This is a genomic window from Paenarthrobacter sp. YAF11_1 (genome assembly GCF_052113445.1).
Lineage (GTDB): Bacteria > Actinomycetota > Actinomycetes > Actinomycetales > Micrococcaceae > Arthrobacter.
Window position 1 is genome coordinate 798668 of the sequence record NZ_JBFRDF010000001.1, and the last position, 45632, is coordinate 844299.

Consider the following 45632-nt stretch of genomic DNA (forward strand, 5'->3'; position numbering starts at 1 on the left):
GACAGTGCCGACGGCAGTTGCTTGGACTCCACGAGGTCGGCCAGGCGGCGTTCCAGTTCAGCGATGGCCGTAGCAGCCGTGACCTTGGTTTCCACGATGGCCAGCTTGCAATACTCGATGCCCGTGCAGGCAATGGTGCCGCGGCGGAACACGGACGGACGGGCGGAGAGGCCCAAGGTGTCCAGTTCGGCTATGAGGGGCTCCACCTGCTCCTTGGCCACATCCAGGATGACCAGCTTCTGGTGAGGAGTAGTGCGCAGACGGTAGCTGCCGTGCTTCTCCAGGGTGTCCGCCAGCGTGACAAGTGCCTCGCCGGAGGTGCGGCCCACAGTGGGGGTCACGCCAATGAAGAACTTGCCGTCCTTCTGCTCGTGTACGCCGATGTGGTCGCCGGGAGCCGTGGGCTTGGGAGCAGCGGGGCCGTCGGGAAGCTTGAAGCCGAGGTACTCGTCCTCCAGGATCTGGCGGAACTTGGCCGGACCCCAGTCGTTCATGAGGAACTTCAGGCGGGCCTTGGTGCGCATGCGGCGGTAGCCGTAGTCGCGGAAGATGCTGGTGACGCCCAGCCATACTTCAGCGGCGACATCGGCGGAGACGAACACACCGAGGCGTTCGGCCAGGCGCGGGTTGGTGGAGAGGCCGCCACCAACCCAGAGGTCGTAGCCGACGCCAAGCTCAGGGTGGACGACGCCCACCAAGGCGAAGTCGTTGATCTCGTGAACGACGTCCTGGGACGGGTGTCCCGTGATGGCGGTCTTGTATTTGCGCGGCAGGTTGGCCAGTTCGGGGTCGCCGATGAACCGTTCGGCGAGCTCATGGATCAGCGGCGTGGGGTCGATGATCTCGTCTTTGGCGATGCCCGCAACGGGGGAACCGAGGATGACGCGGGGAACGTCGCCGCAGGCCTCGGTGGTGGACAACCCGATGCCCTCGAGGCGGCGCCAGATTTCGGGCACGTCTTCGACGCGGATCCAGTGCAGCTGGATGTTCTGGCGGTCCGTGAGGTCGGCTGAGCCGCGGGCGAAGTCCACGGAAATCTGTCCGATGACGCGCAGCTGTTCGGTGGTCAGCGCACCGCCGTCGATGCGCACGCGCAGCATGAAGTACTTGTCTTCGAGCTCGTGCGGTTCAAGCGTTGCGGTCTTGCCGCCGTCGATCCCGGGCTTGCGCTGGGTGTAGAGGCCCCACCAACGGAAGCGGCCGTGAAGGTCCGTTCCGTCGATCGAATCGAAGCCCTCTTTGGAATAGACAGACTCAATGCGCTCACGGACGTTCAGGCCGTTGTCTTCCTGTTTCCAGGTTTCGTTGGCATTCAGTGGCGCGGTGCCGTCAACCTTCCACTGGCCGTGGGGCTTTGCGGCAGGGCGGGTGCGCGCCGGACGCGAGGGAACTGCGGTGTCCGAGGACGCACCGGCTACAGCTGTATCTGTCATACATCGACTGTAGGTCTGGCCAGATTTCGCCAGCAAAGGTCCGGAAATGCTAAGTCACCTAGGGAAACATTTCGTCACGAACACGCCAGCGGCCTTGTCCGGAGGGCCTGCTTTGTGCAGGTCAATTTGGCCGCTTTTCCGCGTGGATAAAGGTTAGGAGAGCCTTTCCAACACTGCGTCGTACCGTTCCAGCGCGATCTCCGCGAGCACCTTGGACGGCAGCAACGGAGCCGCAACAACGTCCGCGCCGGCCTTCGCCAACTGATCGTGGAAATAACCTGTTGCCAAGAGGTACGAGGCTATGAAGACCCTGCCTGTCCCGCCATCCGCGGCGAGTTCGGCACGCAAGGAGGCGACGCCGTCGGGCACTGTTGGCTGGGCGCTGGCACCATAGGCCACCCGCACCTTGTTCGGCAGCAGCTCGGCGAGCAGTCGCGCTTGCTCTTCCGAATCAACCGAGCCGTCCGGAAGGGACGATCCCGCGGCAGCCAGCAGGACGCCGTCGTGCTCCTGCAGCCCCGCCGCGCGCAAGTGCGTGGCCAACAATTCAGCGAGCCGCGGGTCCGGACCCAACGGCCTGGCAGCCACAACCTCGGGGCGCGTCTTGATGGCCTTGGGCACGTCCACCTTGATGTGGAAGCCGGTGGAAAGCAAAAGCGGTACGACGACGGCGGCAGTCCCCTCGGGCAGGCCCTCCACCACGCCGCCCAGTTCGGGTTCCTGGACGTCGACGTACGCCTCAACCACGCGCAACCCGGGACGGAGGGCTTCAATTTCCGCCATCACGCGACGGATGGCGGCCTGCCCTTCGGCGTTCCGGGTTCCGTGGGCGCAAGCGATCAAAACGGGGCTGTTCATGGGAGCTAGCGTAACGTTGAGCCAGCATCTATTGAGAGTCGTATCCAGAAAGAACCCGTCCACTTGATTTCCATCGACATCGTCCTCCTTTGGCTTGACCTGGTTGGCGTGTTCTTCTTCGCGGTCTCGGGATCCCTGCTGGCCGCCCGCAAACAGTTCGACATCGTTGGCTCCGTGCTCCTGGGCTCCATTGTTGCCCTTGGCGGCGGAGTGATCCGCGACATCGTCATCAACGCCGGTCCCCCGATTGCCTTCACGAATCCGGCCTACCTTGCTCCCCCGCTGCTCGCTGCGATGCTGGTCTACTTCCTGTTCTCCTCGGTCCAGCGCTTCACGTCCCTGTTAACACTGTTCGACGCCGGTGGGCTGGCTCTGTTCTGCATCACCGGAACGCTCAAGGCCCTCACTGCCGGCATGAACCCCGTGGCCGCCATCCTGCTCGGTGTCACCACCGCGGTGGGCGGTGGCCTGCTGCGGGACATTACGGCGAACGAAGTTCCTACGCTGTTTAATGCCCGCGATCTCTATGCGCTCCCGGCGTTTGTGGGGGCAGGCCTCACCACGCTCCTCTGGCATCTGGGCACCTTCACGGGGCTCACTGCGTGCGTGGTGGCAGCAGTTGTTTTCGCCTTCCGCGTGACGGCCTGGCGACGCAGCTGGCACGTACCGCTGGCCGTTCGTGGCTGGCACCGCCCCGGCGCCGGCCCGGGCGCAATTTCGGGTGCCCGGGATTAGCTAGGATAAGAGCATGACTGACATGTTCCTCGAGAAGTTCCGCGCGCTGGTCCCAAAGTATCTCGAGGATGAATGGCAGGAAGAAGATGGCCTCACGCCCGACGAACTGGACGATGCCCTCTCCGATCACTCCTTCACCATCCCGCTGGTCCTGCGCGAGTTCTACCTGGCAATCGGCGGCTGCGAGGACCTCATGGAGGCCTACCACTACTTCTGGGATCCCGAGGAACTCGAGGTGGACGACGAAGGCTTCCTCATGTTCCTCGAGGACGAGGAAGAGCAGTTCACCTGGGGCTTCCGCACCGCTGATCTCGGCATCCCGGACCCGATCGTCTGGCGCCGCAACAACGCCCGCGGCCAGTGGAAGAGCGAGGAAGGCACGTTCTCCGAGTTCGCGTTCGACATGTTTGAGTGGGCCTTCAACGACGACGAAGACTAATTTTCAGTTTGCAGCAGCCCCTTTCCTGACTCCCTGGTCAGGAAAGGGGCTGTTTTCGTAGTGCCCCGTGTACCTCCAGCACCCACTTTGATTTTGCAACTGCCCTGACACGCCGTTCGGGTGGTGTGTCGCTGGAAAGTTGCGGTCAAAGTGGGTGGTGGCGGTACAGGGGAAACGCTAATTCACGACGACGGAACCCACCCAGGCGCGTACCTCGCCGGCGCATAGAGGCCAACTTCCCTGTTGCGCAAGACTGCCTTGACCTCGGCAACCATCCTCTCCGGGTGATGAACGACGTCCGCGTAGTAGTAGCGAAGGCTCAATAGCCCTCTCCGCATGGCTGCGTTGTTCCTGTATTGGTCCTTCTTGACCTGTTTCCCCTCAAGGTGTGTGCCGCCGTCGAGTTCAACGATCAGGCATTCGTTAACCAAGCAGTCCACTTCACCTACTTCCGGGACATCCGCGTGCATCTGAACCTTTAGACCCGCCTTGGTGAAGTGGGTGTGCGCCAGCACCTCGAGGAGGGAATCGGCACGCGCAAGAACCAAGTTCAAGGTTTCCCGGATTCGGCCATTCCTGTTGCCCGGAAGCTTTAACTTCAAGAAGTCCGTCGAGAGGAGCGCCAGGCTGACCGCACTCTGCACCATGACGAGCGCATCCAATTCAGGCAAACATCGGAGCGCGTGGATCAGGACATCGGCCACCCCGGCAACCGGGAGGTACGGATGGTCGGGGTGCTGGCGGGCCCCGTGGTGCGCAACACGTCGCCTCGCCAGGCCGGTGCTGCAGCTCAAGTGGAGTTCCTGTGCACTCTCAAGAGTCCACAGATCATAGAACCGGGCGGCCGAGATACAGGTAAGGACGCCATCGGCCCGGAAGGCGGCAACGACGTCGGGGTCGGCATCGCCCGAGTTATAGACGCCACGGTGTAAACGACCAACTGTCCCGTCACTGACAGCCTTCGCCAGTGCCCGCTGTGTAAAGCCGGCCTTCCTGAGGGTTTCCGTTCTGGCTGCTCCATGCCGGCTGCGGAGGAATTCGTTGATATCCATGCACCCATGGTGGGTTCGGCGAGGACCCTGCGGTTGCCGGGAAGTTCCCTATGTGGACATCTATGGGTACCTCCACCACCCTGTTTGCTGGCCCGGAACGTTGCGACACACCCCATGGACGGCGAACCCCCCGCTCCGTGATTCAAAGTGGGTGATGGAGGTTCGGCGCTCCGCTGTAAATCGCACGGCAGATTAGAAAAAACCGTTGACCCAAAAAGTTGCATATGTGACAGGATTGTCATAAACTTTTCACGGATCCACTAAATGCCTCCGGTGGGTCTGATGCGAACGGAGATTGTGGTCCCGGTTCGGTGCAGCGTATGACTCGTAACGTTGCAACGAACCGGGGCCATTCCGTTTTTCCGGGGAGTTCAGGATTGGGGGCGCACGGCCACCACCCACTTTGATTCCCCCAGCAGCCCAACACGCCGCAACCACAGGCGAGTCGTCACGCTCGAACACTCAAAGTAGGTGGTGACGGTACGCGGCAACGCGACGACGAAGGGCCCGCATCCGGAATCCGGACAACAAAAAACAGGCGCCCGGCCTACAAAAGACCGGACGCCTGCGAAAGCAAAGAAAAACTTAGCTGCTGCGGTCCACCACTGCATGTGCGAAGTTGGTCAGCGAGGACTTCACCACACCCTCGGGCAGCGGGGCCAAGGCAGCAACGGCCTCGGCGGACCACTGGCGGGCGATCTTCCAGGACTCGTTGGTAACGGGGTGCTCGCGCAGGCCGGCCACGGCCTCAGCCAGGGCGGCGTCGGAGGACAGGTCGCCGTCGATCAATTCCAGGAGAGCTGTGGCGGAGGCATCCCCCGCAGCGGCGTCGCGGCGGAGCAGCAGCACAGGCAGAGTGGGAACGCCTTCACGGAGGTCGGTGCCCGGGGACTTGCCGGACTTGACCTTCACACCGGTGACATCAATGACGTCGTCGGCGAGCTGGAAGGCAACGCCCACCTTCTCGCCGTACTCCACCAGCAGGTCCTCGTAGGCTTCGTCAGCGCCGGCAAAGATCGCACCCAGTTGCCCGGATGCGGCCACCAAGGAGCCGGTCTTGTCCGCGATGACGGACAGGTAGTGCTCCACGGGATCTTCGTCTTCGCGCGGTCCCACGGTTTCGTGGAGCTGGCCGAGGCACAGGCGTTCGAAGGTTCGTGCCTGGATGCCCAAAGCGCGGGAGCCGAGCTCGGAGACCAGGATGGAAGCGCGGGCGAAAATGAGGTCACCGGTGAGGATGGCCACCGAGTTGCCCCACACTTCATGGGCCGTGGGAGCGCCGCGGCGGAAGGGAGCGGAGTCCATCACGTCATCGTGGTAGAGCGTTGCCAAGTGGGTCAGCTCAACCACCACCGCTGCCTGGACAACCTCGGGACGTGAAGCATCGCCAAGGTGGGCACACAGCAAAGTGAGCAGCGGACGGATGCGCTTGCCTCCGGCTTCCACCAAGTGACGGGACGTCGCATCAGCCAAGGGGTCCGAGTTGGAGATGGCTTCGCGAAGCTTCTTCTCCACCCGGGCGAGGTTGGTGGTGATGGCAGGACCGAGTTCGGCGTCACCGGCAATGGCGGCGAAACCGGCGGGCAGCTGGAGTCCCGTTGCGATCGCGGTGGTGTTGGGAGCAGGCTCAACAGAGTCCGGCAGGCCGTGACCGGCATGCGTCCAGCTGTGTTCGGCAGAGTTCGTCACGGGTTAACCCTAACTAGTTGGTGCGGAAACCGCGGTGTCGGTGCCTGCCGGCGTCATCGCACGGGCAGAGGAAGTGTTGGAGGTGGCCGGAACCAGCATTTCGAGGACCCGGATCACGCGGTCTTCGAAGCCCTTCGCGGCGGGGTCCGTGAGGTTGGCGAGCATGCGGACCACGAAGCGCATCAGCACAGGAATGGGCATCCCCGTGCGAAGCGCCAGCTTCATCACGGCAGGCTTGCCGATCAGGAAAGCGAAGGCACGCCCCAGCGTGAAGTGCGATCCCCACTGGTCCCGCACATAGTCCGCGTACCGCGAGAGGTGTGCGTCGGCGTCGTGCGTTGACCAACCGGCTGAAGCCGAACGCGCGGCACCGTCGATCAGGAACTCTGCCGCGAACCGTGCGGACTCCATGGCGTAGGAGATACCTTCGCCGTTGAACGGGGACACCATGCCGCCGGCGTCGCCCAGCAGGAGCAGCCCGGGTGAGTAGTGCGGGGTGCGGTTGAAACCCATGGGCAGCGCGGCGCCACGGATCTCCCCCACCTGGTTTTCAGGGGTGAAGCCCCATTCAGTGGGCATGCCGGAGGTCCATTCGCGCAGGACCTGCTTGTAGTCGAGCTTGCCGAATTCCTTGGAGGAGTTCAGGATGCCGAGGCCCACGTTGGAAGTGCCGTCGCCAACACCGAAGACCCAGCCGTAACCGGGCAGCGGCTTGCCGGATTTACCCGGCAGTTCCAGCCAGCCTTCCATCCAGTCGTCGTCATGGCGGGGGGACGTGAAGTAGGTTCGCACGGCGACGCCCAGCGGACGGTCGTCGCGCTTGTGCATCCCCAGCGACACGGCGGTTCGCGTCGAGTTGCCATCCGCAGCGAGGACGACGTCGGCGTGGAAGTCGCGCGTTTCGCCCGTCTTGCGTCCGGACTCGTCAAGGATGGACGCCCGTGCGCCGATGACGCGACCGTCGTCGGCGGTCAAAGCGGAGGTGACGCTGTGGCGTTCAAGCACGACGGCGCCCGCAGCCTCGGCGTGGCGGGCCAACGATTCGTCGAAGCCAAGCCGCGTACGGATCAGGCCATACGTGGGAAAGTCGGAAACCTCTGGCCAAGGCAGTTCAATGGTGCGACCGCCGGCGATGAGGCGGAGGCCCTTGTTCCGGCGCCACCCGTCCTCCACAGCGTGGGACAGCCCAAGCTTCTGGATCTCGCGGACGGCGCGGGGGGTGAGGCCGTCGCCGCACACTTTCTCACGCGGGAAAGAGGTCTTCTCCAGCACCGTGACGTCGATGCCCGCCTGGGCGAGGTAATACGCGGCGGTGGACCCGGCCGGGCCCGCGCCAACAATCAGTACTTTCACGTCGTCCTAAATCAGCAGGCGGTACGGGGTCAGCCGGCCTGTTGGCGCGGCTTGATCTGGCGGCGAAGCTTGGCCACTGGAACACTTTCGCGGTGCTCGGCGGGCTTCTGTGCACGGTGCACGGCGACAATGCCGCCGCTGAGGTTGCGGTAAGTGATGTCGGTCCAGCCGGCGTCGCTGAGCCACTGGGCCAGGTGGTCCTGGTCCGGCCAGGCACGGATGGACTCGGCCAGGTACACGTAGGCGTCCGGGTTGGAGGACACCTTGGTGGCGATGGCCGGGAGCGCACGCATGAGGTACTCGGTGTAGAGGTTGCGCCACAGCGGCACTACGGGGTGTGAGAACTCGGCAATGACCAGGCGGCCGCCGGGCTTGGTGACGCGCAGCATTTCCTCGAGGGCTTTGCGCGGTTCAACGACGTTGCGCAGGCCGAAGGAAATGGTGGAAGCGTCGAAGCTGTTGTCCGCGAACGGCAGGTTGGTGGCGTCGCCGGCGATGAAGTCGATATCCGGGCGGCGGCGCTTGCCGACCTTGAGCATGCCCAAGGAGAAGTCGCAGGCCACCACGTCCACGCCGGCGTCTGCATAGGGTTCGCTGGAGGTTCCGGTGCCGGCAGCGAGGTCCAAGACCTTCTGGCCAACCTTCACGTCCACGGCATCAACCACGATCCGGCGCCAACGCCGTGTCTGCCCCATGGACAGGACATCATTGACGACATCGTATTTTGGGGCGACATCATCAAACATCGTCGCAACTTCGTCCGGACGCTTTTCCAAGGATGCTCGGTTCACCCTGTAATTGTCTCAGACATTCAGCCGACTTTGCTGCGCTGTAGAAGTCGGCTCAGATTCTGGTTGTCCTCGGGAGTACTGTTGTTCCATCATGACGAGCACGCTCCGCACCTTGACAGTCCCCCTCGATGTTGAATCATCCTCCGGGGGGCTGCCGTCGTTTCTGGTGCGGGACGACGTTCTTTGCTGGTCCCGCCGCGAGGCCGGACTGGTGGGTTACGGCGAGCTGACCCGCTTCAACGCCACCGGGCCAGAACGCTTCCTAGAGGCCGATATCTGGTGGCGGCACCTCATTCTTGAGGCCGAAATCACTGATCACGTGGAAGTTCCGGGCACCGGGCCTGTGGCTTTCGGCTCGTTCGCCTTCTCCAAAACCTCCCCGCATGTGTCCCGTTTGATCCTCCCGGAGCTGGTGGTGGGGATCCGCGATGGCCGCGCCTGGGCGACCCAGTTAACGTTCGACGACGACCCCCTCACCGAAGCGGGCGTCCTCGCCTCCGTGCACCGCTGGCTGACTGAACCGGAACCGAACGGTGAGGATTCAGCGGCAGGAAGCTCCGACGTCGTGCCCTCAGCTGAGGCCGTTGCCGCTGACGGTTCCGCCGGCCACCTCAGCCATGGTTCCCTCAGCGAGGCCGCCTGGATGCAGGCAGTGTCCAACGGCGTGGAGGAGATCCGCGCCGGGAAACTGGAGAAGTTGGTGTTGGCGCGCGACGTCGTCGCGAACCTTCCGGAGGGCGTCAACGCTGCGGAGGTACTTCGCCAACTCGCCGCAAGGTACCGCGAATGCTGGACGTACGGCGTGGACGGCCTGGTGGGCGCAACGCCTGAAATGCTGATTCAGGTGGAGGGCCGCACCGCGCAAGCCCGCGTGCTGGCAGGAACCCTGGATCGACGTGATGCTGACGGCATGGACGGTTCCCCCATGGAATATGCGGAGCGCGTCCTGGCTGGATCCGAGAAGCAGCGGCATGAGCACGAGATCGCGATCGATTCCCTGACCCGTCAGCTGGCACCGTTCTCGGAAGCGATGAATTCGCACAGCGAACCTTTCATTCTTGAGCTGCCCAACGTGTGGCACCTGGCCTCGGACGTGAAGGCGGAGTTGGCGGACATCGAGGGGCACGTGCCCACGTGTCTGGCCCTGATCAATGCGCTGCATCCCACGGCCGCGGTGTGCGGAACCCCGACGCTGGTTGCCGGTGCGTTGATCCGAAAATTGGAGCATTTGGACCGCGGCCCGTATGCCGGACCGGTCGGTTGGCTCGATGCCGCCGGCAATGGCGAGTGGGGTATCGCGCTTCGCGGTGCGGTGATCGAGGACGCCAATACGGTGCGCTTGTATGCCGGGTGCGGCATCGTCGAGGGCTCGCAGCCGGAGGCCGAACTGGCGGAAACATGGGCGAAGTTCCGGCCGATGCTCGAAGCCTTGGGAATCCGCCGCTGAATCTGGGATTCCAGACAGGGCTTCTGCTTTGGTGGTTGATAAGTGCGTAAACTAGTTATCCAATAGTGAAACTTAGTTTCCTGTGATGCACATCTCACGTTCGGCGCTACACTAAAACCGACTCAGTTCAGCATCCCCCGCAACAAAAGGTAAACAACATGCAGATCTCCCGTTCGGTTCTGTCCGGCACCAAGATTGCCGCCGTGCTCGCAGCCGGCGCACTGGCCCTCACCGCCTGCGGTGGCTCGTCCACCCCGGCTGCCACGGATGCCTCCGGCCTGAAGCTCATCAACGCCGGCAAGCTCACGGTGTGCTCGGACGTTCCCTACGAGCCCTTCGAATTCCAGAAGGACGGCAAGATCGTAGGCTTCGACATGGACATCGCCGCCGAGATCGCCAAGGACGTCAAGGCCGAACTCAACGTGGTGGACAGCTCCTTCGAAGCCATCGAGACCGGCACCGCACTGACCGGTTGCGACGTCTCCATCTCCTCGATCTCCATCACCGATGTCCGCAAGAGCGTCATGGACTTCTCCACCCCTTACCTGGATGACGACCTGACCCTCGTAGCCACCTCGTCCTCAGGCATCAGCAACATCGACGGTGCCAAGGGCAAGAAGGTGGGCGTCCAGCAGGCCACCACCGGCGCCCAGTACGCCAAGGACAAGGGAATCGACGCCCAGCAGTTCGAAGACTCCGGCCTCCTGGTCCAGGCCCTCAAGGCCGGTACCATCGATGCCGCAGTCGGTAACCAGTCAGTGCTTGGCTACGCCATCAAGGACGATTCCAACCTCAAGCGCGTTGAAGACTACGCAACGGGCGAGAAGCTGGGCATCTCCATCAAGAAGGGCAACACCGCCATGGCGGACGCCGTGAACGCCACGCTCAAGCGCATCACCGATGACGGCACCCTGAAGAAGTTCGAGACCACCTGGTTCGGCGAAGCCACCAAGTAGTCCGAGCCCCGGCTCCCCCAGATCCACGCAGGCGGGCCCCGAAACGATACGTTGTTTCGGGGCCCCACCTGCGCAACATGAATGTGAGAACACCATGGCAATGACTGCACGTCAACGAGCCAAAGTCAGTTTGTACGTCCAGGCCGGAATCTTCGTCGTGGCCGTGGCCGCAGTGATCCTTGCTGTGGACTGGAAGACCATTGGCACAAGCGTCTTCAACTTCTCCAAAATCGGGCCGATGTTCCCGGATATCTTCCTGGTGGGCCTCAAGAACACCCTCATCTACACAGCGCTGGCTTTTGTGGTGGGTTTGTCAGGCGGCCTTCTGCTTGCCCTGATGAAGCTCTCCTCCTTCCCGCTGTACCGCTGGCTCGCAACGGGGTACATCGAGTTCTTCCGCGGCGTTCCCGCCCTGCTGGTCTTCATTGCCTTCGGCTACGGTGTTCCGCTGGCGTTCGGCGTGCAGTGGGACGTCAACATCGTGGTCATGGTGTCGCTGGGCATGGTGGCTTCGGCTTACATCGCTGAAACCCTCCGCGCCGGCTTGCAGGCTGTTCCCAAGGGCCAGATGGAGGCAGCCCGTTCGCTGGGTATGCCGCACTGGCGGGCCATGATCTCAATCGTCATCCCCCAGGCCTTCAAGATCGTCCTGCCGCCGTTGACCAACGAGATCATCCTGCTCACCAAGGACTCCTCTTTGATCTACGTCCTGGGCCTCACCGCGTCCCAGTACGAGCTCACCAAGTTCGGGCGCGACGGCATCTCCAGCCTCGGGGCCGGCCTGACGCCGCTGCTCGTCGCCGGCGCCTTCTACCTGGTCATCACCATCCCCTTGAGCCTCCTGGCACGGAAGTTCGAAAGCCGCTCCGCGCGGACGAAGCGATAGGCAGGACAGTCATGAATAACTCCACTGGGAGCACCTCCAGCGTTCGCGCTGCGGGCGTCGACATCAAGGATCTTCGCAAGTCCTACGGCAGCAACGAGGTCCTCAAAGGTATCTCGCTGACCGTTGAACCGGGCCAGGTAGTTTGCCTCATCGGGCCCTCGGGCTCCGGCAAGTCCACCCTCCTTCGCTGCGTCAACCTGCTCGAGCAGCCGAACGCCGGCACCATCAACGTGGGCAAGTTCGAGGCCACCGATCCCGACGTAGACCTCAACAAGATGCGCCAAAGCGTTGGAATGGTGTTCCAGCACTTCAACCTGTTCCCGCACCTCAGCGTCCTGGACAACTGCACCATCTCGCAGATGAAGGTCCTCAAGCGTTCCAAGTCCGAGGCCTCGGACGTAGCGCGCCACAACCTGGAGCGCGTTGGCCTGGGACACCTCGCCGACCGCTTCCCGGACCAGCTCTCCGGTGGCCAGCAGCAGCGTGTGGCTATTGCACGCGCGCTGTCCATGGACCCGCAGCTCATGCTTTTCGATGAGCCCACCTCTGCCCTCGACCCCGAAACCGTGGGCGATGTCCTGGCCGTCATGCGCAAGCTGGCCCAGGAAGGCATGACCATGCTGGTGGTCACCCACGAGATGGGCTTCGCACGGGAAGTGGCCGACCGCGTGGTCTTCATGGACGCTGGTGTCGTAGTGGAAGAAGGGCCGGCGGAAAACGTCATCAGCGCCCCCACCCAGCCTCGCACCAAGGAATTCCTGCGCCGCGTCCTGGACCCCACGCACATTGGTGTCGAGGAAGCCTAGCTCCATCGCTTTGCTCCGCTGACGGGCGGGCGGCACTCCTTTGTGGGTGGTGCCCGCCCGTTTTGCGTTGGGTCGGTTCTTGCTTGCCGTGCGCCCGTTTCCGCCCCGCGCACCCGTTTCCGCCCCGCGCACCACTGGTTCACCGGCGACGCACCCCTTCGCGCACTTCGCACCAGAGCTTACGGGCGCGATCGGCGGCAACGGTAGCGGCTAGCCCACACCAACCCACGACTCACGACCCGCACCCGCCTGCGCACCCGTTTCCGCCCCGTGCGCCCGTTTCTGCCCCGCGCACCACTTTCCGCCCAGTGCACCACTCGTTCGCCGGCGGCGCACCCCTTCGCGCACTTCGCACCAGAGCTTACGGGCGCGATCGGCGGCACGGGTAGCGACTAACCCACACCACCCACGACTCACGACCTGCATCCGTTTCCACCCCGCGCACCACTTTCCACCCCGCGCACCACTGGTTCACCGGCGGCGCACCCCTTCGCGCACTTCGCACCAGAGCTTACGGACGCGATCGGCGGCAACGGTAGCGACTAACCCACACCAACCCACGACTCACGACCTGCATCCGTTTCCACCCCGCGCACCACTTTCCACCCCGCGCACCACTGGTTCGCCGGCGGCGCACCCCTTCGCGCACTTCGCACCAGAGCTTACGGGCGCGATCGGCGGCAGCGGGCGCGGACGGGCTCGCCATCCTGGGCCGGGCTTAGCCGGCAGTCAGAACCTGGCTCACGGCTCCCGAGATGGCTTCCTTGATCCGAGCATGAAGCACCCGCAGACCCGCCCTGTCCACGCGCACCTCCACAATGGTGCGCCCCTTGAGCGGCGCCTTGAGCGCCGCGGCAAGTTCCGCCGTCGTACTCACCGATTGATGTCCGACGCCGTACGCCGCCGCGAGTGCCGCGATGTCTACTGAGTGCGGGGTACCAAAGAGGCGTTCGACGGCGGTGCCGTAGGCGCCTGAGTCCTCCACGGCACCGTGCTCAAGGAGGCTGAAGATGGCGCCTCCGGCGTCGTTGAGCACCACGATGCGCAGGTCCGGCACAGGTTCACCGTGGCCAAGGAGCAAACCCCCGGCGTCGTGCAGGAAGGTGACATCGCCCAGGAGGACCGTGGTTTCGCGTCCGCTGCCCAGGGCGATACCTGTGGCTGTGGCGATGGTGCCGTCGATGCCGGCGAGGCCGCGGTTGGCGTAAACACTGGCAATCGGTTCGGTGTGGGGTTGTCCGGCGAGGTCGACGTCGCGGATGCCGTTGGAGGACCCGAGCACCAACTGTCCGCGGGAAAGCTCCCAAACGGTGGCGCCTACGGATGGGCCGCTGGCAAGCGTCTCCCCCGCGAGCACTCCATCCAAGCCGTGTTGGGCGGCAGCGGCGGCGAGGAGCCAGGAGTCCAACCATTCGGCGGACCCGCGGCCAGCGAATTCTGCGAGCTCGGGAAGGGTTTCGATGGGCTCTTCGCGGCGACGGCCGGCTTCGTACCAAGCAACAGGAACGGGCTGGTATATGGCTGTCTCGACTGATTCGCGTGCCAGGAGGGATGCCACGGGACGGGACAGAGTGGCGCGTCCAAACAAGACCACGCGTTCGATCGGAGCTGGTGATTCCGGCCCGAAGTGCTCCAACAACACCCGGTACGGTCCAACGGCGTTCGGGCCGAAGCGTGCATTGGATGACGGCTCGGCGAGCAGGGGCAGTCCATGGGCGCGGGCGAAGGCCTCGGCCACAGGGCCAGCGTCATGGCCTGCGAGTACCACGGTACGTCGCTCGGCGAGTTCTCTGGGTGCTGCCGGGAGAACCAGTGCCTGAGGTCCGGCGTCGTAATGAAACACGCCGTGTCCCGCCTCGGCTGGAAGCGCGTCGCCGGGCGCGGGGACCAGGGGGTCCCGGAAGGCGAGATTCACTTGGACAGGGCCGGGCGGGGTGTCCTCGAGGGCACCGGTTGCTGCGTACAGCGCCGTAGCAACAGCTTTTTGGGGATGGTCGCCCGCGGGAACGTCGACGGCGAAACGCACGTGATCGCCGAAGAGGTCCAGTTGGATGGTGGTCTGGTTCGCCCCGGTTCCGTGGAGTTCTTCTGGGCGGTCCGCGGAAATAACCACCACGGGAACGGCAGAATGGTTGGCTTCCATGACGGCCGGCAGGAGGTTGCCGACAGCCGTGCCGGATGTGGTTACCACCGCAACAGGGGCCTCGGTGGAAAGTGCCAGGCCGAGCGCGGTGAATCCGGCGTCGCGTTCATCGATGCGCACGTGCAGCCGGACGCGGCCCGCAGCTTCTGCTTCAGCAAGAGCGTAGGCCAAGGGTGCGGAGCGCGAACCCGGCGCCACCACCACGTGCCGCACACCGCCGTCGAGCAGCGCCGTAACGGCGATCCGGGCGGCACCAATGGATGTCAGAGAGTCCTGGGAAGTCACCGTTCCAGTCTATTGGCGCAGGCGAACCCTCAACGTTCTCTCACATCCCGGCCCACATCGGGCATCCCTCTCTCACTCGGGTGCCGCAGTTTCTCACGATCGGCGCTCCCGACTTGTGGCGCAAGCCGCCAGCACGCGGGAAGTGATAGAGCGTCCCGCTCAAGCACGCGGGAAGTGATAGAGCGTCCCGCTCAAGCACGCGGGAAGTGATAGAGCGTCACGCCCTAACACCCGGGAAGTGATAGACCGTCGGGAGGTGCGAGTGCTCTCCCACCCAGGAACCCCGGGTGGGAGAGCACTCGTCAGCTTCGAAGCTACGGAAGCCTACTTGCGGAAGACCTGCACCACCGAGGGGCGGGGGGCCCGCACTGCGCCGGCAGCGGGGGTAGCTCCGGCCGGCACGTAGTCCGGGAAGAAGGAGTTCTGGGCCGCGAACGAGCCATCTTCACCCGGGTGCTGGACGGCGACGAACACTGTGCGCTCTTCGTCGTGGATGATCGGACCACAGGTTTCAGCGTCTCGGGGAACAGCAAGGAACTGCTCAACCTTGCCGCGCTCCGGTCCTTCGAGGGTGACCTTGAACAAACCGTCGGCGTAGCCAATGGTGCCGGGTGCGCCGTCGGTGGAGATCCAGAGGTTGCCCACGGAGTCGAAGGCTACGTTGTCCGGGCAGGAGATCGGTGAAACTTTGTCCGCCGGGAATCCGGAGAAGTACGTGGAGGTGTTCTTGGCGGGGTCACCGGCCACCAGCAGGAGGTTCCAGTTGAACTTGGTGCCGGTCTGCTCGCGGCCTTCGGTGATTTCCACGACGTGCCCGTCACGGTTGAGGGTACGCGGGTTGACCTCCGTGGCGCCTTCCTTGCCCGGCTTGCCGCGGTCCGTGTTGTTGGTGCAGGCCACGTAGACCTTGCCGGTACGCGGGTTGGGCTCGACATCTTCGCAGCGGTCCATCTTGGTGGGGCCAACCTTGTCCGCGGCCAGACGGGTGTAGACCAGGACCTCCGGGACGGTCATGCCGGGAACTGCGGACGTGCCGTTGACTACCAAGGGCAGCCATTCGCCGGTGCCATCGAAGGCGCCGTCGGCAGGAAGCTTGCCGGTGCCGTCGATGTCGGCAGGCGAATCGCCAGTGAACTTGGCAACGTAGAGGTCACCTTCGGAGAGCAGGTTCATGTTGTTGCGGCGGGCTTCGCGGGAGTCGCCGGCCTGGTACTTGCCCTTGGAGACGAACTTGTAGAGGTAGTCGAAGCGTTCGTCGTCGCCCATGTACGCCACTACCCGGCCGGACGGGGCAACAATGACGTTGGCGCCTTCGTGCTTGAAGCGGCCCATGGCGGAGTGCTTCTTGGGAGTGGAGGTGGGGTCGAACGGGTCAACTTCCACGATCCAGCCGAAGCGGTTGGTCTCGTTGGCGTAGCCGGAGTTGCGGGTATCGAACCGCTGCTCATCGAGTTCCCACTGGCGCGTGGTTGCCTTCGCGGAGAGGCCGTAGCGCTTGTCGCCATCGCTGGTCCCTGGAGCGGCGAAGTAGCCGTTGAAGTTCTCTTCGCCGGAGAGGATGGTGCCCCATGGTGTGGTTCCACCGGCGCAGTTGCCCAGGGTGCCCTTGATCCAGCGGCCTGCGGGGTCATCGATCGTCTTGACAAGGTTGGTGCCTGCAGCAGCGCCGGTCAGTTCGTAGACGGTGTCCGTGAGGAAGCGACGGTTCAGGGGTGCTCCCTGGACGTAGTTCCACGGCTTGTTCTTGTTCTTGCGCTCGAGCTCCACCACAGCGAGGCCATGTCCGGCACGTCCAATGGCTCGTGCCTCTGCTGGGTCGAAGCCTTCGGGCAGCATGATGTTCTCGTTGGTGTACTCGTGGTTGCTGAAGAGTACGGCACGGCGATCCTTGGAACCCGGGATAGGCAGGATGTCCGTGTAATCGTTGTTGTAGCCGAACTGGCGGGCTTGGGCTGCGGCAGTCTGCGCGTTGAGGTCAAAGGCAGGTGAATCGGCAAAGAGGGGGTCGCCCCAGCGGATGACCGGCTTCCAGTCGAACCCTTCGGGCACGGTGAACGCATCTACCGCTGCGTCCACGGGCTTGATGGCGGTGAACTTGAGCTTGGACTTGTCGAAGCCCTTCTTGGCGGCATCGGAGAGTCCGTTATCCGGGGCGGCTACGGCGGTGTCACCACCAGTCACGGCACCACCGAGGACGATGGCGAGCGCTCCTGCGGCGCCGAGGCCCAGTGCGGCCCGGCGGGACATGGCGGTGGAAGCGATGTCCCGGAAGTAGCCGTTGGCGCTGGTGTTGCAGACATCGCCGGAGCAGGCGTTGTCGCACTTCAAAGCACAGGTAACCGCACTGCGCTTGCCCTTGGTGTGGCCGAGCATGGGGAGCAGCGGAAACGTGCGTCCGGTGGTTTCAGACATTTGGGGGAAGACCTTCCAGAGATGTATGAGGTTCCCGCTGAGCCTTTCAGCGGAAACCGAATCTGAGAGGTCCCTCTGGTTAAGAATCGGTGAACAACGGGTGCTGGTTTCCGGCCAGGACTGCATGCACCCTTCGAAGCCGGTCCATCCACCAGTCCCTGCGTTCCGCTGAGGCTGCGTACTGCTCAAGCAGCCCTGGATCGGCGACAGCCGAGCGCACGTGGATGGCGCCGTCGTCGGCCACCAAGGGGTCCAGTGTGATGTCCGAGGCAAACAGAGAAACGGTGCCAAGTCCGCAAGCGTAGGGAAGTGAGGGCAACGCGGCTGCGAGCGCGAGCCCAGCGCGGATGCCCACGGAGGTATCCAGCGCAGAACTGACGACGGCGGGCAGCCCGGCTTGGTGCACGATGTCCAGGGCCCGCCGGACTCCCCCAAGTGGAGCGACCTTGACCACGATGAGGTCCGCGGCGCCGGCTCTGGCTACTCGAAGGGGATCGTCTTCCTTGCGTACGCTCTCGTCAGCTGCGATGAGGACCGGCGTCCGAACGGCAGAGAGCCGACGACGGACCTCGGCCAGGCCCTCAATAGTGGGAACGGGTTGCTCTGCGTACTCAAGACCGACAGCCGAGAGCATGCCCAGCGCCTTCACGGCCTGCTCTACGTCCCATCCCCCGTTGGCATCCACGCGGATGGCGGCCTCCGGCAAAGCTTCACGTACTGCGTTGACCCGCGCAACGTCGTCCCTCAACGACTGCCCGCGCTCGGCAACTTTGATCTTGACCGCGTCCACCCGGCCGAAGCGCGCCAGCACCTCCGGGACGCGCTCCGCGGGAACGGCGGGAACCGTTGCGTTGACCGGGATGGTCTCCCTCAGCTGAGGGGGAAACCCAAGCCAGCCAGCTTCGAGGGCGGCGGCCAGCCAGCGGGAGGATTCGTCGTCGTCGTATTCGGGGAAGGGGCAGAACTCGCCCCAGCCCATGGGCCCGCGCAAGACGAGCGTCTCGCGCTCCATGATGCCGCGGAACTTCACGCGCATGGGCAGTGAGACCACATGGGCCGAATCGAGAAGTTCTTGAAGAGGGGGAAGCGCAGGCATAGTGCCACTGTACCGGCGGCCTACCGACCTGATCGCCGGCCAATCCGGCTATGTGGACAACTACCCGGACCAGTAGTTCCGGACCCTGCCCAAGGCATCGCCCAGTTCGACGCCGGACAATTCGAGGGAGCTTTCCGGCAGTCCCAACGCCTCCCACCGGGCCACCAGCGTTGTGTCCCCTTCCAGCGGCAACGGCCACAACCAGTAGCGGCCGGCGAACTGGACGTAGTCGCCGCTGTTGCTCCCTCCGCCTCCGCCCAAGGTTGTCAGCACTGGCCCAATGACGTCGTCTGTGTCCTCGAACGTCCCCGGTCCGTGGATGGCGGCGACAGCCTTGCGTCCGTCCTCGAAGCCCACCCCTATTTCCAGCCCCGTCCTGGTGTCCAGGCTGGAGCGCGGGTGGTTGTAGCACTCCTCAACGATCTCCCGCCATTCCTGGTCGGATTCGTCCTTGCGCAGAACGGACCACACCAGGTCCAGCAGACAACCCGTGGAGTAAACCTCCACCAGTTTCAGGGCCACCACCATCCGCGGACTGTTGTGGAGAAAGCCACCGGGAACCACCCCCGGCAGTTCGTCCGACGGCGGCCCGGCCCACCCCGGCCTGAGCGGCTGCGGTTGACGTGCCTGTTCGGGAGGCTCCGGGAGGTCGTCGAAGAAGCTCATAACCCACTCTTACACCACCTCACAGGCGCTGGGGAGAGGTGCGTGGCAACCGAGAGAGGGCAATCGCGATATTCTCGGATGACGACTCAATGTGGGGGAGATATGACTCAATCAACGCCCGGTTCCACGACGCCTCCCGGCTGGTACCCGGACCCTTCGGACCCGCGGCTTGTCCGCTGGTGGGACGGCCATGCCTGGACAGCGCACCAGGCGCCGCAGCAGGTGCCGCAGCACGTGCAGTACCAGCCGGTGTTCAAGGCTCCGCGAACCCCGATCAGCGAGCAGACGCCGGTCTACAACCCTTTCATTTGGGCCATCACGTTGCTGCCATTGGTCTCGGTGTTATTCATGCTCACCTGGCAGCCTGAGTTCCGCGTCATCACTACGCGCCAAGGCGTCACTACCCTTGACCCCTTCTCGATCTATACGCCGGGGTACTTCCTGCTGATGGCATCGAGCCTGGTGATCTATGGCCTTTCGGTGTTCTTCGCGTACCTGGACTATCAGCGGTTGGCGAGGTCCGGCGTCGTACGTCCTTTCCATTGGGCCTGGACGTTCCTGAACTCGGCGGTCTACGTCATTGGCCGTTCGGTGATCGTCAACAAAGTGGCTCCCAAGCGCGGACTGTTGCCGGTGTGGATCACCATCGCCGTCTTTGTGATCAGCATGGTGGTGGCCGGCATTTGGACCTCCAATATGATGCAGACCATGGTGTCGTCCTTCGGGTCGTCGTTGACCACGTAGCCCCACAGGGAAACCTCACACGCGTTAGGTAGACTGCTGTCAACGACCGGAAGGACACTCCCATGAACCGCAAGGCCACTGCATTGGATGTCGCCAAGCGGGCGGGTGTGTCCAGGAGCGCGGTCTCGCTGGTCTTGAACGGCCGCGGCGATGGGAATGTGGCCAAGGAGAGCCAGGACCGGATCCGGGCCGCGGCGTTGGAGCTGAATTACTCCCCCAACGCGATTGCGCTCAGCCTGCGAAATCAGCGTTCACGAGTGATCGGCATCCTGTCCGATGAGGTGGTGGTCAGCCCGTTCGACGGCAACATCATCGGCGGCGCGGATGACATTGCGCGCAGCCGCGGCTTTGTCACGGTTGTCATGGACACCGAGCGGGACAGCGCCCGGGACGCCGGCGCCATCGAGACCCTCCTGGACCGGCAAGTCGATGGGCTCATGTACGTCACTGTGGGCTTGAAACCGATCGACGTTCCGCAGGGCATGCTCCGCGTTCCGTCCGTGCTGGCCAACTGCTACGACGCCCTCCCCGAACCGCAACTGCACCACGTGATTCCGGATGAGGTCACCGGCGGCCGCGAAGCTGCCGAGCACCTGCTGCAGCTGGGTCACCGGGACATCGCGCTGCTGGCAGGATATGAAGATTCGCCGGCCGCTCCGCTCCGCGTTCAGGGTTACCGGGATGCGCATGCAGCGGCCAACGTTCCGCTGCGGGGCGACCGGATTGTCATGGCCGGATGGGACATTGACGCCGGCTACCGCGGCGCCATGAAACTGCTCGACGGCGTGTCCCCGGCTGATCGGCCCACGGCCATCATGTGCGCGAACGACCGCCTGGCCGTCGGGGTGACGCTTGCAGCTGCACGGCTTGGGCTCAGCGTCCCCGGGGAGCTGTCCGTGATGGGCTACGACGACGAAACCCGGATCGCGGACACCATGGTCCCGGCACTCACCACCATGGCGTTGCCGCTGCGGGAGATCGGCCGCGCCGCAATGACCACGCTGCTGGACGCCATCGAGGGAACCAACACCACGGGAAAGGGGACCACCATGGAAACGATGGTCCCCTGCCGCCTGGTGATCCGGGAATCGACCGGCCCCGCGCCCACGCGCTGATTCCGAGCGTTGCGAGGCCCACTCTGCGCCCCAAAACCCAGCACCAAACACGCAGACCAGGCCCCACAACACGCACCCCTCACGTTGCCAGGCCCACTCTGCGCCCCAAACCCAGCATCAAACACGTAAAGCAGGCCCCACAACTAGTCCCCGCACGTTGCGAGGCCCACTCTGCGCCCCAAAACCCAGCACCAAACACGCAGACCAGGCCCCACAACTAGTCCACCCCTCGTTGCGAGGCCCACTCTGCACCCCAAAACCCAGCATCAAACACGCAAACCCGGCCCCACAACACACGCCACCATCGTGTTGCGAGGCCCACTCTGCGCCCCAAACCAAAGAGGGCCCACACCACCCGGGTTCCCTGGCTGAGCTTGCGAAGTTAGGGGGGTGGTGGGGATGTAAAGCAGGCCCCACAACTAGCGCACGACGCCGACCTGCCGCCTATGCGGGAAGGCGCAACTCCCACACGTCGGCAGTCGCGCCGTGGGGCAAGGTGAGCTGCCATTCCTCCCCCTGAGCCGGGTAGGCCCGAAGGGTGGTGGCGACGGAACCGGAACGGTAGACCTCCACGAGGGAAGCATCGATGAAGATCCGGAGCTCCTCCCCCGCAGCAAGGGAACCCGAGTAGACCAGTTGAGCATCGGCCCCCGAACCAAGCACCAGCTCCACGGAACCGGAACCAGCACCAGCACCAGCAGAACCACCCCGAACCAGCACCTCAGCAAACGCAGGCACAGCAACGGCACCGGCACCGGCACCGGCACCGGCAGCACCCTCAGCCACAGCAGCACCCCGGTACGCCTCAATCTCAGGCGCAGGAGTGACAGTCAGCGCCCCGTCAACCACGGACAAAACGCGGGGATGAGTCAGGACACCCGACCACCCGGCGTCGTCGATTTCTTCCTGGGTGCGGCCCCGGCGACCGTCGCGACCGGGACCTTCGTTGGCCCACCCCCACAACAAAGCGGCAGCAGGCGCGGAACCCGCAGAGTAAGCCAGCTGCACAATCTGCGGCGCATAGAAGTCGCGCCCAAGATCTGCCTTCCCACCCGAAGCCGCAGCAAACACAGGCAACCCCGTGGCAGGATCCGCGGACAGGGAGCCGGTCAGGTACCCCACCCCATTGGCGTGCTCGTGGTCGTCGCCGGAGAGCCACAGCGAGAACATCATGACCCAGGTGGAGCCACCAGAAGAGAGGGGCACCTCCACCAGCTGCGGACATTCCCAGATCTCGGCCGGCGTATAAGCAGCGGCCACAGGATCAGCCGTAGTCAGCCAGATGCCCTGGTACTCCCAGACGTCAAGGGAGTCCACTGTGTACAGCAGCAATGCCGCACGCCCGTCGGAAAGCCCTGCACCCTGCATGGCATAGCGGGCACCGTTGAAGCGGAAGATGAAGGGGTCGCGGACGGCGGTCACCAGCGGATCAGCCGGCATGGACGCTGCCACGTGCCCGTCTTGCTCCCACGTCACCAGATCAGCCGAACCGCGGGCAATGACAACCTGCGAGTGCCCGCCGTGGTCCTTGATCCCGGAGTAGGCGGCGGTGGGCACCCCATCGTCAGAGGTCACCACTCCGGTCCAGCATCCGGCGGAGTCGGGCCCGCCCGCCTGAGGAGAAAGCGCTACGGGGTGCTCTTCCCAACGCACTAAATCACCAGAGCTCACGTGCCCCCAATTGATCTGGGAGTGCCGCGCGGATGAGGGGTTGTACTGGAAGAACACGTGGTAGCGGCCGTTGATGTAGCTGATGCCGTTGGGATCGTTGATCCAGCCCTGCGCCGGCCGCGGGTGGAAGCGCGGGAACGCGGGATCCGGGTGCGTCGCCGCCAGGGAAAGGGAGGAAGAGAGTGCAAGGTCCGTCAACGGAACCCCTTTCAAAAGAGAGTGGGAGTTACTTGCCCGTACCTGCGGTGAGCCCGTCCTGCAGCGCACGCTGGCCGAACATGAACACCACCAGCGCGGGAATCATGGAGAGGACAACACCGGCCAGGACCACGGAGATGCTTCCGGTGCCGAGGTTGCCTTGGAGTGAGACCAGGCCCAGCGGGAGGGTGAAGTTCTGCTCGGAGATGGTCATGATGAGGGGCCTGAAGAACTCGTTCCAGTGGAAGTTGAACGCCAGGATGCCCACGATCGCCAGGCCTGGCATGGCCAGCGGCGCATACACGGATCGGAAGGTCCGCCACGGCGAGGCGCCGTCGATCGCGGCCGCTTCAGCGAGCTCACCCGGCAAGCCCATGAAGTACTGGCGCATCAGGAAGGTACCGAACGCCGTCGGGATGGCCGGAATGATCAGCGCGAGGAGCGTGTCCGAGAGGCCCACGCCACGGATCAGCATGAACACGGGAACAATCGTGACCTGTGCGGGCACCATCATGGTGGCCAGCACGATCGAGAACAGTGCACCGCGTCCGCGAAAGCGAAGGTGCGCAAACGCGTAGCCAGCCAGGGCGGCGGTGATCATCTGTCCCACTGCGATCAAGCCGGTCACCAGCGCACTGTTCACTACCAGCGCCACGATGTTGAGCTGCTTGAACACTTGCTCGTAGGAGGTCAGGTCCGGATTCAGGGGCAGGAAGGCGGGCGGCAGCTGGAAGGATTCCGACGGCGGTCGCAGCGAGGTGGACAGCGTCCACAGCACCGGACCCAGGACAAAGACGGACGCGATCAGCAAGACAACGACGCGGATGGCCACTGACCAGTCGCGCTTCTTCCGCTTCACTACAGGCGCCGTGGTGGTGACACGTTCTTGAATGGTAGTCATGGCGGGCCTTACTGGTAGAAGACGAATCGTTTGCTGAGCCGGAATTGCGCGGCGGTGATGGCCATGATGATGAGCGTCAGGATCACGCCGATCGCCGAGGCCTCGCCGAACTCAAGTCGCTGGAATGCGGACTCGAAGATGACCATCACGGCTGTGCGCGTCGAGTCGCCGGGCCCGCCGCGGGTGAGGACATAGGGCTGGTCGAACACTTGCAGCGCGTTGATGATCGCCATGACCGAAGCCACCAGGGTGGTGGGGCTGAGCAGCGGCAGGGTGACGAAGAAGTGCTTGCGCCATCCCGTCGCACCGTCGATCGACGCGGCCTCGTACGTCTCCACCGGAATGGAGGCAAGGCCACCGATGAAGAGCAGGAACGAGAACCCGAAGTTCTGCCACACATAAACAAGAATCACGACGGCGGCCGACCCGGTTGGCGTCGTCAGCCACGGGACCGCTGGGATGCCCACGATGGACAGCAACCAGTTCACTACGCCGAATTGCTCGTTAAAGAGGTACCGCATGAAGATCGATACCGATGCTGCGGAGAGGATCAGCGGGAAGAAGAAGGCCGAGCGGAAGAAGACCCTGAGCCAGGCCGGGAGCTTCTCCTGCACCATGATCGCCAGGCCCAGCGCCAGTCCGAGCTGAAGGGCTACGGCCACCACCACGAACACGATGGTGTTCAGGAATGAGACCCGGACTGTGGGGTCCTGGACTACCTCGGCGAAGTTATCGAAACCCACGAACGTCGGCGCGGAGATGATGTCCCAGCGGAAGAAAGCGAGCGCAATCGAAGCGACGATCGGCAGGAGGGTGAAGATGCCCATGCCCACGATGGTCGGGGCCAGGAAAGCCCACGGCAGCCAGCGTTGTTGGACGCGGCCACGCTTGGAGCTTTGTCCGTTCTTGTGGGCGGCCTGGCGACGGCCCGGCTCGCTCCCCGTGCCCGTAGGCGTACTGGTTGCGGTGCTCATGGCTGCCTCCTCAGGGCAAGTTCGAGGTCACGCTGCATGGAGGAAAGGGCGTCCTTGAGTTGGCGCTCATCCCCGCTGACGGCCAGGCTGACGTTTTTCATGAGGGCAGTTTCGACGGCGGCCTGCTGGGGTGGCGCTGGAATGGGCCCTGTAGTGGGGAACTTGTCCAGGGTGTCGTAGAAGACCTTCCAGTTCCGCGGACCGGTTCCTGCGTAAAGCTGCTCGTTGACCATGGAGCGCCGGGCAGGTGTGGTGTTCGGTGTGGGGAAGACGATCTGCATGGCTTCGCGGCTGGAGCTGAACTTCACCCATTCCCAGGCGGCGTCCTTGTCCTTGGCGGTCTTCATGATCGCGTACCCGGCTGTGCCGAACTGGTGCCGCTGGGTGCGCCATTTGGGGAAGAACTGAACGTCGAAGTCGTTTTCGTTCATTCCCGCCTCGTGGAGGCCTTGGACCCAATAGCCGCCCGCCGGCGTCGTACCTATCCTGTTGGAGGCGAAGAGGCCAATCAGCGCGCTGCCGCCGCCTTCCTCCGGCCGGATACCCAGCCCGTCCTTGACCAGTCCGCGGAGGTAGTCGAAGGATTCGAAGACCCGGGGATCGTCGGCGTTGGGTTCCAGCCACTGGTAGCCACCGGAACGGAGGCTGCGTGAGGGGTCGTTGGCGTAGAAGCCGTCCCACAACCATTCGCCGCCCGGGGACTTGGTTTCCTTAAGGAAGCTGGTGTCATTGGCGTAGAGCCACGGCACCACTCCACCGAAGAGGCGGTTGGTCCAGTAGTAGGGGGTGAAGTCCTTGGGGTTGGCCTTCTTCATGGCGGCGAGGGTGCTGCGGAAGTCGGTGTGCGTCCAGTTGTCGGAGGGCCGCTCCAGTCCCGCTTTAGTGAGCGCAGTGGTGTTGTAGTACATGTTGGCGGCGTTCCAGTCGATGGGGAGCTGGAACAGGCTGCCTTTGTACATGAATGCTTCCACCAGGCTGGGGTGGACGTCCTCGAAGTATTCCTTCATGTCCGCTGCATCGCGGCGCAGGTACTCGTCCAGCGGATGGGCGAGCTTTTCTGCGAAGAGCTGGGCGCCTTCGGTAGCCACGTACACCACATCCGGCGGGGTGCCTGCTGCCACCATGGTGAGGATCTTGGTGAAGAAGTCCTTCCAGTCCACAGCTTGGATCGCCTGGACCTTGACCTTGATTTCGGGGTGGACTTTGGCAAAGGCATCGATGACCTTTTGACGGGCGGCAGCGTCGGCCGCGGTGCCCATGATGGCGATGCTGAGGCTGTTGTCTCCCCGGCCGGGGATGTCCGCCCCGGTCAAGCGCGGCCACGACGCCGCGGTCACTCCAACAATCCCGGCGCCGAGGGCTGTGAAGGCACTTCTGCGTGTGAATTGACGCAAAGCCCCATTGGTTCCCGACATGTAGATTTCCTTCCCTAACACGTGTTAGGAAGCCTAAGCCCGCCGCCTAACACGTGTCAACCGTCACAGGAATGTTGCAGGGATCTCACATGGCCCCGCCACGCAAAGGCGGCACTCACACGGGCCTTCCAGAGAACTGTGGCACCCTAGACAGAATGAGTTCCCAGCAATTCCGCACCAGCGGGAGGTCGAGCAAACGGCCGGTTCAGCAGCGCGACGCAGGCATCGGAACAGGATTCCTTTTCATCCTGGCCACCATCGCCAGCGTGGTGGGCCTGGCAGCGACGTACTACTTCTTTGTGCGCACCACCATGGGCCAGTTCATCGACGAGTCAGCGCTTGTTGAAGCCACCGTGCTGGGCGGAACAGCCGGAAGGGCCTCCACCGAATTCCTGGACATGCTGCCCATGATGTCCCTCGCAATCGCCGCCATCATGGTGCTCTTCGTGACCATCGCCCGCAGGCGCTGGAAGGCCGCCGGCATCGCCGTGGCCGCATGCATCGCCGCCAACGTGGCCACGCAGATCCTCAAGTTCCTCATCCCGGACCGCCCCGACCGCGGCGTCCAAACCCTGGAACTGAACTCACTTCCCTCCGGGCACACCACCCTTGCCGCCTCGGCTGCCGCTGCCGTGTTCCTCATGGTGTCTCCGCGCTGGCGCCCCCTGGCCGGGTTCCTCGGCAGCACCTTCGCCGTGGCCACCGGCGTCTCCACGCTCATCAACCAATGGCACCGCCCGGCCGACGTCGTAGCGGCCTTCCTGGTAGTTGGCGCCGTCATGCTCCCCGCGGGTTGGCTCATCCTCCGCACCGGCAGCAGCTGGAACGTCTGGAAGGGCTACGGCGAGCACTGGGCCGCCTCCCGCCTGTGGGTATGGCTCACGGTAACCGCCCTGGTGGTGGCCGGTATCGTTGCGGCCTACTCGCTGCTGCAGGTCATGCCCGGCCTGAGCACCGACAGCACCATCGACTACTTCTGGGCCGGCACGGCCTTCATGGTGATCGCCGGCTACCTGTCCGCCCTTGGCGGCACGTGGCTCTTCGGACTTGCGGCGCGGAAGAACTAAACGCTCTTTACGCTCGACGGCGGCGCACCCTTACGCGCCAATCGCACCACACGCTCGACGGCGGCGCACCCTTTCGCGCCGATCGCACCCGTCGTTACGGGGGCGATCTGCGCTAACCGGTGCGCCGAAGACGGCGACAGGGCTGCTAGTCCGCCGGGTCGACTGAATCGAAGAACCTGGGACCGTCCGCAGCCATGCTCCCACGAACGTGCGCCTGCTCCCGGATGAAGAGTTGGTCATCCGCGGTGAGCAAGGTGCCGCCGTGGATGTCCACAGCCCCGTCCTCCCCGGTTTCATCATTGAAGATTGCCGTCATGGTCCGGGGCACAATCATGCTCCCCGGATTGTCGATGAGCCATTGTTGCGTGTCCGGAGAAAGCTGACTCCAAAATTCCCTGATGTGCATAGTGATCAGCGCTGCCGTTCATTGTTGGGGTGGATTCGCGGGACCTGGATGCGCTGCGCAATTTCTCTGGATATTGGGGCGGGTCCTCCTTCTTCAGGCTACGCCCCGCAAGGTCATTCCCGGCCCGAATGCCAAGACCTTTCTGAACAAGACGTCGACGTGACCCCGTTCAATGCGCTACTGTTAATCCACTCGATGGATAAACAAGGCAACTTCCCAGGAGCACCCATGTCTTCCACCCTCAGACCGGCCTCAAGCAGCAAGGCAGCATCCACCCACGTCCTGGCATCCCGCGATCTCGTGGTCGATTTCATTCGCGTCGCGTGCATGTTTGCCGTGGTGGCCGTCCACCTGCTCATGATGGGCATCAGCGTGGACTCCTCCGGCATCGGGGTGGGGAATCCCTTGACGTCCTTGAGCTGGTTCGCGCAGGGTACGTGGTTCGGCCAGGTCATGCCGCTCTTCTTCGTAGTGGGCGGCTTCGCGTCGCTCACCTCGTGGCGGAGCCTGCAACGCAAAGGCGGAGACGCCGGCGATTACCTCCGGAACCGCGTGCTCCGGCTGGTCCGTCCCACCGTTGCCCTCTATGCCTTCCTCACCATTGCGCTCTGGAGCGCGACGGCGGCAGGCGTCCCGGGCGACCTGCTCACCGTTATCGCTGCGGGCGCCGGAGTTCAATTGTGGTTCCTGGCTGCATACCTGATCTGCCAGGCCATGGTTCCCACCATGGCGAAGCTCCACGGCCTGGCACCGTACCGGACCGTCGCAGCGCTGGCCGCGGGCGCCGTCGTCGTCGATGTTCTTCGCTTGGGCTTGGAGCACAACCCGTGGGGTTTCGACTCGAATCCGATCGGGCTGCTGAACATGGTCTTCGTGTGGGGGTTGCTGCAGCAGTTGGGCTTCTTCTATGCCGATGGCTTCTTCGACCGGTTCGCCCGCTGGAGGCTGCTGCTGGCCGCGGTCGCTTGCTATGCAGCGCTGGTGCCGCTGACGGGTGCCGGGCCCTACCCCGTGGACATGCTGACCAGCCAGAACCCGCCCATGTTCCCCTTGGTCTTGGTGGGCTTGGCGCACGTTCTGCTGGTGAAGGCCGTGTACCCGGTGTTGCAGCGGTGCGTGCAGGTGGGCTGGGTACAGAAGGTGATGTTCGTGGTGGGCAGCCGGGCCATGACCATCTACCTGTGGCACTTGCCGTTGATCATTGCCTTGTTCGGGATCGCACTGGTCCTGCGGCTGCCGTTCCCTGAGCCCGCCAGCACCGAGTGGTGGACGAGCCGTCCACTGTTCTACATTGCAGCGTGGGCGCTGGTGTTGCTTGTCTCCATGCCCCTGGTCCGTTTGGAACTTGCCAGCACTGCGCTGGCTCCCGGGGCTGGCAGGCCCGCGATGTGGCGTATCGCGGCTGGAACCGTCCTGGCGATCATCCCGCCGTTCGTGGTGATGAGGCAGGCCCTTGATGTCACCAATGCGACATGGGGCTTGGTCCTGTTGGTGGCCGCTGTGGCACTTGTTACCGGCAAGGTCCCGGACCGGGCATGGAAGACGCCGCGGCTGGCTGAGCGCACCTAAGCCTGGCCAGCGCAAAAAACAAGCCTTCACCGGCGGACTCCTGCGGGGTAGATTCTGCGCTACCGCACCCGGCCACCCAATTACCGGGTCCCCACAGGGAGATGCATGTGATGCATACAAAGCACAAACCACGCATTGAAAACCGAACCTCTGCCCTCGCGGCAGGAGTGGCAACGTTCGCCATTCTTGCCGTAGCCATAACCCCACCCGCCCTGGCTGCCAAAGGGACGGACACCCAGGCCCTCCGCGACGCAGTCACTGCGGAAGCCATCATCGGCCACCTCGAAGAACTCCAAGCGATCGCCGATGCCAATGGCGGCACGCGATCTGCCGGTACGGCGGGCCATGTGGCCTCGGCGGAATACATCGAGGATCAGCTCGAAGCCGCAGGGTTCGTGACACAACGCCAGTACTTCGACTACCTCAAGTTCAACCTGACGGGTGAAGCCTTTGAACGGCTCACTCCAACCCCAAGGACTTACACCGAAGACGATTTTGGTGCGATGTCCTACTCCGGCTTCGGAAACGTCACCGGAACTGTGACCCCGGTGGATATCAATCTCACAGGCGATCGTGCCTCAACCAGTGGTTGCGAGGCTACCGACTTCACCGGATTCGTTGCCGGAAACATCGCACTCATTCAGCGTGGCACCTGTCCCTTCAACACCAAGGCCGTGAACGCCCAGGCTGCGGGGGCAGCGGGCGTGATCATCTTCAACCAGGGCGACGCCGATGATCGGCTTGGCAGGGTTGATGGCACCCTCGGCGCCCCCACGGCTGATAACCCCGCAGTGACGGTCCCAACGGTTGGCGCAAGCTTTGCCGTGGGCGAGGAATTGGCCGGTCTCCCAGGAGCCACGGTACGCATCGAGGTAGAGGGCGACACCCAGCCGATCGAGACCTTCAACGTCCTTGCCGATACAACGGGACGAGCAGACCGGACGGTTGTAGTGGGGGCCCACTTGGACTCAGTAGCTGAAGGCCCAGGCATCAACGACAACGGGTCCGGTTCTGCCGCCATCCTGGAGACGGCACTGCAGTTCGCGGCTCTCGGAATTTCGCCGGAGAACCGCGTGCGCTTCGCATGGTGGAGCGGTGAGGAAGACGGCCTGGTTGGCTCCGACTACTACATCTCGCAGCTGAGCAAGACTGATCTCAAGAATCATGCCCTCAACCTCAATTTCGACATGGTGGCATCTCCCAACCCGGTCCGGTTCGTCTACGACGGTGATGGCAAGCCGCTGGGAACCGCGGGGCCCAACGGCTCGGCGGTGATCGAGAGAGTCTTCCTGGACTACTTCGCCTCGCAGGGCTTGGCGACGGAGCCCACGGACTTTGATGGCCGCTCCGACTACTTCGGATTCATCGAAAACGGCATTCCGGCCGGAGGCCTTTTCGCCGGCGCCGAAGAGATCAAGACGGCGGAGCAGGCGGCAATCTACGGCGGCACGGCAGGGGTCGCCTATGACCCCTGCTACCACCAAGCCTGCGATGACATCGACAACATCGACGCAGCGGTCCTGGAACAGATGGCCGACGCCATTGCCCACTCCACGCTGGTCTTCGCGGAAACCCAGTCCGCGGTGAACGGCACCGCGAAGGGCGCGGGCAACCTGAAGCTCGAATTCAAGGGCAACCAGGCAGTCCGCTAGGAGTTCCCTCACCTGAATGGCCAACGGCCGCAGGGCAACCCTCAAGGGGGTTGTCCTGCGGCCGTGGGTGTTCATGGGTTTAGGGCAGGGCCTAGGTGTCGGAAGAGGCCGGTGCCGGAGCGGTATCCAGCACGCGTCGTTTCACGTCCTGACGGGTAGTCTCCGCCTGGAAACCAGAAGCAGCGAGTCCTGCCCGCCAGTCGCCGCGACACGTAGCAAGCTCTTCGAAGCACGCCCTGATCAGTTCTTTGGGTGGCGGGATGTGCCCATCACCTGTGTCGGGTCCCCATCGGTCCATCAGCATGAAGAGGTTGTCTGAGTCGCCAACTACATCAACAAATGGCAGCTGGTGTTTCTGGATATGGAACCAGTCCTTGGCGTTCTGGATGAGGGCCACAGTGTGACTGAAACCAGCGGAGTACGCCGGAATCAGGTTATGAGCCACGGTGGCCGGCAATTCGGACATGTCCTTGCCGTCCATCTCCCAGGCGTACTTCATGTAGCGCTCCACCGCACCGGGATAGAAACGGGAAATTGACGTCTGCGGGTTCACCGCGACCGCCAGTGAAGTGGGGAAGAACCTGGATAGAGCAAGGCTGGCGTATCCGCCGGCTGAACTGCCGAAGAACACCAGGTTGTACCCCCCGGTCTCCCTCACAACGCGCCGGATAACGTCTGCCAGTGTTTCTTGAAGGTCCGGCTGCTCCTTCGATCCCGCGTACCAACCCAAATTGAAGTCAGTGGATTTGCGGAGGCTGGGATCTGAGATAAAGATGCGGTTGGCGGGCAGGCCGGCAGTAACTCCCTGCCCCAGGAACCACGGGAGTCGGACGTCTTTCTCGGCCGCTCCGTGGAAGCACACCAAGGTGGTATCGGAGTCGGCGGGTACGTTCAGGATTTCAAGCGGCAAGCCCTGATGCTGGATCTCGATCAGCCCTGCAGGAACCTCGTCAGCGGACAGGAAGGTGTGAAGGTCCGTGAACCTGGATGGCGTCGGGGTTTCGGCAGCTGGGTTTTCTGGCACCACGGTAGTCTAGCCGCGGCGGCCCGACAGCCCAGAATCCCGAACATTGTTGGCACCCCTCAGTAATTCCGCCGGTGCTTTAATCTGGGAATCGCGACGGCGAACACCACTGCCGCCGCGAAGCCCAGTACGCCCGTGGCCCAGACCCCTGCGGACAGTGAGATGGCGGCCGTCAGCCCGGAGAGCAGCACCGGTCCCCCGGTTGCGCCCGAGTCAGCGATGAAACGCCAGATGCCCAGGAAGTGGCTCCGGCCGTTGTCCGGCGAGAAGTCGGCACCCAGCGTCATAATGAGTCCTGAACTGATGCCGTTGCCGAACCCGATCAACAGCGCAACCAGGAGCAACGGCACAAAACCGGCAGTGAACGGAATCAGGATCAAAGCCGAGCCCATGATCACCGTGGACGGGATGGCCACCCACTGCCGGCCCTTCCTGTCCATGAGTTTTCCGGCAGGGTAGAACACCAGCATGTCGATTGCGCCGGACAGGCCAAACAACAGCGAGGCATGCGTGGCGTCGAGTCCCAGGTGATCCGCCCACAACGGGATGACCACCTGACGCGAGGCACGCAAAGCGCTCAACAACAGAATCCCGAAACCTACGGTCAGGAACACGCCCGCATGGGAAGCCGCGACGCTCCGCAGCGTGGACGCCGGAGGGCGAGTTCCGCCGTCGGACGCATCCGGAGCCACCAGATCCGGGATGGTCAACGACAAAGCCGCGGCCGCCATCATGCCCGCAAAGCCCACCCAGTACGCGCCGCTGATGCCCGCAAACTGCATGACACCGGCCCCAAGGAACGGCCCGATGAAGATACCGATCCTGGTCACGCCGCCCAGTGTGGACAGTGCCCGTGCGCGATAGAGAACCGGGACTGCTTCTGTGAGGAACTTCTGCCGGGCAAGGTTGAAGACGCTGGCTGACATGCCCACCAACGTCATCGAAGCCGCAAGCAACCAGAGCCCGTGCTCCATTTGCGGTGCGAACGCTGCCGCACCCAGCGCGATTGCGCCCAAGGCGCCGGCCCCGACGATCGACCATCGTTCGCCGAACTTCTCCGTGATGATCGACGCCGGAATGTTGAAGATCCAGGATCCCAGCCCGATCAGCGTTACGATCAGCGCGGAAACTGCCACGGACGCTCCGAGATCACGCGCCGAGAGCGCGATGACCGGAAGAACCGCCCCTTCACCGATACAGAACAGCAGAGCAGGGCCGAAGGCCGGCAAAGCTACGCTGCGAAGGCTGAACGCTTGATTCGTCTGGGTCTTGGTCATCCCTTTCATCCTAGGACTGCGGTAGCTGCCGTCGGGGCCACCATTACGTTGTGCAATGCGCACCCGCGCACTAGTGCGGTCCGCAGTTGTTGCGGCTCCGGTATCCGGAGCCGCAACAAGTACACGCGAAGCGGGATTGCTTGCGCGGATTACCGACGGTTGGCTGCTGCCTTCCGGCGGCTACCCGCGGCCAAGAGCATACCCATCAAAAGCATGGCTCCTGCCCAGAGAATGAAGCTGCCGTTCAGCCCCGTGTTGGCCAGCGCGCTTGAGCTCCCGACGGCGGTGGAGGCTGCCGAGGTCATCGCACCCTTAGTAGAACCAAGAGATGCAACGGTGCCGGCTTGGGTGCCGACTCCTGCATTGATGATGTCTGCACTGATGCCAGCAGCGGGGATGTTGCCGCCAGCATCAAGGCCGCCACCAGCGGGTGGGTTGACGGTCGGCGGGTTCACCACGGGAGGGGTGACAACCGGCGGGTTCACCACCGGATGGGTAACAACCGGCGGGTTCACCGTTCCTGTCGAGCCGCTCCCCACACCTACCGAGGTGGACCCTACGGTGACCGGTGCGGTAATCGGAATGATCAGTTGCGTGCCCGAGAGAATACCGCCATTGCCGGAAGTGGTGCTGCCACCTGTCGTGCCGGCAGGGGCAGTGCCCCCGCTGGTACCGGTGTTCGTGGCCGAGGAATCACCCAACACCCCAGCCGAGGTGGCACCCAGGTTCACCGGAGCCGTGATCGGAGCAACAATCTGCGTGCCCGAGGCAACACCATCTGCACCACTGGTGGAAGCACCCGAAGAGGTCCCAGCAGGAGCAGCTGGAGCAGCAGGCACGGAAGAACCGGACGTAGCTGCAGAATCCCCCGCTACACCCACAGCAGTGGCTCCGATGTTAACAGGGACCGATATCGGAGCCACTACCTGAGCGCCGGATGCGATTGACTCTCCCCCCGACGTTGTTGCCTGCGCCGGTGCTTGAGCCGGTGCAGGAGCTGATGCTGCTGGAGCTGATACCGCAGGTGCAGTGGTGGCTGATGAGTCCCCCAAAACACCGGCCGACGTCGAACCTACCGTGATGGGCACCGTCACCGGCGCTACCACCTGGGTTCCCGAGGCGATGCCGCCGGAACCGCTGGTCCCGGCGGCCGGCGTCGAACTTGCTGCCGCTGCTGGTGCGGCAGGTGTGGCTGGGCTCGCCACAGTGGAGCCCCCCAGCAGACCCACTGACGACGAGCCCAGGTTTATGGGCACCGTGACCGGGGCAACTACTTGCGTCCCCGAGCCGATGCTGTTGGAGCCATTGGTGGTGGCGGCAGGCGCATGGCCCGAACCTCCAGCAGTTCCCGGCGCTGACGCCGTAGCTGCTGAATCCCCCAACAGTCCCAGTGAGGTGGCGCTTGTGGAAATCGGCGCTGTTACTGGCGCTATGACCTGCGTCCCCGAAAGGAGTCCGTCCTTGCCGGACGTGGTGTCCGCGGCATTGGCCGCGGTTGCGCTGAGGACAATCATGCCCCCGGCAAAGCATGTGCCGATGAGGCACTTGCATAGGGTCGTGTTCATGGTGATCTTCTCCTGAAGGTTTTGTTCCCAGAGGCGTCCGTTGGCGGATCGCCTGAATTGCCGTCGGCTGCGTCTTGTTGCGCAGCGGGGCTGGGGAACTAGTCAGGAGAGGAGCCGGGATCGAATGAAACCGGCTTCGGATGTTGTTCATCGCTGACCGTCTCCAGGTCAGTGAGGGAATCTGCGGGAATGATCAGAGCACCGTGCAGGAATGCTGCTGCGGGGCTAGGTGGCCCATTCTGAGAGTTACCCGAGCCGGTTCCTGCGAGTCCGGCGGGCACTGATCCAGGGCCGGCAGGAAGGCCTGCGGGATCCGTTGGCTCCTGGGCTGACCCAGCTCCGACGGCGTGTTCTGAGCTTGCGGAACCCAGCACACGGGAGATGGACAGCACCGGCGACGCCATCGTGGCAGTGCCCGAAACAATGGCACGGGTGGCTGGAACGGTTCCAGACGCTGCAGGTACCTTTGCATCACTTTCGGCCGGGTTCGTCCCCTGCTGTGAACTTACGACGCCGGAACTTGGCAGAGTGCCAACGCCCGGTGTTACATCTCCTGCCGGCGCTGCCGGAGGTAAGGATCCGAGACCTCCAGGCACAGTTGGCAGAACCGGAGGAAGAACCGAGCCGACCGGCGGCAAGACGTCATCAACCACGTCAATGATTGGCTGAACTATGGGGTTGGTGGCGTCGGTGACGGGTTCCAGGGCAACAGGTTTCAGGGCCTCATTGACCGGAGGAACAACTGCAGCGACAGTGTGGTCCACGGTTTCCGTCACGGGGACAGCGGCTGCCTCCAGAACGGTTCCGACAGTATCCTCCGGGACAACCCGGTTGACGACCGGCACGGTTCCGACAAAGCCGTCTACCGTTCCTGCGACGTGCTCCACGATCGGCGTCAATTCCGGAACCGGAACGGAAACCGGTTGTGCAGGCAGTACGGATTTTGCCGGTGCGGGCAGGGGCACGTTAGGAACCGGAACGCTGATGGTGGGAGCCGTGGCCTGTGGAACAACAGCTTTTGCGACGGATCCGACGGCGTTCGCGGCCCCTGTGGTCGTCGCACCCACCGTCTTGGTTGACGCGGCGGTTGCGCCGCTGACCGTCCCGGTTGCCGTGGACACGGCAGAGGAGACGCTGGGCGTTACTCCGCCAAGAAGTGAGTGGTTATCCGCAACTCCGGTGTCTGCACTCGCAGCCGTTGCGGAGAGTGCCATCCAGAGTGCCGTTCCGGCTCCAGCGATCATGACGGAGCGGAGAATGTTGGTAGCACGCGGAAAGACGCGTGTCCCCTTCATCTCGACACCCCCAGGTAGTCGCGAACCGAATGGTCGCCTTCATCCTAGGACTGGAGTTGCCCAATAGTCCATGGCTGGGAGTAAACAAGATGATGAATTTGTAAGGAACCTTGTTAGGAAGGGTACGAACCTGTTTTTCCCGGTCCAAAGTCAGGGGTTCCCAACGATGACCGCCCCTGGGCGTTGGTTTCCTGAAGCCTCTTGATGAACCATCGGGACTGTTCAGGGCCATAGGGAAGGACCGGGATTGCCTTGGTTGCGTCTGATGGCATGTCCCTGATGGACTGCGTAGCTTGCCGGACTGCCGTACCCATGGTGTCTGCCATGGTCTTCACGAACTCGTCACTGGCAGGTTTTCCGTGACCGGGAACCAGGAATTCATAGCGGTGGCGGAGGGCCGAGATGTGCCGCAAGGCATCGGCCCACTCTTCAGGGTACGAGTCCTCAAACGACGGGTGGGCGCCCTGCTCCACCAAGTCGCCAACGTAAAGTGTGGTGCTGGTGCCCACCAGGAGGTCGCCGTCGGTGTGCGCACGGCCAAGGTAGAAGAGCGTGGCAGTGATCCCACCGAGGTCCACCAGCACGGGCTGGTCATGGACCACTGCGTTGGGAACAACGATGTCGACGGCGTCACCCTCCCCCGCTGCCATCTCAGGTTCGTTGGTGGCCACCAAGCGCCGCTGGTTGTCGGCGTCTTTCTCAATAGCCGCCGCACAATTGACGTGCGCCCAGAACTCCGTGACGCCGTCGTCCGCAAAAACGGCGTTGCCGAAGTAGTGGTCGTAGTGGGCATGGGTGTTCACAACCACCAGCGGAAGCTGGGTCTTTTCGCGCACTGCTGCGAGAATCTCCCGGCCTTGGCGGGGGCCGCAACCGGTGTCGATGACCATAGCGAGTTCAGAGCCCACTACGAGCCCGGTGTTCAGTAAGGACCCCTCGGTTTCCAGGACGTAGTTGTTGGGACCGAGTTCTAGCCAAGCTGACAATTGATTCTCCGTTTACAGTGCAATCCGGCGATGTTCAGGCCTCTACTCTACCCACGGAAAGCTGGGAGGGAGCGGAACCCGCACCATCGCGGCGCACTGATTTACGGCGAGCTGTCTTAGAGGATGGCCGTCATGATGTTCCAACCGGATCCCACTTGAGTGGCATAGATCCAGCCGCCCGAACCGTTGCCGCCGTAGAGAACCAGGTCACCGTTGCTGGCGCGGCCCAAGAGGTCCACGGTGCCGTCCCCGTTGAAGTCGCCAGGAGATTCGATGGCGGTCATGATGTTCCAGCCTTGACCGATCTGACCGACCGGGAGCCAACCACCGGAACCATTGCCCGGGTAGAGCAGGAGTGCGCCGGAGCTGTTGCGGGCCACGACGTCGGCTTTGCCGTCGCCGTTGAAGTCACCAACGCCCTCAATGGCGGTCATGGCGTTCCAGCCCTGACCGATCTGACGGGCAGGAAGCCAACCACCGGAGCCATTGCCCGGGTACAACCAGAGGACACCCGCGGAGTCACGGGCAATAACATCGGCCTTGTAGTCCCCGTTGAAATCACCGGGAGCTTCAATGGCAGTCATGACGTTCCAGCCGGAGCCGATTTGGCGGGCAGTAAGCCAACCACCGGAACCGTTGCCCGGGTACAGCCACAATCGGCCACTGGAGTCGCGGGCCAGGACGTCGGCATTGCCGTCGCCGTCGAAGTCACCGGGAGCCTCAATAGCGGTCATGCCATTCCAGCCCGAACCAATTTGGCGGGCAGCAAGCCAACCGCGGTAGCCGTCGCCCGCGTACAGCCACAACCGCCCGCTGGAGTCACGGGCCAGGACGTCGCTGCGGGAGTCGCCGTCGAAATCGGTGATTTTTCTCCTGTTGACCGGGGGCTTCCCACCGTACGTGCTGAGTGCCTTGTTGGCATCAATAAGGCCGGCCCCACAACCAGCCGGGCACCCTGCCGGAAGAGGCCTTGAAGTGGCTTTCAATTGCTGCTCCACCTGGGCCGGTGTGAGGCTGCTGCCCTCAGCCGAGATCAGCAACGCTGCCAGCCCAGCCACCTGAGGAGCCGCCATGGAGGTTCCCTGCATCCAGGCGTAGGCAGATCCGGCGCTGGTTGTTTTTCCGAAATTGAAGGTAGAAAGGATCCCGTTCTTGGCGGCCTGGCTCATGTCGCCACCAGGGGCTGTGACGTCCACTGCACTGCCATAGTTTGAGTACTGCGCGCGGCCGCCGGAAGCGTTGCTGGCGGCCACGGTGATGACGTTTTCGCAGTTGGCCGGGCTTGCATCGGCAGCGGGACGGTTGGAGTTTCCTGCCGAAACCACGACGACGGCACCGGCGTTGCGGGCGAAATTAATGGCGTTTTGGTAGGTCGCCGAGCAGGGCTTGATACCGCCGAGGCTGAGGTTGATCACGCGGGCCGGGTTGGGGTTGACCGGCGCTCCGGCAACGGTCCCGCCAGCGGCCCAGATGATGGAATCAGCGATGTCAGAGGTGTATCCGCCGCAGTAGCTCATGGCCCGAACGGGCAGGATCTGTGCATAAGGCGCAACGCCCGTGATGCCCTGTCCGTTGTTGGTAATCGCAGCGACAATCCCGGCGACGTGGGTGCCGTGCCACGACGAATTTTGGGCGGGGCTTCCCACCTCGCATACACCGGCCGGCTCCCAGTCACCTTGGTCAGTGGGGTCCGGATCGCGGCCGTCGCCGTCCCGGGCATCCTCGGCGTAGGAGATCATGTCATAACCAGGCAGGACGTTCCCGTCCAAATCCTCGTGCCGGGTGATTCCGCTGTCCACCACCGCGACAACAACGTTCTCGCCCTGGACGTAGTCCCATGCGCCGGCAGCATTGATGCTGGCAGGACCCTTCAGGTTCCACTGATCCGGGAAGCCGGGGTCAGTGGCATCCGCGGTGGCATGCATGATGTCATCCGGCTCCGCATAGGCAATGGCGGGATCGGTGCGCAGCGTTTTGACGAAAAGCGCGGACTCCGCAGCGGAAAGCGGCTTATCGAGTTTGATGACATGCCCACCCGTTGCATTCTGTCGAGAGGTCTCTGCCAAAGCACCAAGCGTGCTGGCCGCTTGGCCGGCAACATCGCGTACTGCTTTATCGGCGGACTGGACCGTGGCGTCCTTCATCCCCACAATGAACTGATCTGTGGGAGATTCGGGGGTCGGCTCCAGCACCTGCGGCCCCGCGGGAACGATATCCAGGGTGTCTGCTGCGGCCGGCTGGACGGCCAGGCCACCGCCGATCAGGAGAGTAGTGAGCGCAAGACCTGCAGCTCTCAGGGACCGATTTCGGGAGTCTTTAACCATCAGGGGGCATCCTTGGGACGTCGCGACCAACCCTGAGCGGCAGATCGCGGGCAACTGGAGACCACCAGTTGACCCCCAAGGAATTGTAAGCTGACTCCCGGCTTGCTGGTGTACGAACCGCGGTTTGTGACAGCTTCCGCGGAAGCAACCAGTCAAACCGCCAGACCCTCCGGCAGATGGCCTCAGACTTTCAGCCCAGCTCGCGCAGCACGGCAGTCATGTCACCACCAGCGTCACCTGTGTTGACTGTGCCTTTTGGTTCGAAGAGCAGTGCATGGACTTCGTTTTCAGCCTTGGGGCAGTGCTCGGTTCCTTTGGGGACCACGTAAATGTCGTTCGGCCCGAGCTCCACATCGCCGTCGCGCAGTTGAATGGTGAGATTGCCGCTGATGACCATGAATAGTTCGTCGGTATCCGGATGCGTATGCCAAACAAATTCTCCCCGGATCTTCACCACTTTTACGTCGTAGTTGTTGATACTTGTCAGCCGGTGGGGCTGCCAGTGGTCCGAGATCGAGTCGAGGGCGGTATTGATGTTGCTCACTGAATTGGTCATGGTCGATCATCACTTTCCATTGAGGTCATTGCCGGGCGCTGCACGTTTCACCCATGCATTCGTGCGCCCTTGACGATCCGGTCAACAACGTTCTTGGGTCCGCGAAGGGCAATCCCCACCAGATCCAGCTCCCGTGCAGCGACGGCGGCCACCGCTGCGCGATTGGCTTCGTCGTGGCCGGTTGAAAAAAGGTCGCGGGTGTATACGGCGGTAGGAATCTCGCGGGAAATCGCCCGTTCCCGAGCTGCTGCCAGGAGTTCCCGTCCGGCGGTGAGCACCAAAACGGGCTGACGAAGCATAGGAAGGTAACTGTTGCCATCCCGGTCCTGGTAGGGCCCTCCTGTCAGGCCGGGTGCACTGGTGGCAATGGCACTCATAAGGAAGGCCGTCACGTTGAGCTCTTGCCACGGCAGAAGATCGTCGCCAAGGACCACCACTACTTTGGTGTCGAAGCGAAGGGTGGTTGCGGTAGGGGCATCAATGACTGCTGCGGAGTTTTCTTGCATGAACCCCAGCATGGCTGCAGGCAGGAATGCTGGTCTTGTACATTTCTTGCATGGGTAACTCAGTGCATGCATGGCATCCGGCCGTGCCCTACGTGCGCGAGGTACTCCATGCGACGTTTGAGGATCACAGCTACCCGTCCCATACCCATGAGGATTGGACCGTCCTTCTGATCGACAAAGGTGCCGTGACTTACGACCTTGGCCGCACAGAGCATCAGGCAGTTCCCGCGTCAATCACCCTGCTGCCGCCGCATGTCCCGCACGACGGTCGATCCGCCGTCGGGGGTGAATCATTCCGTAAGCGGGTCCTGTATCTGAGCGAGGACTGGCTGCCGGCCAAGGCAACGGGGGCGGCAGTGGCGCAACCACTACTGCTGGATCCACAGACGGTGGCAACCGTGACCGGCATCCACACGGCGCTTACCTCACCGGCGGATGCCATGGAGGCCGAATGCGGCGTCCTGGCTCTCCGGGAATCCGTGCGTTCACACTTGGGAACGCCGTCGTCGCCGGCGCGGGACGCTCCCCTGGTCCGCCAGTTGCGGGAGATGCTGGATGACCGCCTTTTTGAATCCTTCACCATTGCCGAAGCGGCTCAATTACTGGGTACGCACCCGAGCCACTTGGTGCGCGCATTTTCCAAGGCTTACGGCATCGCCCCCTACCGCTACGTCACGGGGCGCCGCGTGGACCGCGCCCGACGCCTGCTTCTCGACGGCCGCCCGGCTTCTGTTGCAGCAGTAGAGGCAGGCTTCCATGATCAGTCGCACCTCACCCGGCATTTCCGGCGCGTTCTGGGTACAACGCCGGGAGCATTCACCGCCTAAGCGCCACAGCTGCGGGTCAATGTCCGGCCGAAGGGGTCGACTAATGGCTGAATCCCGGGGATGGATTGCTGTGCCCATCGCAGCTTCCCTTTTCACACTTAGGGTTGAAGGCGCCCGGGATACCGGATCGCTGCCGGCCGGCTCGTAGACGCACAAAGACGGCTTCATCTCATCGAGAAAGAGATCCCAGGGTTCCTATAACTGTGTCTGGAAGCTCAGGTTTCCGGGGCTCCCCCAGGCCATTGCCCGCCGCCCCAGCGTTCCAGCGCGACGATCGCCTCGCGTAAGGCGAGCCCTTTATCGGTCAGCGCGTAGGCCCGGGTGTTATGTCGGAGTGGCAGTCGGGAGAGTACGCCGGCGGCCTCGAGCTCGCGCAGGCGGGTGGCGAGGATGTTGGTCGGTACTCCGAGGTCGCGCTGCAGATCGCCATACCGCTGTGGCCCGTCGAGCAGCCGCTCCACGATAAGCAATGCCCACCGTGGTCCGACGACGTCGAGGGCCGCGGCAAGGCTGCTCACGCGGTCGGCTGGGCGTCCGGCTTCATCCAAAACGGCGAGTAGTGGTAGCCATCAGGGTCATCGAATTGGCGCTGGTACATGAAGGGGTAGTCGTCGGTGTCACCGATCCGTCCGCCGGCGGCGCCAGCGCGTTCGATGAGTTCGTCCACCGCTTCGCGGCTGCCGAGGTCGAATGAGACCGTGACTTTCGAAGGGGTGTCGGGTCCGCCGACCAGCTCCTCGGCGCCGCCGACGCTGGCGTACATCTCACGACTGCCGAGCATGACGTACTGCTCGGGGGCTATCGCGAAGCATGACACATTGTGATCGGACATCTCGGTATTGAGGGTCCAACCAAGGGCGGTATAGAAGGCTGTCGCGCGCTCGACATTCTCAACTGGGCATGTAATAAATAGGCTCATGCGGCCCATACTTGCAAAATGCAAGTGCCACGTCAAGACTTGACTGCTCTTCTCGACCCAAGCGCGTGTTCACGAGTTCTGACCGGTACATTTCGAGGGTCGTGGCGTAAGTGGGCCCACAGGCGGGCCGCCCGGAATGGGAGGCCTGCCTGTGGTTCGACACCGAGGAACTGCTCGGGAGGTGAGACAACGTCCCGTCCAAACCCAAGGGATGAACTCGTCGCCTTCGCGGGACGCTTCCGTGGCCCGCCAGTTGCGGGAGATGCTGGATGACCGCCTCTTTGAATCCTTCACCATTGCCGAAGCGGCTCAATTACTGGGTGCGCACCCGAGCCACTTGGTGCGCGCTTTCTCCAAGGCTTACGGCATCGCCCCCTACCGCTACGTCACGGGGCGCCGCGTGGACCGCGCCCGGCGCCTGCTTCTCGACGGCCGCCCGGCTTCTGTTGCAGCAGTAGAGGCAGGCTTCCATGATCAGTCGCACCTCACCCGGCATTTCCGGCGCGTTCTGGGTACAACGCCGGGAGCATTCACCGCCTGACCTTCTCCGAGCAAGGCGTCGCGTATGGCTTGTACATCGGTGGCTTGGATCAAGACACCGCGCAGAAGCCGAATTGATCAACACACATCAGGTCGGTCTTGGGAACCCTGATGAGTTGATCTACCCATCGCAACCTTCCTCTCCGCGCTTAGGGTGAGGGTACCCGGAAATAGCGAGGGCACTTTTGGGGATTTGATACGCAACACAGCTTTACGCCGACGAGGCCGCCGTTTACTTTCAGCCACCGCAGTCCACGACGTCAAAGACATTGTCATTTCTGGGCGTGCAAATCGAACCAGCCGACGAGCGAAGGTAAAACGCCGGGAATGGCATCCATTCCTTCGAGAGACTATGTGTACATGTCTGTCTACACTACGAAACCCCGTGACTGTTGGACGCTGTTAGTGAAAATCTGCGCCTATCGCCCTAGTCCCGTAGTCACAGCAAAAGCCACGCTGCTTTCCGGCCTCCCCTGAATCGGACTGACTTGCACGGGCTTTTCGGCACTGGCGATGAATGCAGCAGCGCCGCGCTCCAAACTGAGGTGATCGGTGGCAGATTCTAGAACCACCGAGCCGGAAACGACCAAGACGACGACTGGGCCGTTTTGCGCCAAGGCCACGGGTTCATCGGTTGGGCTCAGTTCGATGCGCTGGAGCTGAAACTCCGCGAACGGAGGACGGTAGAGTTCTTGTCCATGTCCTCTCCCGTCGGCAATCACGCTTGGCACGCCGAGGGATTCGAAACGAACCGTACTCAGCAACTCGGGGACATCCACATGCTTCGGAGTGAGACCCCCGCGCAGCACATTGTCCGAGGAAGCCATAACCTCGACGCCCAAGCCGTGGAGATAGGCATGGATGTTACCGGCCGGAAGATACACAGCTTCACCCGGTTGAAGGGACAGATGGTTAAGGAGCAACGAGATGAGCACCCCTGGATCTCCGGGGAACGCATCATTGATCTCTATCAGCGCAGTGAGTGCTTCCTCGTGTGGTTCACGCAGTGCGCCTCCTCGCAGCATGGCCACGATCTCAAACACGGCGTCCGATGACTTCTTACCGCCCTCGATCAAGCGTGTAAACGCAGCTTTGAGCGCCAAAGATTCGTCGGTGTTGCTCAGGTCCGCGATAACACTGGTCATGATGGGCGGAACACCTTGGGCTGTTGGATCCAAAATGGTGGCAAGGTGTTGAAAGATGCTCTTGGCAATTGGCACAGGTCTGAAGCCACACAGTGCTCGGAAAGGGGTAAGCGCGAAAATCATCTCGGGCTTGTGGTTATCGTCGCGGTAGTTTCGTTCCAAGGAATCGGCTGCTAAACCTGCCGAGTTTTCACGTGCATACCCTTCGCGTGCCTGCTCCAGACTGGGGTGTACTTGCAGCGAGAGGGGCTGATCGGCGGCCAAGATCTTTGTAAGGAACGGCAGCCGGGGACCGAACGCGGCGAGGCTCTCGGCGCCCAGGAAGTGCAGCGGGTTGGATTCAATCAACTCGTCCAAGGGCTGTTTCGCGCCGTTGGAATGGAGTGCCAGGGAAGGTGAATCCGGATGAGCACCGATCCACAGTTCTGCTTCCGGTCCGCCTGGGGCGGGACGACCGAGCAAGTCGGCGATCGCCGTCATTGAACCCCACACATAGGGCCGCGATACGTTCTCAATTTGATACAAGTCTGAAGTTCCTTACGTTGGGCTGGAAAGGGCAGAGACCGGTTCGGCGAGACAGTGCCTTCTCGCATCGTGGAACTAGTGCAAATTCGCTACGAGCCTGAGTTCTTCTTATTTGGCAAGCCGCCGTGTCTTCAACAATGTCCCCGTGGGCAGGTTCCTGACGTGCGCACCGATAGCAGATTTCAAATGCCAAGTCTTGGAACATGAAAATGTCAGTCCAGAAAATAGGTTCGCCAATCAATTTCAGGAGCCGTCATCGACGAAATTAGATTGCGCGTCTCCTCCGCGGGCGGGTGCCTGTGTCCCACACCCCAGTCGGAGCTCAGGACTGTCCGGAGTCGCTTCGTTGTCTTCAGAGATTCGATGAAAGGGGTCATGTGGTTGTCCACGTGCGTGTCGATACTGTTCTGGACATACAAAACGTAGTTCTCTAGCTTGCCTGCGTAGTGCAGCCTTAAGTCCGAACAGATCGCCCGGGCGAAGACTGCGTCGTGCTCTTGTGGAGTTGTAGCCCCGAAGGCCGCACGCGTGTACCTGCGCTGGTTCAAGTAACCAAACTTCGCCAGGTTGGTCTGAGGATTGATTGGAATGGCTAGGGAGTCTGGGAAGAACCTCGAATAGTAGAGGGCGGCGAAACCGCCGGCTGATTGTCCCCAGAAGAGCGTACGCTCGCCGCCAGCGGCACCGATCAGTTTACTGAGAATCGCCGGAAGTATCTCCTGTAGCGGTAGCTCAGCGGTGCCGGAAAACCATGCTGCTCGGACATCGTCGCTCGCGTATAAACCTGGATCCGAAACGAAAATTTTGTTGACGTTATTGTCCGAGGTTAGCTTTCGCCCGTGGAACAGTGGCAGCGGGGTAGCAGCCTTGGAGAGTTCCGGGTGGAATGTCACCACGGTAGTGCGGCCGCCAGTGGGAACGTAAAGCATCTCCAATGGCTGCGGGCCCTCGATCTCGATGATGCCCGCTGTAGGTTCACTACCAAGGAAATCCTCCGCGCTCTTGAACGAGTGAATATCACGCTCGTATCTTTGGAGATTCCGGCGGGAGGGATCGAACGGCGCGGGAGAACTCATGCCTACCAGTTTATGCCGATGCGAGCAGGCCACTTGCCACTCAACTTCCGCGCTACGCACTGTGACAATACAGCCTGGTCAGGAAAAAGGGGCCGGAGTAAGAACACCGACCCCTTCTTCTCGCATGCAAGCGTATGTACGAAGCTAAGGTACTCCCTTTATGCCCGGACCAGTGCGAGGACGCGGTCGCGGATCTTTTCCATGGTGGGCTGGTCCTTGGCTTCGGCGTTCAGGCGGAGGAAGGGTTCGGTGTTGGATGGGCGCAGGTTGAACCACCAGCTGCCGTCCTTGGCCGTGAAGGTGCTGCC

General features: G+C 63.0%; 40 protein-coding genes and 1 pseudogene (1 of these 41 cut by a window edge). 13 read left to right on the top strand and 28 right to left on the bottom strand.

Going from position 1 to position 45632, the window contains the following annotated elements; genetic code table 11:
* Window positions 1-1433, bottom strand: the 5' portion of a protein-coding gene (locus tag AB4Y77_RS03895; RefSeq protein WP_442013008.1) for a nitrite/sulfite reductase. It extends 310 nt beyond the left edge of the window; the window shows 1433 of its 1743 coding nt (coding positions 1-1433); it begins with the start codon at window positions 1431-1433; its stop codon lies off the left edge, out of view.
* A gap of 153 nt (window positions 1434-1586) precedes the next feature.
* A complete protein-coding gene (locus AB4Y77_RS03900; RefSeq protein WP_442013009.1) occupies window positions 1587-2354 on the bottom strand; it encodes a sirohydrochlorin chelatase in 768 nt (255 codons plus the stop codon).
* On the opposite strand from AB4Y77_RS03900, the gene AB4Y77_RS03905 reads away from it, so the two are divergent.
* Together AB4Y77_RS03905 and AB4Y77_RS03910 are read left to right on the top strand one after the other, a co-directional pair.
* On the top strand, window positions 2355-3026 hold the full coding sequence (locus AB4Y77_RS03905) for a trimeric intracellular cation channel family protein (RefSeq protein WP_311214677.1): 672 nt from the start codon (window positions 2355-2357) through the stop codon (window positions 3024-3026).
* A 13-nt stretch (window positions 3027-3039) separates the two neighbouring features.
* Window positions 3040-3465, top strand: coding sequence for a hypothetical protein (locus AB4Y77_RS03910; RefSeq protein WP_311214678.1), 426 nt, complete (start codon window positions 3040-3042; stop codon window positions 3463-3465).
* 182 nt (window positions 3466-3647) lie between these two features.
* On the opposite strand, the gene AB4Y77_RS03915 is transcribed toward AB4Y77_RS03910, so the two are convergent.
* The 4 genes from AB4Y77_RS03915 to AB4Y77_RS03930 all read right to left on the bottom strand — a co-directional run bounded on the left by AB4Y77_RS03915 (window position 3648) and on the right by AB4Y77_RS03930 (window position 8350).
* Window positions 3648-4517, bottom strand: coding sequence for a type IV toxin-antitoxin system AbiEi family antitoxin domain-containing protein (locus AB4Y77_RS03915; protein WP_442013010.1), 870 nt, complete (start codon window positions 4515-4517; stop codon window positions 3648-3650).
* Window positions 4518-5102: 585 nt separating this feature from the next.
* On the bottom strand, window positions 5103-6206 hold the full coding sequence (locus AB4Y77_RS03920) for a polyprenyl synthetase family protein (RefSeq protein ID WP_442013011.1): 1104 nt from the start codon (window positions 6204-6206) through the stop codon (window positions 5103-5105).
* A gap of 9 nt (window positions 6207-6215) precedes the next feature.
* Complete coding sequence (locus tag AB4Y77_RS03925) at window positions 6216-7559, bottom strand: geranylgeranyl reductase family protein (protein ID WP_442013012.1); 1344 nt, start codon at window positions 7557-7559, stop codon at window positions 6216-6218.
* Between the two features lie 29 nt (window positions 7560-7588).
* Entirely contained in the window at window positions 7589-8350 is a 762-nt protein-coding gene (locus AB4Y77_RS03930; RefSeq protein WP_089595934.1) for a demethylmenaquinone methyltransferase, read from the bottom strand.
* A gap of 91 nt (window positions 8351-8441) precedes the next feature.
* Here AB4Y77_RS03930 and AB4Y77_RS03935 point away from each other — a divergent pair, with 91 nt between their 5' ends.
* The 4 genes from AB4Y77_RS03935 to AB4Y77_RS03950 all read left to right on the top strand — a co-directional run bounded on the left by AB4Y77_RS03935 (window position 8442) and on the right by AB4Y77_RS03950 (window position 12445).
* Complete coding sequence (locus tag AB4Y77_RS03935; RefSeq protein WP_442013013.1) at window positions 8442-9797, top strand: isochorismate synthase; 1356 nt, start codon at window positions 8442-8444, stop codon at window positions 9795-9797.
* A gap of 158 nt (window positions 9798-9955) precedes the next feature.
* Window positions 9956-10753: an ABC transporter substrate-binding protein gene (locus tag AB4Y77_RS03940; protein ID WP_311214683.1), complete on the top strand. Its 798-nt coding sequence runs from the start codon at window positions 9956-9958 to the stop codon at window positions 10751-10753.
* A 94-nt stretch (window positions 10754-10847) separates the two neighbouring features.
* Window positions 10848-11639, top strand: a complete 792-nt coding sequence (locus tag AB4Y77_RS03945; protein ID WP_024817743.1) for an amino acid ABC transporter permease — start codon at window positions 10848-10850, stop codon at window positions 11637-11639.
* An 11-nt stretch (window positions 11640-11650) separates the two neighbouring features.
* On the top strand, window positions 11651-12445 hold the full coding sequence (locus tag AB4Y77_RS03950) for an amino acid ABC transporter ATP-binding protein (RefSeq protein WP_311214684.1): 795 nt from the start codon (window positions 11651-11653) through the stop codon (window positions 12443-12445).
* A gap of 718 nt (window positions 12446-13163) precedes the next feature.
* Here AB4Y77_RS03950 and menD read toward each other — a convergent pair.
* From menD to AB4Y77_RS03970, 4 genes are all read right to left on the bottom strand, one after another.
* Window positions 13164-14873, bottom strand: coding sequence for a 2-succinyl-5-enolpyruvyl-6-hydroxy-3-cyclohexene-1-carboxylic-acid synthase (gene menD / locus AB4Y77_RS03955; protein ID WP_442013014.1), 1710 nt, complete (start codon window positions 14871-14873; stop codon window positions 13164-13166).
* 324 nt (window positions 14874-15197) lie between these two features.
* Window positions 15198-17285, bottom strand: a complete 2088-nt coding sequence (locus tag AB4Y77_RS03960) for a PhoX family protein (protein ID WP_442013015.1) — start codon at window positions 17283-17285, stop codon at window positions 15198-15200.
* Window positions 17286-17364: 79 nt separating this feature from the next.
* On the bottom strand, window positions 17365-18381 hold the full coding sequence (locus AB4Y77_RS03965) for an o-succinylbenzoate synthase (RefSeq protein WP_442013016.1): 1017 nt from the start codon (window positions 18379-18381) through the stop codon (window positions 17365-17367).
* Window positions 18382-18441: 60 nt separating this feature from the next.
* Complete coding sequence (locus AB4Y77_RS03970; protein ID WP_442013017.1) at window positions 18442-19047, bottom strand: hypothetical protein; 606 nt, start codon at window positions 19045-19047, stop codon at window positions 18442-18444.
* Between the two features lie 102 nt (window positions 19048-19149).
* Here AB4Y77_RS03970 and AB4Y77_RS03975 point away from each other — a divergent pair, with 102 nt between their 5' ends.
* Both AB4Y77_RS03975 and AB4Y77_RS03980 read left to right on the top strand, forming a co-directional pair.
* Window positions 19150-19791: a DUF2510 domain-containing protein gene (locus AB4Y77_RS03975; protein ID WP_311213758.1), complete on the top strand. Its 642-nt coding sequence runs from the start codon at window positions 19150-19152 to the stop codon at window positions 19789-19791.
* Between the two features lie 62 nt (window positions 19792-19853).
* Complete coding sequence (locus tag AB4Y77_RS03980) at window positions 19854-20906, top strand: LacI family DNA-binding transcriptional regulator (protein WP_311213759.1); 1053 nt, start codon at window positions 19854-19856, stop codon at window positions 20904-20906.
* A gap of 444 nt (window positions 20907-21350) precedes the next feature.
* On the opposite strand, the gene AB4Y77_RS03985 is transcribed toward AB4Y77_RS03980, so the two are convergent.
* The 4 genes from AB4Y77_RS03985 to AB4Y77_RS04000 are packed head-to-tail and all read right to left on the bottom strand — an operon-like array spanning window position 21351 to window position 26065.
* Window positions 21351-22775, bottom strand: a complete 1425-nt coding sequence (locus tag AB4Y77_RS03985; RefSeq protein ID WP_442013018.1) for a glycoside hydrolase family 32 protein — start codon at window positions 22773-22775, stop codon at window positions 21351-21353.
* Window positions 22776-22803: 28 nt separating this feature from the next.
* Window positions 22804-23676 (bottom strand): carbohydrate ABC transporter permease, encoded by an 873-nt coding sequence (locus tag AB4Y77_RS03990; protein ID WP_311213761.1) that lies wholly within the window; start codon window positions 23674-23676, stop codon window positions 22804-22806.
* An 8-nt stretch (window positions 23677-23684) separates the two neighbouring features.
* Window positions 23685-24650, bottom strand: coding sequence for a carbohydrate ABC transporter permease (locus AB4Y77_RS03995; RefSeq protein WP_442013019.1), 966 nt, complete (start codon window positions 24648-24650; stop codon window positions 23685-23687).
* Entirely contained in the window at window positions 24647-26065 is a 1419-nt protein-coding gene (locus AB4Y77_RS04000; protein ID WP_442013020.1) for an ABC transporter substrate-binding protein, read from the bottom strand. The genes AB4Y77_RS03995 and AB4Y77_RS04000 overlap by 4 nt, the downstream gene beginning before the upstream one ends.
* 53 nt (window positions 26066-26118) lie before the next feature.
* Here AB4Y77_RS04000 and AB4Y77_RS04005 point away from each other — a divergent pair, with 53 nt between their 5' ends.
* Complete coding sequence (locus tag AB4Y77_RS04005; RefSeq protein ID WP_442013021.1) at window positions 26119-27132, top strand: phosphatase PAP2 family protein; 1014 nt, start codon at window positions 26119-26121, stop codon at window positions 27130-27132.
* A 145-nt stretch (window positions 27133-27277) separates the two neighbouring features.
* Here the strand turns inward: AB4Y77_RS04005 and AB4Y77_RS04010 are convergent, their stop codons facing one another.
* Window positions 27278-27466 carry a hypothetical protein gene (locus tag AB4Y77_RS04010; protein WP_442013022.1) on the bottom strand — a complete coding sequence of 63 codons (189 nt, stop codon included), beginning with the start codon at window positions 27464-27466 and terminating at the stop codon, window positions 27278-27280.
* 300 nt (window positions 27467-27766) lie between these two features.
* On the opposite strand from AB4Y77_RS04010, the gene AB4Y77_RS04015 reads away from it, so the two are divergent.
* The gene (locus AB4Y77_RS04015; RefSeq protein WP_442013023.1) at window positions 27767-29107 is read left to right on the top strand and encodes an acyltransferase family protein; all 1341 of its coding nucleotides are present in this window, start codon (window positions 27767-27769) and stop codon (window positions 29105-29107) included.
* A 110-nt stretch (window positions 29108-29217) separates the two neighbouring features.
* A complete protein-coding gene (locus AB4Y77_RS04020) occupies window positions 29218-30759 on the top strand; it encodes a M28 family peptidase (protein ID WP_442013024.1) in 1542 nt (513 codons plus the stop codon).
* Between the two features lie 91 nt (window positions 30760-30850).
* Here the strand turns inward: AB4Y77_RS04020 and AB4Y77_RS04025 are convergent, their stop codons facing one another.
* The 8 genes from AB4Y77_RS04025 to AB4Y77_RS04060 all read right to left on the bottom strand — a co-directional run bounded on the left by AB4Y77_RS04025 (window position 30851) and on the right by AB4Y77_RS04060 (window position 40304).
* On the bottom strand, window positions 30851-31783 hold the full coding sequence (locus AB4Y77_RS04025; protein WP_442013025.1) for a hypothetical protein: 933 nt from the start codon (window positions 31781-31783) through the stop codon (window positions 30851-30853).
* A 59-nt stretch (window positions 31784-31842) separates the two neighbouring features.
* Entirely contained in the window at window positions 31843-33060 is a 1218-nt protein-coding gene (locus AB4Y77_RS04030; RefSeq protein ID WP_311213769.1) for an MFS transporter, read from the bottom strand.
* Between the two features lie 149 nt (window positions 33061-33209).
* Window positions 33210-34625: a cell wall anchor protein gene (locus AB4Y77_RS04035; RefSeq protein ID WP_442013026.1), complete on the bottom strand. Its 1416-nt coding sequence runs from the start codon at window positions 34623-34625 to the stop codon at window positions 33210-33212.
* A gap of 98 nt (window positions 34626-34723) precedes the next feature.
* Window positions 34724-35920 carry a hypothetical protein gene (locus AB4Y77_RS04040; RefSeq protein WP_442013027.1) on the bottom strand — a complete coding sequence of 399 codons (1197 nt, stop codon included), beginning with the start codon at window positions 35918-35920 and terminating at the stop codon, window positions 34724-34726.
* Window positions 35921-36033: 113 nt separating this feature from the next.
* Entirely contained in the window at window positions 36034-36906 is an 873-nt protein-coding gene (locus tag AB4Y77_RS04045) for an MBL fold metallo-hydrolase (protein ID WP_442013028.1), read from the bottom strand.
* A 116-nt stretch (window positions 36907-37022) separates the two neighbouring features.
* Entirely contained in the window at window positions 37023-39230 is a 2208-nt protein-coding gene (locus AB4Y77_RS04050; protein WP_442013029.1) for a S8 family serine peptidase, read from the bottom strand.
* Between the two features lie 190 nt (window positions 39231-39420).
* Entirely contained in the window at window positions 39421-39786 is a 366-nt protein-coding gene (locus AB4Y77_RS04055; RefSeq protein ID WP_311213774.1) for a cupin domain-containing protein, read from the bottom strand.
* Between the two features lie 47 nt (window positions 39787-39833).
* A complete protein-coding gene (locus AB4Y77_RS04060; protein ID WP_442013030.1) occupies window positions 39834-40304 on the bottom strand; it encodes a DUF2000 family protein in 471 nt (156 codons plus the stop codon).
* Window positions 40305-40342: 38 nt separating this feature from the next.
* On the opposite strand from AB4Y77_RS04060, the gene AB4Y77_RS04065 reads away from it, so the two are divergent.
* The gene (locus AB4Y77_RS04065; protein WP_442013031.1) at window positions 40343-41119 is read left to right on the top strand and encodes an AraC family transcriptional regulator; all 777 of its coding nucleotides are present in this window, start codon (window positions 40343-40345) and stop codon (window positions 41117-41119) included.
* Window positions 41120-41334: 215 nt separating this feature from the next.
* On the opposite strand, the gene AB4Y77_RS04070 is transcribed toward AB4Y77_RS04065, so the two are convergent.
* The gene (locus tag AB4Y77_RS04070) at window positions 41335-41637 is read right to left on the bottom strand and encodes a winged helix-turn-helix transcriptional regulator (protein ID WP_442013032.1); all 303 of its coding nucleotides are present in this window, start codon (window positions 41635-41637) and stop codon (window positions 41335-41337) included.
* Window positions 41634-42038 (bottom strand): VOC family protein, encoded by a 405-nt coding sequence (locus tag AB4Y77_RS04075; protein ID WP_442013060.1) that lies wholly within the window; start codon window positions 42036-42038, stop codon window positions 41634-41636. Before AB4Y77_RS04075 ends, AB4Y77_RS04070 begins: the two co-directional genes overlap by 4 nt.
* 181 nt (window positions 42039-42219) lie before the next feature.
* Between AB4Y77_RS04075 and AB4Y77_RS04080 the strand changes: the two genes are divergently transcribed.
* Window positions 42220-42579, top strand: coding sequence for a helix-turn-helix transcriptional regulator (locus AB4Y77_RS04080; RefSeq protein ID WP_442013033.1), 360 nt, complete (start codon window positions 42220-42222; stop codon window positions 42577-42579).
* A gap of 418 nt (window positions 42580-42997) precedes the next feature.
* Here the strand turns inward: AB4Y77_RS04080 and manA are convergent, their stop codons facing one another.
* The 3 genes and pseudogenes from manA to manB all read right to left on the bottom strand — a co-directional run.
* Window positions 42998-44248 (bottom strand): mannose-6-phosphate isomerase, class I, encoded by a 1251-nt coding sequence (manA, locus tag AB4Y77_RS04085; protein ID WP_442013034.1) that lies wholly within the window; start codon window positions 44246-44248, stop codon window positions 42998-43000.
* Between the two features lie 212 nt (window positions 44249-44460).
* Complete coding sequence (locus AB4Y77_RS04090; protein WP_442013035.1) at window positions 44461-45324, bottom strand: hypothetical protein; 864 nt, start codon at window positions 45322-45324, stop codon at window positions 44461-44463.
* A 158-nt stretch (window positions 45325-45482) separates the two neighbouring features.
* Window positions 45483-45632: pseudogene (manB, locus tag AB4Y77_RS04095) on the bottom strand (phosphomannomutase/phosphoglucomutase); the annotation flags it as partial.

What these genes read in the sequence shown, in the direction of transcription:
- AB4Y77_RS03910 (WP_311214678.1), top strand. Translation starts at nt 3,040, where the DNA reads ATGACTGACATGTTCCTCGAGAAGTTCCGCGCGCTGGTCCCAAAGTAT.
- AB4Y77_RS03915 (WP_442013010.1), bottom strand. Translation starts at nt 4,517, where the DNA reads ATGGATATCAACGAATTCCTCCGCAGCCGGCATGGAGCAGCCAGAACG.
- AB4Y77_RS03935 (WP_442013013.1), top strand. Translation starts at nt 8,442, where the DNA reads ATGACGAGCACGCTCCGCACCTTGACAGTCCCCCTCGATGTTGAATCA.
- AB4Y77_RS03940 (WP_311214683.1), top strand. Translation starts at nt 9,956, where the DNA reads ATGCAGATCTCCCGTTCGGTTCTGTCCGGCACCAAGATTGCCGCCGTG.
- AB4Y77_RS03945 (WP_024817743.1), top strand. Translation starts at nt 10,848, where the DNA reads ATGGCAATGACTGCACGTCAACGAGCCAAAGTCAGTTTGTACGTCCAG.
- AB4Y77_RS03950 (WP_311214684.1), top strand. Translation starts at nt 11,651, where the DNA reads ATGAATAACTCCACTGGGAGCACCTCCAGCGTTCGCGCTGCGGGCGTC.
- AB4Y77_RS03960 (WP_442013015.1), bottom strand. Translation starts at nt 17,285, where the DNA reads ATGTCTGAAACCACCGGACGCACGTTTCCGCTGCTCCCCATGCTCGGC.
- AB4Y77_RS03965 (WP_442013016.1), bottom strand. Translation starts at nt 18,381, where the DNA reads ATGCCTGCGCTTCCCCCTCTTCAAGAACTTCTCGATTCGGCCCATGTG.
- AB4Y77_RS03970 (WP_442013017.1), bottom strand. Translation starts at nt 19,047, where the DNA reads ATGAGCTTCTTCGACGACCTCCCGGAGCCTCCCGAACAGGCACGTCAA.
- AB4Y77_RS03975 (WP_311213758.1), top strand. Translation starts at nt 19,150, where the DNA reads ATGACTCAATCAACGCCCGGTTCCACGACGCCTCCCGGCTGGTACCCG.
- AB4Y77_RS03980 (WP_311213759.1), top strand. Translation starts at nt 19,854, where the DNA reads ATGAACCGCAAGGCCACTGCATTGGATGTCGCCAAGCGGGCGGGTGTG.
- AB4Y77_RS03990 (WP_311213761.1), bottom strand. Translation starts at nt 23,676, where the DNA reads ATGACTACCATTCAAGAACGTGTCACCACCACGGCGCCTGTAGTGAAG.
- AB4Y77_RS03995 (WP_442013019.1), bottom strand. Translation starts at nt 24,650, where the DNA reads ATGAGCACCGCAACCAGTACGCCTACGGGCACGGGGAGCGAGCCGGGC.
- AB4Y77_RS04000 (WP_442013020.1), bottom strand. Translation starts at nt 26,065, where the DNA reads ATGTCGGGAACCAATGGGGCTTTGCGTCAATTCACACGCAGAAGTGCC.
- AB4Y77_RS04010 (WP_442013022.1), bottom strand. Translation starts at nt 27,466, where the DNA reads ATGATTGTGCCCCGGACCATGACGGCAATCTTCAATGATGAAACCGGG.
- AB4Y77_RS04015 (WP_442013023.1), top strand. Translation starts at nt 27,767, where the DNA reads ATGTCTTCCACCCTCAGACCGGCCTCAAGCAGCAAGGCAGCATCCACC.
- AB4Y77_RS04020 (WP_442013024.1), top strand. Translation starts at nt 29,218, where the DNA reads ATGCATACAAAGCACAAACCACGCATTGAAAACCGAACCTCTGCCCTC.
- AB4Y77_RS04030 (WP_311213769.1), bottom strand. Translation starts at nt 33,060, where the DNA reads ATGACCAAGACCCAGACGAATCAAGCGTTCAGCCTTCGCAGCGTAGCT.
- AB4Y77_RS04035 (WP_442013026.1), bottom strand. Translation starts at nt 34,625, where the DNA reads ATGAACACGACCCTATGCAAGTGCCTCATCGGCACATGCTTTGCCGGG.
- AB4Y77_RS04040 (WP_442013027.1), bottom strand. Translation starts at nt 35,920, where the DNA reads ATGAAGGGGACACGCGTCTTTCCGCGTGCTACCAACATTCTCCGCTCC.
- AB4Y77_RS04050 (WP_442013029.1), bottom strand. Translation starts at nt 39,230, where the DNA reads ATGGTTAAAGACTCCCGAAATCGGTCCCTGAGAGCTGCAGGTCTTGCG.
- AB4Y77_RS04055 (WP_311213774.1), bottom strand. Translation starts at nt 39,786, where the DNA reads ATGACCAATTCAGTGAGCAACATCAATACCGCCCTCGACTCGATCTCG.
- AB4Y77_RS04060 (WP_442013030.1), bottom strand. Translation starts at nt 40,304, where the DNA reads ATGCTGGGGTTCATGCAAGAAAACTCCGCAGCAGTCATTGATGCCCCT.
- AB4Y77_RS04065 (WP_442013031.1), top strand. Translation starts at nt 40,343, where the DNA reads ATGGGTAACTCAGTGCATGCATGGCATCCGGCCGTGCCCTACGTGCGC.
- AB4Y77_RS04075 (WP_442013060.1), bottom strand. Translation starts at nt 42,038, where the DNA reads ATGAGCCTATTTATTACATGCCCAGTTGAGAATGTCGAGCGCGCGACA.
- AB4Y77_RS04090 (WP_442013035.1), bottom strand. Translation starts at nt 45,324, where the DNA reads ATGAGTTCTCCCGCGCCGTTCGATCCCTCCCGCCGGAATCTCCAAAGA.